The organism is Mojavia sp. (assembly GCF_059505145.1).
The window spans coordinates 1-57,671 of sequence record NZ_JCACKA010000018.1 but is presented as its reverse complement, the minus strand read 5'-3'; the positions used below and the strand labels follow the sequence as shown (position 1 = coordinate 57,671).

Sequence of the window (57,671 nt, the reverse complement as noted above, 5' to 3'; positions counted from 1 at the left end):
CATTTTAAATGCTTAGGGACTTCCAACTAAAAAATATCCCATCGCATTGAGGGCAGGGGAGCAGGGAGCAGGGAGCAGGGGGAAGGAACAATCGTGTTGAACCAGAAATTGGAATAATTTATTTTTTGGAGTTCCCTTAAAAAAACATCTTTTCAAGCTAATTTACACTTGGTATCAGACTTCTTTATCATTACCCCAATAAGTTCAGCAATAGCTATCACTAATTCTTCTGGGTTCAGGGGTTTAGCTAAATGCATTTGAAATCCTGCTTGCAGAGCTTGCTGCTGATCGTACTTTCTAGCAAAAGCAGTCAGAGCGATCGCGGGAATTGTTCCTCCTTCTTCTGGTGTCCAAGCTCTTACTTGACGCATTAGTGTATAGCCATCAATATCCGGCATACTAAGATCGCTAACTAACACATCTACTTTGACTTGTTCTAGGGCTTCTAATGCTTCTAATGCCGAAGATACCGCTATAACTTCAGCTCCATCTTGCTCTAATACAAAAGCAACAAAATCTCGTGAATCAGGATCATCATCAACTACTAAAACTTTTACGCCAGTAAGGAGTAAAGAGTTAGCAGCTAAAAATGATGGGTAAGTTCGTTCATTCTTAAAATGTTGGCTTTTGTTTTGGAGAAGCGGTAAAACAACGGTGAATTTTGTTCCTTTATCTTCACCAGGGCTTTCTGCTGTGACTGTACCCCCATGCATTTCGACTATATTACGAACAATTGCTAACCCCAAACCTAATCCACCAAATTTTCTGGTAGAACTGCTATCTGCTTGCCGGAAGTAATCAAATGCATAGGGCAAAAACTCAGGATTAATTCCCTTACCTGTATCGCTAACTATAATTTGAGCATAGCCATTAGCTTGTCCTAATCGCACTTCAATTTTTCCCCCTTGGGGTGTAAATTTGACAGCATTAGAAAGCAGATTCCAGACAACTTGTTGCAAGCGAGTAGAATCACCCAAAACTTGCCCTACATTCGATTCAAATATTGTATTAATATCAATTGACTTGGTTTGTGCTGCCAACTGCATACTTTCTAGTGCAGCCAAGACTGTAGCTCCTAAATCAACATTCGTAATATTCAGGGTTAGTTTGCCTTGTAAAATTCTCGATATGTCCAGCAAGTCTTCAATGAGTTGAACCTGTAACTTGGCATTGCGTTCGATTGTTGCAAGTGCTTGAGATGTCTTTGCTGGCTCAAGGCTGTTGCTTTGCAAAAACTTAGACCAGCCAAGAATCGCATTTAGTGGGGTGCGTAACTCATGAGAAAGTATAGCCAGAAATTCATCTTTAATTCGATTGGCTGTTTCTGCTTTCGCTCGTGCTGCTTGTTCTAACTCCAGCAAGTGAGCGCGTTCTTGCTGTAATTGTTTTTGTTCTTGAATATCTGTACAACTTCCAAACCACTTTACTACACGACCTTGTTGATCTTTAAGCGGTAAACCTCTCGCTAGTTGCCAGCGATAAGAACCATCAAAAGCCCGTTTAAAGCGGTATTCATTTTCATATATAGTGCCACTTTTAACAGCACTCAACCACGCTTGTTCAGCTCTTGCTACATCATCTGGATGTAATGCTGCTAACCAACCATTACCTAAAGATTGCTCAAATGTCAGTCCAGTGTACTCACACCAGTTTTGATTCAAATAATCACATTCACCGTTAGCATTAGTTGTCCATACGAGATGAGGAATTGCTTCAGCCAAATAACGATAGCGTTCTTCGCTTTGTCGCAAAACTTCTAGAATGCGTTGGCGCTCAATTATTTCTAATTGTAATTGCTCATTAGTCTTGGTAATCTCATCAGTACGAAGAGCCACCAACTCTTCCAGGTGATTTTGGTATTTTCTTAATTCCTTCTCTACCCGTAACCGTTCAGCTACTTGTGTTTGCAGTTCTTGGTTTGCTTGTTCTAGTTGAGCAGGGCTGGGAAGTGCTAGCGCTTGTGGCACTAAGGGTACTAGTTCTACGGCTGTAAACACAGATATTATTGCAGTTACGGCTTTGATTAATCCCGACAGCCAATAAGTTGGATACCAAAGTGTCCAAATCTCCATAATGTGAGTAGTGCCGCAAGCGACGATAAATGCACTAAACAACAGAAAAATCCAATAAAAAGGTAAATCCGGTCGCTTGCGGACAAAGTAGAAGAGTGTAGCTGGGATGGAGTAATAAGCTAGTGCGATAAACGCGTCAGATAGGATGTGTAACCAAACTAAATCAGTTTTCCATAGATAGCAGTGCCCATGTGGGATAAACGGCCCTGAGCTAAAAAAAGTAGTCCATAATTCCGACATATGCGTATTGACCCCCTACCCCTAAAAGCTTTGAAGACCATGAAGATTAATAGATGGCGCTTATCTTAGTGCTATTCATTGCTGTGACAACGATAAAAATTATGTCGAGTTTGAGTGATTTCATTGCCGTGTTCAAGCTTTTTATTAAAAATCGAATATGAAAAATCAACCCTAACAGATATTAGGAAGGCAGGGTTATAAATTTGAAGAATTTTGTTGATTTTATGTTGGCACATATCCAGCTAGCGATGACTTCCACAGGGAGCATATCTGACTTCGCCAGAACAGTTAACTTCTTTATGTTTTGTAATAAATACAGTAGTAAGCACACCGAATAATGAAAATAATATTAACAATTTTACTATGGTGGTTTGGAGATTCAAAAAATTAACAGGCTCAAAAAATGGAAAAATACAAAAAATTACTGTACAAAAATCAGCTATTAATTTAATAAATAACTAGATGTCTCCTGAGAATTTTATAAATAAACTCTCTGCTCCTCTGAGTAATTACAGGCATTGTCAAAATTGTGATAACCTTAATTGCGATCGCCAGCCACATTTATACTAATCTCAAAATATATATTACCCCGCAAACAGGGGATTTCAAGCAAAGATTAAGTTTTTCCCTTCCCAGCAGTTATTACTATAAGTATTATTTTCTCCCAAGCCCGCAGATGCAGATTTTATTTGTCTAGTAGCAATTTATCTTCGCTAGGTCAACCTTTGATCCACCTAAAGGCAGTAGATGAAGTAATAAAAAAATGATTATAAGGAATTAAATAGCTCTGCTTGCCAAACAGTTAAAAAGGAACGGATTTTTATGGCATTTGATTATGACCTGTTTGTCATTGGTGCTGGCCCTGCGGGTTTGGCAGCAGCTAAACAAGCAGCTAGCTACGGTGTTCGTGTCGCTGTCGCTGAACAAGAAGCCATAGGTGGTACATGTGTAAATCGTGGTTGCGTTCCCAAAAAACTGATTGTCTACGCTGCTGACTTTGCCCAGTCTAATCAAATGGCTCATCATTACGGGTGGAGTGAGTGTCAACAGCACTTTGACTGGACAATATTTATTAAGTCAGTACACCAGCATCTCGATCGCATTCACCTCTGTTATTACGAGCAGTTGCAACAAGCAGGTATTGAACTAATTCGCAAGCATGCCACTTTTGTTGATGCCCATACTTTAGAACTGGATGGACGCAAGGTGACAGCAGACAAAATTTTAATTGCTGTGGGAGGGCGTCCCAATAAGCCTGATATCCCTGGTATAGAATACGCAATTACATCCCGCGAGATGTTTCACTTACCTTATCTGCCGGAACGATTGGCAATTATTGGTGGTGGCTATATCGGCACAGAATTTTCTAGCATGATGCACGCTTTCGGTTGCGAGGTTTCGGTCATAGAATCAGAGGCAATGATTTTATCAGGGTTTGATGACGATATCTGCTCTAGTGTGCAACAGGGTTTGAGCCAACGGGGAATTCGGTTTTTCACCAACAGCACTGCTCAAAAAATCACACTCTCAGAAGATGGTTTGCTATTAACAATTACTGGTGAGGGCCAGGAAACTATCATTGCAGATACAATTTTGGTTGCTACAGGTTACATCCCAAATACCAAGAATCTTAATTTGGAAAAAGCTCAAGTTGAACTTGGCGAACATGGTGCAATCAAAGTAGATGAATTTAATCGCACCACCCAAGAAAACATCTTTGCTGTGGGTGATTGCATCAGCCGCGTGCAATTAACTCCAGTTGCTAAGGCAGAAGGTAAAGCTGTTGCTAATACAATTTTCGGCAACAAGCCGCAAAAACTGAATTATGATTTTGTGCCCTCTGCTGTTTTTTGTCGTCCAGAAGTGGCAAGTGTGGGGATGACAGAGGCAAAGGCACGGCAAAAGTTTGGTCAAGCTGTAAAATGTTACTGCACTCACTTCCAGCCACTGTTATATCAGTTGAGCGAACCGAATGAGCAAATTACGATTAAGCTTGTGGTAGATGAAGACTCCCAACGAGTTTTGGGCGCTCACATGGTGGGTGAACATGCGGCTGATATCATTCAAAGTCTTGGGGTTGCAATTCGCAAGGGTATCACTAAGCAAGACCTGGATGAAACAATAGGCATTCATCCTACTACCGCAGAAGAGTTCCTATCGTTAAGTTAAATTTAGGTGTAAAACTGACACCAAGGTTTGTTAGGATGCTCCTGTCCAAGCTTTGGTAGGAGCGTCTGTATCATCTAAAGATACAGCATTTATTGATGAGCTGTTTTCGGTTACAGAGTTTTCCTCTTGAGAAGTTATCAACTCATCAAGTGCCTTCAGGGCCTCTAATGCAGACTGATAACGCTGCTTGTAGTCATCCAACACCATTTTACTGAGAATTTCAGCCAAAGAGTTGCTCACCAGTGCTTTATCTTTCCATTTCAATTCTCCATCAGCATCTCTATCGAAATCGTGGGGTGCAATACCTGTCAAAGCCTTAATTCCAATCATCCCGACTGCATAGATATCACTACTGTATTGGGGACGTCCAAAACATTGCTCGTTCGGCGCATAACCCTTAGTGCCAATACCAATAGTGAAGGGAGTATGTTCTTGATTTTCTATGTACGCTGTAGAGACGTCTTTGACAGCACCAAAGTCAATCAGTACGAGTTTCCAGTCTGAGTGTCGCCGGATGATGTTGCTGGGTTTAATATCCCGGTGAATTACATTGTTTTTATGGACAAATGCTAATGTTTGCAATAAGTCTCGTAAAATCACGATCGCTGAGGTTTCAAGAAGCGGTTTGCTTGATGGCAGTTCCTGAGTCAGAGGATGACCAACTATATATTCTTGAACTAGATAAAATTCTTCATCTTGTTCAAAATAAGCTAAAAGCTGAGGTATTTGGTTGTGTGTTCCCAATCTTTCTAAAGTTTGCGCCTCTGAGTTAAATAAACGTCTGGCAAGTTCCAATCCTGTCGATTTAGTGTTGGCTGGTTTGAGTTGTTTGACTACACATTGTGGGTTCCCAGGACGTTGAATATCTTCAGCAATGTAGGTTTCGCTAAATCCACCGGAACCAAGAACTTTGAGAATTTTATAGCGTCCACCAAGTATCTTCCCTGCTACTGCTAAATCTCGCAGCTGGAGTAGGTTTTGCAGGTCATCTTGTTGGCTAATAATTTCTTGGACAACTGGGGAAGATTTATATTTCTGAAAAATAACTAATAATTGGCGTTTTTTAATGCTTGCCCTTGCCATTTCGATTATCAGGTAACCCAATCCGCACAGGGCGATCGCTACTATTGGTATAGCTGTGGGGAAAATTAACTGAGCATATATAAATAATACATAGCTAATCCCTCCCCAAATCGTAGCAAGACTGATGCTAAATATAAATCTAGTTATGCCTCGCTTGCTTCTAGTACAGATGACTGCTGTACCCCCAACTAGGAAAAGTACAAATAAACCTCGCAGAGGTGGACTTGTAATGCCTTGGGCGATCGCTTTATCTGTCATCAAGGTTGCGATCGCATTTGCATGAATTTCTACTCCTGACATCCGCTCTGGATACAGCCAGTTGTTGTCAACAGCTACTGAATAATCATCATTCCCTAACTGGGCTGTGGCTCCAATCACCACGATTTTATCTTGGAGAACTTTTCCTTGCTGCAAATAGGTGTTCCAGTTTTCTGGATCTAGTACGTACCAAAAGGGAATTTGCTCAAATGTACCCGCAGACCCCCAAAAATGAATGCGATCGCCTTTTGGTCGAGGATAATTCCTTTGGGCTGCCCGCAACACTGCTTCATCAAAGGAGGGCATTTTATCTATCAAAGCATCATCTTGAGCTAATAGCTTGGGAAACTCACTAGCCAATCGGTGAATCTTGCCATCGACCTCTATGGGAAAATTCACCGTACCCATCGATACTGACCCTGTATGAAACATTTGCTGAGGTTGCGTCAGTTGCACAAATGTCCCTTGGTGAGTCTCAAAGTTTTCGTAGAGTGCAGCTAAGGTAACTTTATTGCCATATTTTTGCAATACTTTTTGCAATTGGCGATCGTCAGCAACGCCATAACTACTTGGCGTGTCAAAAACTACATCAACTGCCACAGAACGTACACCAGCCTTAATCAGCTTTTCTATAGCTTGGGCATATGCGGCACGTTTGTATGGAAAAGATTTCAGTGGTTCCAGGTAAGCATACTGGTGTGGATCTGTTTTATAGTACTGTTCAGGGACTGATATGGACTGATTGTCAATTGCCAAAATCACGATGTCTTCTGGAGGCACGACTGGCCCACGCAGTTGAAAAAACGTGGAAAGCGCATGACTTTCCATCAATTGAACTATGCCCACACCAGAAGCACTCAGCAGTGCAGCCCCTATTGCTGAAGTCCCAATCAGCAGATAACCTAACCAAGTTATCAGCTTGGAATGGTGTGTTAATGCCGTCGAAGTTGCTTTTGTGGGTTTATTTGACCGTACATTAGCAGCAGAGACATCGTTTTTAGTTAAGGTAGATGTAGGTTCTTCTCCCATATCGTCGATTAATTTAGGTACAACACTTTTATTTATTCAAACCCTGTTTTAGTGCCATCACATTGAAATAATATTTAAATGAAAAACTTATACATTTGTAAATTATCCTTTATTCCTCAGCACATTTGCGTTGACAAAGCTTGTTGGCAGGAGCCGCTTCATTCCAACACTGTCGAACTTAGCCTCTAAGTAAAATGCAAGATGTGTTTTTTCCCCTGTTCTGAGCCAAAGATGCTCTGCTTTTGCACTTGATTGCAGTGATAGTCTACCCAACTCAACAGGTATGTCCCAGTAGACATCTACCAGAAGTTTCCTTTGAACAACTTCTGCCGTTGCTACAACGCTGTTACCCCGTAAAAAGCGTGTCATTTTGTTGATGGCAAAACTTAGAGATGGGTATCACCCTACATCGTACTCTAGAACCTATGTCATACCTCTTTAGGAGTAAAATTGACTGTTATACAGTTAAGAATGCTGTTCCTTAGTCAATTTTATTGGTAGATTTTGATCACGGGGTAATTGTTAGAGCGTCTGGGATGAAAAAGGTTCAGCACTCAGCATCTGCTCTAATGTTTCAACCATTTTTCTAATTTAAAAGAGGTTAGGATAAAAGCTATACATGAAGATATACTTTATAGATATTAGCAAAATTATCATTTGAGAATTGCTATAATCTATTGTTCAATCTAAAATTCTTTTCTATTATTAGGTGTAATTTTGTATGGGTTCTACAATGAATCGTCTGTCTATTTTTGTAGACGGAAATAATATGTTCTATGCTCAACAGAAAAATGGCTGGTTTTTTGACCCGCGACGAGTATTAGAGTATTTTAAAAATGAGCAATCAGAAACAACATTAATCAATGCATTCTGGTACACTGGCTTAAAAGATCCACAAGATCAACGAGGTTTTAGAGATGCTTTAATTAGTTTAGGATATACAGTCAGAACTAAAATACTTAAAGAATATTATGATGATAACTCTGGTCGTTATTCACAAAAAGCTAATTTAGATATTGAAATTGTTGTCGATATGTTTAATACAGTAGATCAGTATGATCGGGTAGTTTTATTTAGTGGTGATGGAGATTTTGAAAGAGCAATTGAACTTTTACGCTCAAAAAATACACATATTACAGTAGTGTCAACAGAGGGAATGATAGCTAGAGAATTACGTAATGCTACCGATAGATATATAGATTTAAATGATATCAGAGATCGAATAGAAAAAACAGAAGGTTAATATTTTTAACATTTATTTACAATTGATATAGGCGTAAAATTCTAATAGCCAAGGTATTTATAGGCAAAGTCAACACTAAACAACGAACTGAAAATGACAACCAAACCAGAGCGAATTATCATTTTTGATACGACATTGCGAGATGGAGAACAATGTCCAGGAGCGACTCTAAATATAGATGAAAAGCTAGTTATAGCCAAGCAGTTGGCGCGCCTGGGTGTAGATGTAATTGAGGCAGGTTTTGCCTTTGCCAGTCCTGGAGATTTTGAAGCAGTCAGCAAAATTGCACAAATTGTGGGAACAGAAGATGGGCCTGTGATTTGTAGTTTGGCTAGAGCGCGGCATGATGATATTAAAGCGGCAGCAGAAGCGATAAAACCAGCTGTTCGTGGCAGAATTCATACTTTTATTGCCACTTCGGATATTCACTTGCAATACAAGTTGAAAAAAACCAAATCAGAAGTACTGGCGATCGCCGAAGAAATGGTCGCTTATGCTAAAACTTTCACTGATGATGTCGAATTTTCTCCTGAAGATGCAGGACGCTCCGATCCGGAATTTCTCTACCAAGTATTAGAGCGAGCGATCGCAGCTGGAGCAACAACAGTTAATATTCCTGACACTGTAGGATATACAACTCCTAGCGAATTTGGGGCAATAATTAAGGGAATTAAAGAAAATGTCCCCAACATTGATCAAGCAATTATTTCGGTTCACGGACATAATGATTTAGGTTTAGCTGTTGCCAACTTCTTAGAAGCAGTAAAAAATGGTGCAAGGCAATTAGAATGCACTATTAACGGTATTGGTGAACGAGCAGGAAATGCAGCCTTAGAAGAGTTAGTAATGGCTTTGCATGTCCGCCGACAATATTTCAATCCCTTCTTAGGACGTCCAGTAGATTCTGAACAACCCCTCACGAATATTGATACTCGTCAGATTTATAAATCTTCGCGTCTAGTTTCTAATTTGACGGGAATGTTAGTGCAACCAAATAAAGCCATAGTGGGGGCAAATGCCTTTGCTCATGAGTCTGGTATTCATCAAGATGGTGTGTTGAAAAACAAGCTCACCTATGAAATTATGGATGCCCAATTGATTGGCTTGACAGACAATCAAATAGTTTTAGGTAAACATTCTGGGAGAAATGCTTTCCGTACCCGCTTGAAAGAATTAGGTTTTGAACTGTCAGAAACCGAATTAAATAAAGCATTCGTCAGATTCAAAGAAGTCGCTGATAAAAAGAAAGAAATTTCTGATTGGGATTTAGAAGCGATTGTGAATGATGAAATTCAACAAGCACCTGATTTGTTTAGGGTAGAGTTGGTGCAAGTTTCCTGCGGTAGCAACGCCAAACCCACCGCTACAGTCACCCTCCGCACCCCAGACGGTGAAGAACTAACCGATGCAGCTATTGGTACTGGCCCTGTAGACGCGGTTTATAAAGCAATTAACCGTGTGGTAAACGTACCCAATCAGTTGATTGAGTTCTCTGTGCAGTCAGTAACCGCTGGTATCGATGCGATTGGGGAAGTTACCATCCGGTTACGCTATGAATCTAGAGTGTTTTCTGGTCATGCGGCGAACACAGATATCATCGTTGCGTCTGCTCAAGCCTATGTTAATGCCCTGAATAGGCTTTATGCATCTTTGCAAACTCAAGAAAAACAAGAGAAAGTAACTACTGCATAGAACCTCACTCTAACCCCTCTCGCAAGCGAGCAGGGGTTATTTATTTTTCGTTCCCATGCTCCTGTGTGGGAATGGTATTTAGGATATCTACTGCCTCAGTTTACAAGAGTTATACCAATTCTCCAAAATCAGGCGACAGATGCAAAACTAGAAACCAAGATGAAATGTAACGCCTGTTTATTAAGAATTACGAATTGGTATTAAAGCCTCTATAAACCTTGACTTATGAAGTTTTACAAATATCATGCTCTTGGCAACGATTATCTAGTTATCAATCCCCAAGATTTATCATTTGCGCTAACCCCTGAAAAAATCAAAACCATTTGCCATCGGAATTTTGGAATTGGATCAGATGGTATCTTGTTGGGACCGCTAGCATCTCAAACAGCAGAATTTGCATTACGCATCTTCAATCCAGACGGGAGTGAGGCAGAAAAAAGTGGTAATGGATTGCGAATTTTTTCTCGCTACCTATGGGATAAAGGACTTGTTAGCGAAGAACCATTCTTAATTGAAACCGTGGGTGGATTGGTTCAATCGATTATACAAGATGCCGGGAAAACAGTTCAGGTAGAGATGGGAAAGGTTAGCTTTTGGAGTAATGATATTCCAGTAGTTGGCTATCGCAGAGAAGTAATCGAAGAAATAATCAATGTTGACAATGAAACTTTTACCTTCTGTGCAGCGACTATTGGCAATCCCCACTGTGTGATTCCTCTAGATAATGTCAATCCCGCGATTGCAAAACAGTATGGGCCAATATTAGAGGTTCATTCCCTTTTCCCAAATCGTACCAATGTTCAATTCATGACAGTCATAAATCGAAATACTATCCAAATTGAAATTTGGGAGAGGGGTGCTGGCTACACTTTAGCTTCAGGTAGTAGCAGCAGTGCAGCGGCGGCTGTTGCACATAAACTTGGTTTATGCGATTCTTCTATTACCGTGCAAATGCCTGGTGGAGAAATTTTGATACAAGTCAACGATGACTTTAATATATCTATGACAGGTTCTGTGACAAAAGTTGCTGAAGGTGAATTATCAGCAGAATTGTTTGCAGACTAAAAAACTTCTCAATCCGATTTGTTAGTATTACTTCCTTGTGAAACCCAACAAAAGCTTTAATTTGTATTGGGTTATGTTTAACCTAACCTATTTGCGATCGCTTACACTTAATAAGCATTGGGATTTAAACGTATCATGATTTTTTCCGGCTCTGTCAAATTTTTAAAACCATAACGGCGATAAAGTCCATGAGCATCTTTTGTGCCTAACAACCACCTTTGAACGTCTTGTAAATCTGGATATTCTAAAATATATTCTACAAACCATTTTCCTAAACCCTGTCCTCGATAAGACTCCAGAATAAAAACATCTTTTAACAACGCAGAAGTTGCATAATCAGTAATAACTCTAGCAAAACCAACTTGTTGTTCACCTTCATAAAGTCCAAAACATAAAGAATTTTTTATTGCCTTTTCCACTGTGGCTAATGGTATGTTCTCAGCCCAATAGGAAGCCTGTAAAAAATCATGAATCATTTGAATATTTAATTTAGATTTATCGCTACTAATATAAAATTTATGTTTTAATTTTTCGTTCATTTGATTGCATCTTTGATTTAATATGTTGAGACGTAATAATTAATTTTAATTCATTTTATGGTCAGTGGATTGCAACATAAGATGATGAAATTACTGAACCATTAGCTGGAAAGCAGAGGCTATATTCAGTGTTTAAAGTTATGGGTGCATCTACTATTGATTATGAATCAGCCGACAACAAAATCTTGGCAAGAAGTCCGCACAGCTTTTCAAAAAATTTGGGGTTACGAAGATTTTCGTTCGCCACAAGGAGAAATTGTCAGCAGTTTATTAGCCCAAAAAGATGCGCTGATTATCATGCCGACAGGTGGAGGAAAATCGATTTGTTTCCAACTACCCGCACTGCTACAAACAGGATTAACTTTAGTAGTTTCGCCCTTGGTGGCATTAATGGAAAATCAAGTACAGGAACTACGTCAGCGCCACCTGAGTGCTGCACTACTACATAGTGAATTATCATCATCCCAACGCCGGGCAACGCTACAAGCTTTAGAAAGACAACAATTAAGATTACTATACCTATCGCCAGAAACTTTACTGAGTAACCCAGTTTGGGAAAGATTGTGTCACCCGCAATTGCAGATTAACGGCTTTATTTTGGATGAAGCCCATTGTTTAGTGCAGTGGGGTGAAACATTTCGACCAGCTTATCGCAGATTAGGGGCGGTAAGACCTGCATTGCTGCAATCAAAACCACCAGAAACAAAAATCAGTGTTGCTGCTTTTACTGCTACCGCTGACCCCGTAGCTCAAAAAATCATTTCCACAGTTTTGCAATTACAACAACCAGATATTTACCGCCTAAATCCCTATCGTCCTAATCTGCATCTCAACGTCTGCATAGCTTGGACACCAAGGGGTAGAAAACAAAAATTAGTAAAATTTATTCAAAATAGACCGCAACAAGCTGGGTTAGTTTATGTTCGCACTAGGCGAGATAGTGAGAATTTAGCAGCATGGTTAGCAGAGATGGGTTATGCCACAGCTAGTTATCATGCTGGACTAGGTGCAGAAGAACGCCGTGCTGTAGAAGCTAGCTGGTTAAGTGGCAAGATGCCGTTTGTGGTTTGTACCTGTGCTTTTGGCATGGGTATAAATAAACCTGATGTGCGCTGGGTAGTTCATTTTCATTCGCCGCTGCTAATTTCTGAATATGTGCAAGAAATTGGACGTGCTGGACGGGATGGAAAACCAGCAGAGGCGTTAACGTTGGTGAGTGAACCGACGGGGTGGTTAGATGCTGAAGATAAGCAAAGACAGCAGTTTTTTGAACAACAAATGCGATCGCAACAACAAACAGCGCAGCAACTAGTAAAAAAACTGCCAAAACAAGGGGAAGTAAATGCTGTGACGCGACAATTTCCTGATAGTGCTACGGCACTCGCTTTACTCCACAGCAGTGGTCAACTAAACTGGCTTGACCCTTTCCATTACATCATTGATACAGGGGTGATAAAGCAGCCTCCAACGCAATTAAATGCTGTCAAGCAAATGAATCAATATTTGATTACTAAACAGTGCCGTTGGCAGTTTTTGTTAAATGCTTTTGGTTTTGACAAAGACGCTGCTAACTGGCGTTGCGGACATTGCGATAATTGCAAAAATTAACTTTTTTCATCACCGTCAGCAGTAAATATAGCTCTGTTACTTCGGTTAAAACACAAAAAATTTCAAAAGCCTGCATTCGCAGGCTTTGTCTGTATAAACTTAAGTTTATAGTCTGAGGAAAATTAGTGACTTATGATCATAAGCCTAATTTACCTTTGAAACCAAACACCTAAAATTGCTGCAAAAACCGCAAATCGCTAGCGTACAAGCGGCGAATATCATCAATTTGGTGTAATACCATCGCAAAGCGTTCTACACCGAAACCGGCAGCAAACCCAGTATAAACTTCTGGATCGTAACCCACGGCTTTCAGCACATTTGGATCTACCATACCACAGCCCATAACCTCCAGCCAGCGACCATTCCACTGTAAATCAACTTCGGCTGAGGGTTCTGTAAAGGGAAAATAGCTAGCACGAAAGCGAATTGGGAGGTCGCCAAACATTGCTTGCAAAAATACCTTAATCGCACCCTTGAGGTCTGTAAATGTCAGCCCCTCATCAATTGCTAACAGTTCTATTTGGTGGAACACTGCTGAATGGGTGGCATCTACGTTATCACGGCGATAGACTCGCCCAGGGGCAACAACCCGGATGGGCGGTTCCTCAGCTTCCATATAACGAATTTGTACTGAAGAGGTATGAGTACGTAGGAGATTGCCATCTGGCAGGTAAAAAGTATCCTGCATATCACGGGCAGGGTGGTCAGGCGGGGTATTAAGAGCCTCGAAATTGTAGTAATCTGATTCCATCTCTGGCCCTTGAGCCACGGTGTAACCCATACCGACAAAGATATCCAGCGCTTGGTCGATAATGCCATTGAGAGGATGGATGCGACCTTGGGGACGGTAAATGCCCGGCATTGTCACATCCAGAGTTTCCGCCTCAAGCTGGGAGCGAATTTGAGCAGCTTCTAGGGCTGCGCGCTGCTTATCTAAACTATCTTGCAGGGATTCTTTGACTGTATTGGCGATCGCCCCAATTTTCGGTCGTTCCTCTGCACTCATCTGCCCCATACTTCGTAACAACGCCCCAAGTTGCCCTTTTTTACCCAAATAGCTAACTCTGAGTTCTTCTAGGCGTTCTAAGGTATCGGCGGACGCGATCGCTTTTTCTCCTTCCTGCCGCAGTGCTAAAAGTTGAGCCTCTAAATTGTTAGGCTGATTCGTCATGCTAAACGCTTGTTAGATATTAGTCAGTAGTCATGGGTCATTAGTCATTAGTCCAAATCTTTGGAGTGCTAGACAAATAACCTTAGTGATATGCCATTAATAGGCCAAAGGCAAGGGTTAAAACCAAACCTCTGTTTACCAGTTTAGAGGCGATTAGGTGTGTGAGGATGTTTTTTTTGCCTGATGCTGGTGACGCCTGACATTGACAAATGGCTAATAACAAATCACTAATGACTAATAACAAATTATTAATGACTAATGACGATGAAATTACTCATTAGCAATGATGATGGCATTTCTGCCTTGGGTATTCGTACCCTAGCTAACTGCTTGGCAGAGGTAGGACATGATGTGACTGTAGTTTGTCCAGATAGGGAGCGATCGGCAACTGGACATGGACTAACCCTGCATCAACCAATTCGCGCCGAAATTGTGGAGTCAATTTTTCATCCTGCCGTCAAAGCCTGGGCTTGTGATGGCACTCCTTCGGACTGTGTGAAACTGGCACTGTGGGCTTTGTTAAAGTCACCTCCCGACTTGGTTCTTTCAGGGATTAATCAAGGAGCTAATTTGGGGACTGAAATCCTCTACTCTGGTACCGTTTCTGCTGCAATGGAGGGTATGATTGAAGGTATTCCCAGCGTTGCGTTCAGCCTTGCCAGTCACACATCCAAAGACTTTCAAGCTGCGGCTAACTTTGCCAAAATTTTAGTAGCACAAATAGCCGCAAAACCCCTACCAGGGTTGATGTTACTCAACGTCAATATTCCCCCAGTCAAATGGGAAGAAATTGCAGGAGTCACCATCACTCGTCAAGGAGTACGGCGCTACGTTGATGTTTTTGATAAGCGTATCGATCCGCGTGGTAAAACATACTACTGGTTAACTGGTGAAGTCCTGGAGGAAGTTGAACCTCCAGAAGGCTTAAATTTGCCTCAAAACATCCCCATAGACGTGCATGTTATCCGTGAAAATTTTATTAGCATAACGCCTTTACAATACAACCTCACCTACGCAACTGGACTACAACAATTGTCTGAGTGGAAAATGCAGTTTCCGTAAGACCTTTGTTAATACTGATAAAACTCTGAGGATAGTTAAATAGATCATGGGAAAATTTAAGTTATAAAGTAGTAACGTTCTTGATATACCCGATACACGTACACTCAAACAACTTAAGGCTTGTACCTTGCATAATCTCACCCAGGTTTACACAACCAGCTTTAAAAAGTGTATGCTGTTTTACCAAGAAATTCTCGTGATACCAAAATTGGTGAGATTCCATTGACCGAACAAAAATAAGTAACAATTTTTTATTGATCGCCCGCTAAGTCCAGCAAGCAACACCCATGTCTAGGTTAGAGAACCAATTTACTGTGCAATTTTGGGGCGTTCGCGGCAGCATCCCCAGTCCAGGCCCACACACTGTGCGTTATGGCGGTAATACCCCTTGCATTGAAATGCAAGTGGGTGGTAAACGCTTAATTTTCGATGGCGGTACAGGGCTACATGTTTTGGGGCAATCTTTGTTGCGCCAAATGCCGATAGAAGCTCATTTGTTTTTCACCCACTCCCACTGGGATCACATGCAAGGGTTTCCCTTCTTTACCCCAGGGTTTGTCAAGGGAAATAATTTTAAGATTTACGGCGCAATTGCTCCCGATGGTTCCACAATTGAACAGCGCCTGAATGACCAGATGCTCCACCCAAATTTTCCCGTACCCTTGCAAATCATGCAGGCAAATTTGAATTTCTGCGACATTACACCGGGGCAAGCAATACACATTAGTGATATTACTATAGAAACCGCACCACTAAACCATCCAGGCGAAGCTATTGGATATCGAATTAACTGGCATAATGGCGCTGCTGCTTACATTACCGATACTGAACATTTTCCCGACAGGCTGGATGAAAATGTTTTGTGGCTAGCTCGTAATGCTGACATCCTGATCTACGATTCTACTTATACAGATGAGGAATATCATTCCCGATCATCACCAAGAATTGGCTGGGGACATTCTACTTGGCAAGAAGCTGTTAAGGTGGCCAAAGCCGCTAACGTTAAAACTCTGGTGATTTTTCACCATGACCCTGCTCACAACGATGATTTTTTAGATAGTGTAGGGGAACAAGTGGTTGAGCAATTTCCTGGTGCAATCATGGCACGGGAAGGAATGGTACTCCAGGTTCCTGTTTCAGTTTCCTTATCAGAATCTTTTCCTGTCAGCAAATTTTCTGCTTAAAAGTTGTAGTCGAAGCAATTGTAGATTTTAGATTAGATTGGTGATCAGAAGCTTTCAGCAGGAGAGCGTACTCTTGGGTAAACTGCAAAAACTGGAGAACACGGTTTGCGAGTTCACCAAGTAAGCGTAGTCGCCCGTAAACTACCTCTGTTGGGACTAAGCAAGACAAAACTCGCCATCACCCAAGTTTAAAGCTAGAGTCGATTTAGCTTTGGTCTGTGGGGTTCTCTGGACTCAGCAATGAGCGGTCAAGCTGATGACTTCCCGTAGGGTGGGCTTTGGCTAAGAACCAAAAGGGGTGGCGTAAACACCCCAACTGGTAACACAAGATGTCAGGGTCGGACTTAGGCGTTTATCCATCGGGTAGCTTGTGGCTGAGAGCTAAATAAACCTAAAATCCCAGAATCTACGTGCTAAATTTGTCTCAAAATGGGTGTTCTGTGTGGGTTGCTTCTTCGAGCAAGTTGGCTCTAACGCCAACGGCTGTTGCTCTTGGCAAATTTGATGGCGTGCATCTTGGTCATCAAAGAGTAATCCAACCAGTTTTGCAGCAAGCATGGAGAGAAGTCCAAGGACAAGCTTCCTGCGTTAGCGTTAGCTCCTCGCAGAGCGAGGCTCAAAACTTCAGGGAAGATGAGGAGAATTTGCAAGAACTCTCACCCCTTAACCCCACTACCCCAGCACCCCAACAAGAAAACTCTCTAGCATCAACACACGAGCATACATACTCAACGGTTGTCACCTTTCATCCCCATCCACAGGAGTTTTTTTCGGGACAACCTCGTACTTTGCTAACTCCATTGGATGAAAAAGTTGAACAATTGCGATCGCTAGGGATAGAACAGCTGGTACTACTACCCTTCGATAAAGAATTATCAGCTTTGTCTCCCGAAGATTTCGTAGAAAAGATTCTCGTGCAACAACTGCGATGCCAGCGACTTAGCGTTGGGCAAGATTTTTGTTTTGGTAAACAGCGTACTGGCACCGCTAGGGATTTACAATTGCTCGCCGCCAAGTACGATATCCCCGTGACAATCGTTCCTTTACAAACCTACACAGGTAGCGACAACCCCCCAGCAGACAGCAGTTGTGTCAATATTGCTCTTACCCAAGAGCCTCCCATTAGCACTTCACGGATTCGCCAAACTCTAGAAAATGGTGATATCACCAGTGCAAATCTCCTACTTGGACGTCCCTACACTCTTTTTGGTGTTGTGATTCAAGGTCAACAACTTGGCAGAACTATTGGCTTTCCCACCGCTAACCTCCAATTGCCAAAAGACAAGTTTTTACCTCGTCAAGGTGTTTATGCTGTCCGTGGTTCTATTCTCAATGCCACGCCAAATGCTACTGCTCCTATTCCCTATTTAGGAGTAATGAATATAGGTAACCGCCCAACAGTAAATGGTACTGAACCATCTGTAGAAGTACATCTTTTTGATTGGTCTGGCGATTTATATGGCAAAAAGCTGGCTGTGCAGTTAGTAAAATTTTTGCGCCCGGAACAAAAATTTTCTTCTCTAGAAGCTTTGAAAACACAAATTCAACTTGACTGTGCGATCGCTAGAGAAGTTTTGAGTTCTCAATGATGAATTCTCAATGCTAATTGGGAATACTCTCAATAAAGGAATAGAGACTAGGGACTAGGAGCTAGGACATCCTCCCAATCCCTAATCCCCAATCCCTAATCCCTAATCCCTAATCCTGTAGTGCATGAGAGAAAGAATTGACGCTTTAACACAAAATTTGGCTCGCACCATCGTGGGTAAAAATGAAGCAATACGTTTGGTGCTAGTTGCCCTGCTAGGCGATGGTCATGCTTTATTAGAAGATGTACCTGGTGTTGGTAAAACCCTGCTTGCCAAATCGCTAGCTCGTTCAATAGATGGCAAATTTCAAAGGCTACAATGTACCCCTGATTTATTGCCTACTGACATCACTGGCACTAACATCTGGAACCCAAAAAGCGGTGAATTTAGCTTTCTTCCTGGGCCGATATTTGCCAATGTGCTGCTAGCTGACGAAATCAACCGCGCCACACCCCGCACGCAGTCAGCTTTGCTAGAAGTCATGGAAGAGCATCAGGTAACAGTCGATGGTGTCTCTCGTGCCGTTCCCACCCCCTTCTTTGTGATTGCTACTCAGAATCCTATTGAGTATCAAGGCACTTTTCCTCTACCAGAAGCACAGATGGATCGGTTTATGCTGTCTTTAAGCTTGGGCTATCCTTCTGAAGCAGATGAACTCCAGATGCTCCAAAGCCAAGCAAATGGTGTTAAGGTTTCTGATTTGCAGCCTTGTATTACCTTGGCAGAAATTGTGCAATTACGCCAACTCTGCTCTCAAGTCAGATTGGAAACTTCCTTGCAACAGTACATCTTGGAATTAGTACGAGCAACACGACAAGATGAAGAAATCACTCTTGGTGTTAGCCCTCGCGGTACGGTGTCTTTACAACGAGCTACCCAAGCCCTAGCTTTTCTTTTAGGGCGTGATTATGCCATTCCTGATGATATAAAATTTCTTGTTCCTCACGTTCTTTCGCATCGCATCATCCCCAGAGCAGGACGCAGCACAAGAACTGTTGTAGAAAGATTGTTGCGATCGGTTCCGATTCCCTAAATTGGCTGAAATTTCATACTTCAGCTTTTAGTCGATAGCCAAGAAAAGTTAATGTAATGTTTGACAGCAAACTATTATACGTGTGAATGTAGCGATCGCCGCTTTGGTTCATTTCGACTCTGAAAGTAGTTACGCCAAAACTGCAACATCGCCATAGTTACGTAAGTCTTATTATGAGGTACAAGCGCCACATCAAAGTATCTGGGAATGTGAGGAATGTCAAATTTTGTTAAGTGGAAATTCCGCCCTAAAAGCGATAGCGAAGCGCTACGGCGAAGCGCCAAACGCAATTTCAAACGTCAACCCTTTGGTTTACTTTTGGTAATTTTGGCGTGGAGTCTCGCTATGGGTTGGCTGCTATCCTTAGCTAATAATGTCCAAGGTGCTATTCCCATCTCGCAAGTTGGCACAGTTGATGTAGTACCTGCACAATACAAACTGGGGCAAGAATTATATTTAGAAAACTGTTCTACTTGCCACATTGCTTTACCACCAGCAGTTTTACCTACCCAAACCTGGAAAAATCTTTTGCAAGACTCGCAGCACTACGGCACACAGCTACAGCCTTTAGTTGATCCGCCGCGTATCTTGGTTTGGAGGTATCTAGAAACTTTCTCTCGTTCCCAACGAAAAGACGAAGAAACACCTTACCGCGTCAACAACTCACGTTATTTCAAAGCTTTGCATCCAAAAGTTAAGCTACCACGTCCTGTCCAGATTGGCAGTTGTGTTAGCTGTCATCCCAGCGCAAGTGACTACAATTTCCGCCGCTTGACTCCAGAATCGGAAAACTCGCCGTAAGAGTAGGGGATTGGGCATCGGGCATTGGGCATTGGGTATTAAGTAAATTCCCCTTGTCCCTATTACCCAGTCCCCAATTCCCAATCCCTATAGGGGGGGAATCGCTACTTCAGCATGGTTGGCGTTCTCTGCCTCAGTTGGGGGTGAAATGATACTATGAAGAAAGTCCAAAGATAAGATATGAAATAAAACCAATCATTTAGTAAACTGATTGGCTAGCCTTTTTAATGTTTTTGAGTTAATTCTCATTTCAGACCCATCCAAAACGAAAACGGCTGGGTTGGGTTAAATTTTTATAATCTATGCCGAAACTTTAATTGCCATCCTCTTTGATTTAGTGCCATAACCTGCCATGCTAAAAACCTTGTTGGGCGATCCCAACGCTCGTAAACTTAAGAAATACCAACCCTACATTACTGAAATTAACCTTTTAGAGGAAGAAATTAAAGCCCTTTCCGATGAAGAGTTAAAAGGTAAAACAGCAGAGTTTAGACAGCGAATCTCTAAAGGCGAAACCTTAGATGAGATTCTGCCAGAAGCTTTTGCTGTAGTCCGGGAAGCAGGACGACGAGTCTTAGGCTTACGGCACTTTGATGTTCAGATGTTGGGCGGTATAATTCTGCACAAAGGGCAAATTGCAGAAATGAAAACTGGGGAGGGCAAAACCCTAGTTGCTACATTACCAAGTTATTTGAATGCCCTCTCTGGTAAAGGCGTACACGTTGTTACAGTGAACGATTACCTGGCTCGTCGGGACGCGGAATGGATGGGACAGGTGCATCGCTTCTTGGGATTGAGCGTGGGGCTAATTCAGGCGAGCATGATTCCCAGCGAACGTCAGAAAAATTACGAGTGCGACATTACCTATGTTACCAACAGTGAGGTAGGTTTTGATTACTTGCGGGACAACATGGCTACATCCATGGCAGATGTGGTACAACGCCCATTCAATTACTGCGTAATTGACGAGGTAGACTCAATCTTAATTGATGAGGCGCGGACACCACTAATTATTTCTGGACAGGTAGAAAGACCGACAGAAAAATATCTCCAAGCAGCCGAAATCGCCTTTACGCTGAAAAAAGATGAGCATTACGAGGTAGATGAAAAAGCTCGTAACGTGCTGTTGACAGATGAAGGTTTTGCAGAAGCGGAAAATCTTTTAGGTGTCACCGATTTATTTGACCCAGAAGATCCGTGGGCACACTTTGTTTTCAATGCGATTAAAGCCAAAGAACTGTTCCTGAAGGACGTCAACTATATCGTCCGCAACGGGGAAGTGGTGATCGTAGATGAATTTACTGGTCGTGTGCTACCTGGACGGCGGTGGAGTGATGGATTACACCAAGCAATTGAAGCGAAAGAACACGTAGAGATTCAGCCAGAAACTCAAACTCTGGCGACAATTACTTATCAAAACCTGTTCTTGCTTTATCCCAAACTGGGTGGGATGACGGGAACTGCCAAAACAGAAGAACCTGAGTTTGAAAAAATTTACAAACTTGAAGTTACGGTAATTCCTACTAATCGTACCAGAAGACGCCAAGATATGTCTGACATGGTGTTTAAGACAGAACCTGGCAAATGGCGAGCGATCGCCAGAGAATGTGCAGAAATGCACGAAGCTGGTAGACCCGTACTCGTGGGTACTACAAGTGTGGAAAAATCTGAGTATCTCAGTCAACTGCTCAAGGAGATGGAGATTCCCCACGAGTTGCTCAACGCGCGACCAGAGAACGTAGAACGCGAGGCGGAAATTGTCGCCCAAGCTGGACGTAAAGGAGCTGTAACTATTGCCACCAACATGGCTGGTAGAGGTACAGATATCATCCTGGGTGGTAACTCTGAATACATGGCGCGTCTGAAGCTGCGGGAATACTTTATGCCGCGGATTGTCCAGCCAGAAGATGAAGATGTGTTTGGCGTCCAAAAAGCAGCTGGTCTGCCATCTGCGACTGGTAGTGGCCATGGCTTTGTTCCTGGGAAAAAGGTGAAAACTTGGCGGGCTTCGCCAGAAATTTTCCCTACTCAGTTAACAAAAGAGACAGAACAGCAACTCAAAGAAGCTGTAGAATTGGCGGTACGTGAATATGGCGAACGCAGCTTACCGGAACTGGAAGCAGAAGATAAAGTAGCCGTAGCAGCCGAAAAAGCTCCGATTGATGACCCAGTAATTCAAAAATTGCGGGCAGCTTATAACCGGGTAAAGCACGAGTACGAACAATTCACCGTCCGCGAACACGAAGAAGTAGTGGAATTAGGCGGTTTGCACGTCATTGGTACAGAACGCCATGAATCGCGCCGGATTGACAACCAATTGCGAGGACGGGCAGGACGACAAGGTGACCCTGGTTCAACAAGATTCTTCTTGAGTTTAGAGGATAACTTACTGCGGATTTTTGGTGGCGATCGCGTTGCTGGATTAATGAGTGCCTTCAACGTTGAAGAAGATATGCCCATAGAATCGGGGATGCTTACCCGTAGTTTGGAAGGCGCACAGAAAAAAGTTGAAACCTACTACTACGATATCCGTAAGCAGGTGTTTGAGTACGACGAGGTGATGAACAATCAACGTCGCGCCATCTACGCCGAACGCCGCCGGGTACTAGAAGGTCAAGACTTGAAAGAACAGGTAATCAAATACGCTGAAAAAACGATGGATGACATCGTTGACTATTACATCAACCCAGACTTGCCCTCGGAAGAGTGGGAGTTAGACAAGTTGGCTGATAAGGTTAAGGAATTTGTTTATCTGTTGGCAGACTTGCAGGCAAATCAGTTAGAAGATATGTCTGTAAGCGAGATAAAAGCTTTCCTCCATGAACAAGTGCGGATAGCCTACGACATGAAGGAAGCCCAGATTGACCAAATTCAGCCAGGACTAATGCGCCAAGCTGAACGGTTCTTTATTTTGCAACGCATTGATACCCTGTGGCGTGAACACCTGCAACAAATGGATGCTTTGCGCGAATCGGTGGGATTGCGTGGTTACGGTCAAAAAGACCCGCTGATTGAGTACAAGAGCGAGGGTTATGAACTCTTCTTGGATATGATGGTCAACATCCGCCGAGATGTGGTTTACTCGTTGTTCATGTTCCAACCGCAGCCGCAGCCAGTAGTGCAAACATCATCAGAGATGGTTTGACACTTCAGCAGCCTGTAAAATAGCAGATACAAACGAAATAGCAGTCAAGAGGTGAGAAAAAGTCAGACCTCTTGACTGATTTTTGCTTTTAAAGGATACACCCCCTCAGTTGACAAGTAAAAAGTGAGAAATTGTTGAGAGTGTTGCTTGAAAGCCATGAAACAAGAGCATTTTAGAAGCCATTAGCGCGCAACACTTTAGCAGGGTCGGGGCTACTCTACTTATATACAAACTGTATATAATCTTGATTGAGGGTCAGCAGAGCGCTTATCCAACCCAAGTAAGAAAACTCTGTAAGAAACAGCGACTTTATAAAGGTTGACAATGACTTGTAGTAAAGGTTTAGGGCTGCCAATGCTTCTCAACTTCCTTACTCGGTTGTGCTTTGATTGCCATAAATGACCTTTTGTATGGATACTACTTTAACGCCATCTCACTGCTCTCTTTAGAAAGGAAAACGGAATAGGCACGGTACTTAAGGTATTTACAAAAATTTATTAACAATTACATATCATAGCCACATTACATGAAAAAGTTAATACTGAAAAGAATGTATGAAGTAAATCTTTTATTTTATGAAATCTTTAACTTTGGTAGCCAGCATAGTTAGCCTAATCAGTATGTCGAGTTTTTGTAGTGCTGCTAAAGCTGCTTCTATAAATAACGGAGGGTTTGAGTCAGGTTTTTTAGGATGGACAATCTTTAATGAAAATTTGTCACCTATTCAATCTCCACCTTCTGGCTCACCTTCTAATTCATCTGTAAGATGGTTTGAAACGTCAGGCGGCTTTTCCCCACTATCAAATACTGAAATTATTAACCAGTTTGAAGGACAAAGCTATGCAGTGACAGATCATGCAGAGTCTGGTTCAACAGTACTATATCAAGATATTACCTTGGAGCCAGAGCTTCAGCATATACTTTCATTTGCTTGGTTTGCTCAGAGTAAACCACCTTTTCAAGATTCTGGAAGTATGTCACTGACAGTTAGTGATGACCCCCTTACTAATAACTATCAAGGGCCTGTCCAGCTATTCAGAATTGATCTTGTTCCTGCTGAATTTACCAACTTCTTTGGTGTTTCTTCGGATGCTGGCATATTAGCAAATATCGTGGCCCCGGTAGCTGAACCTTTTCCGGTAACAGAATGGAATAATGTTGTATTCGACTTAACTCCGTGGGCAGGTTCTACTGTGCGATTGGCTTTCCGTGAAGCTGCTATTGGAGGCGATTTCCAAGCTGGTATCGATGCTGTAAAGGTTACGTCTGCCTTGAGAAGCGTTCCAGAATCCAACACTATCTTTGCTTCAACAATAGCAATAGGGCTAGGAGTTTTGTCAAAAAGGCAGCTTTCAAAAAGACAAAAAGTCTAAAAAATTGAATACTCAAAGGCTAGCCTTTAATTGTGCAGTCACCCTAATTCACATACTACTTATTTATCAATTTATAGTTGTGATTGGCAAGGCCCAACCGCGCAAGAACAGTGAACAGCACTGGCTCATCAAAACATTGATATACCTTGATTGTTGCAACTCAAGTAAGAAATTCTCGTCTTGAATTTCTTACTTTGAGATTTTTGAGACCATTGTTACACCTGCTACAAGGCGGCGATCGCCTACGGTGGTGTGTAGCTCATCGCCTAGATAAATTAGGTGATATTGAGGCAAGTTTATTTTAAATAGCAACAAGCTTCTCTCTTTTTCTCGTAACCGGGAAATAAATTTGACTTTGCTTTTGAGCTCGTAACCAAGCATCTCGATAAATTTGCTCAAACAAAACTCTTTGAGCATGGCTACCGCCTATCTGAGACAATCGCGGTAATACAGGTTTTAGTTGAGTAACCGCCTCTGACCAATCATCTTGAGCGTGGGCAACCATACCTCTAGCACAGGGAATGGCAACTTCAGACCAGTTTCGACGCAGGAAAGGGTTCACGCTTAAACTATGTTGCTGCATACTCAGCCACATTTGGTTTAACCAGTCACTACGTCCGCCTCTGGCTAATGCATAGATGTAATGCAAGTCTTGGAAGGGTAGAGCGTGTTCATGAAGACGAGGCAGAAGATACGCACTCAAATTTTGCCAGCGATCGCCTACATCAAAACCTTGCAACTCCAGCCTTAACAATAAAGCGATCGCCCCTACTTGATCTTTGGGAGAATATTTCTGAGCACGTCCCCAAACGTGGGTATCATACAGCACCAAAACCTTCTCTTGATTACCTTGCTTTAAGTAATAGAGCGCTATATGCCACCAATTATGTGTGTAAAGCATGGAGTTGCAGTTTTCCCAAGTATCAGCTAGGCTTTCCATCCAAGTAATGCCCTCATCGACTCGTCCCTGAGTTTCCATTACATGAGCAACAGCATGATGTGCCCATGGATCATAACGATTTATGGAAGTTGCTATTCGACCCATTGCTTCTGCTTCATCCAAGCGATGGCACTGTTCTAAACCAAATGCCACCATGCCGTATAGGTAATGATTTTCCTCGTTCACAGGTAAAACTTTTTGCGCTATGTTGAGTAATCTTTCCTGATCGCCCAAATAGAAGTAGTGATACTGTCCCTGCTGGACTGAAATCAAGTCGCGGGGAAAGTTTTGGGTAATTGCTTCGTGTATAGCGATCGCCCGATCAATTGCTCCCTCTGCCCAAGCCGCGATCGCCTGCACATATAACTGCTCTCGTGTGGTTATCTTGACTAATTGCTGTTGAGCCGCTTGGAGATGCGGTTTAGCTTGCTGCCAAGCTTGAGTATTTTCTTGAGACAGGAAATAAGCTGCTGCGTAGGCATGAATCATGGCGCAGTTTGGATCAGCCGCAATTCCTTCAAGAATTACAGCTTCCGCATCTTTACCATAGCTGAGGGCTTGATCGATAAAGCTATTGATTGCTGCGATCGCTGCTGATGATTCTGTTGTAACTTCAAGCCCTTGAGCGTCTTTTAGCATAGTTCTTTCCTGGATCAGAATTGACAGTTGAGGTTAAACGCTTGTAACCCGATAAATCTGGGATTTTAAAACTACACTAAGTCACTCGGAATAGTGTAGTTTATGCTCCTGAGTATGTCATAGCTAATGTGGAAATGGCAAGAAAAATTTCCAGACTGAATTATCTAACTGTTAAGAGGCATTTTTCAAAAATCAGTCTCTAGGTAGAGCAATAAAGTAACCCTCATGCACAATTAGCCAGATGGAAGAGGAGTTAGAGATTTTTAAGCTGAGTTTAGTCAGTTAGAAGCCTATGGAGTAGGGACAAGGGGACTGGGGACTAAGTATCTTTACTCAGCACTGATAACTCAACACAGCAGCTAGAACTATGCCAGAAGCAACTATAAATAAACTAGTTGATGTAGTACGTAAATCTGCATCCCGATTGACGGGTACAACCGCAGACTACGATCCATTGATGAACTTAATTGGCAATGCCCGCTTCGTTCTGATTGGCGAAGCCTCTCATGGCACTCATGAATTTTACGAGCAACGGGCTGAGATTACCAAACGGTTGATTCAAGAGAAAGGCTTTACAGCGGTAGCGGTTGAGGCAGACTGGCCTGATGCTTACCGCGTTAATCGCTACGTGCGCGGTGTTAGCGACGATCCAACTCTTGCGGAAGCACTCTCTGATTTCCGACGCTTTCCTGCCTGGATGTGGCGTAATACCGACGTATTAAAATTTATCAATTGGTTACGCGAATATAATGCTGCTCTACCCGAAAATGCCATCAAAGTTGGCTTTTATGGATTAGACCTCTACAGTATGCACGCCTCAATAACAGAAGTGCTTAACTATCTTGAGCGAGTTGACCCCGAAGCTGCCCAGCGTGCCCGTTATCGCTACTCATGCTTTGAGCATTTTAGCGAAGATAGCCAGCACTATGGCTATGCTGCCAGTTTTGGGCTGACTGAATCTTGTGAGCAAGAAGTAGTCAATCAGCTGCGGGAACTGCAACACCGTGCTATTGAATACACGCTTAATCATAATCCTGTAGCGGCAGATGAATTGTTTTATGCCGAGCAGAATGCTCGATTAGTGAAGAATGCTGAGGTGTACTATCGCTCAATGTTTCAAGAACGGGTGTCATCATGGAACATTCGCGATCGCCACATGGCAGAAACTCTAAATCAGCTGACTGCCCATCTAGATCAGCAAGGACAACCGACCAAAGTTGTTGTTTGGGAACACAATTCCCATTTAGGAGATGCACGAGCAACGGATATGGGCAGAGAAGGCGAAATAAATGTTGGTCAATTAGTGCGTGAACAGTATGGTAGTGAAGCAATCTTAATAGGCTTTAGCACCTATACAGGTACAGTTACGGCGGCTTCTAATTGGGGTGATACTGCCGAACTAAAGCTAGTTCGCCCCGCCTTGCCAAATAGTTACGAAGCTCTATTTCATGAAACGGGAATACCGCAGTTTTTGCTACAGCTACGAGATAATCCAGCAATTGCGGGATTGGAAAAACGACGATTAGAAAGAGCGATCGGCGTAATTTATCGACCAGACACTGAACGTAGCAGTCACTACTTTTATGCCTGTCTTCCTGAACAATTTGATGCGGTCATCCATATAGATGATACAAGAGGAGTACAACCTTTAGACCGCACTCCCGAATCGGAGATCAGTGACCCACCAGAGACATTTCCCTTTGCTGTTTGAATCCATCACCAGAAGCATCACTGATGATAGGTAAATTGCAATATGCCAACGCCAACAGACTTCAAAGACTATTACACGATTCTGGGAGTTGATAAAAAGGCCACGCCAGAAGAAATCAAACGGGCATACCGCAAACTTGCCCGTAAGTATCATCCTGATTTAAATCCTGGAGATCAACAGGCAGAAGCACGTTTTAAAGAAATTAATGAAGCCAACGAGGTACTGTCTGACCCAGAAAAGCGGCAGAAGTATGATCAGTTTGGACAATATTGGAATCAGGTAAATCAGGGTGGCGCACCTCCACCTAGAGGCGCAGGTGTTGGAGTTGGAGGAGTTGATTTTGACCAATACACTGACTTTGACTCATTCATCAATGACTTGCTTGGTCGCTTTGGTGGCGCAGATGGAAGTGGGCGCAGAACTTACACCTATCGCACGTCTACAGGACAACCGAGTGGATTTACCAGTCCGCCTCCTGCTGATACAGAAGCTGCGATCGCCCTGACATTTCCAGAAGCGTTTCATGGTACACAAAAACGGCTGCAACTGGATGATGAAACAATTAATGTTCGGATTCCACCAGGTGCTAGACCAGGAAGCCGAGTTCGGATTAAAGGAAAAGGTCGTCCTAGCCCATTTTCCCAACAACGCGGAGACTTGTACTTAACAATTGAAGTTCTACCGCATCCATTCTTTCAGTTTGAAGGCGATAACATTACTTGTGAAGTGCCAATTCGCCCAGATGAAGCCGTATTGGGCGCTCAAATCGACGTACCTACTCCTGATGGCAACATTACCATGAAAGTGCCGCCAGGAGTGCGTTCTGGGCAATCCCTCAGATTACGCGGCAAAGGCTGGAAACTGCCCCAGGATAAACGAACTGACCTGATAGTGAAACTCCAGATTGTGCCCCCCAAGGATCTCAGCCCCATTGAACGCGAAGCTTACGAAACCATCCAGGCACACAGCAACTTTAACCCGCGCACTCAATTGCAGGAGGTAAAATTATGACTCAGTTTAGCCTCTCCCAGACAGTTGTTTCTCAAGAGGGAGAACCACTTTATTCCTATGAATATGCAGCAATGGTGACAGAAACATCCACAGTAGTGGTGGAACGCTTTGCCCAGTTGGGATTAATTGAACCCATTGGAGAAATGCTGCACCAGCGCGACATTACACGTATTGCTCAAATTTTACGTTTGCGTCACGATCTAGGATTAAATTTAGTAGGAGCCGCAATGGTTTTAGATATGGCTCAGGAGATCGCGCAGTTACGTGCCCAAATTAAGGCATATCAGTCAATGAAAGATGAGAACACTTAGCTACCAGGATAATTGCCCATTTTCACCAAAATGAGATGGTGAGATGTCACTTTTTCACTAAAATATATGCTTTAGCATAATCAGGCATTTTGCTGACCTGCTGCCCAAAAGCTTTTTGATTTTGAAAAATTCCTGCCAAAAAATCAAGTTGATAAAGGTTAGGTAGAAATGCTCCGCCTGTATCAGCAATAATGCCCATTTGCAGCCGTTTACGTCCACCTTGATTATGCTCAAGGACAATCACTTTACCTAAGCCAATATTTAAAACATCTCCAGCAAAAGTTACTCCTGGTTTGATAGAAATTTTTGCATCTATCTTGTATCCATAACCTTTGATGGCATCAACTTTTCTAAAATACCAGTAACGCTTTTGGGCTGTTGCTTTTAATCCCCGAACATAGGGTATTCCATTATTTCTGTCTACATTAAAAACTCCTTGGGAACCATCTGTAAAATTAACTATTATTGTTCCCTGCATGAGTGCTTCTTCTAACCCATTTCGGGTTAAATATGCAAGAGGTTCAACTTTACCAAATTCTTTACCGCCTGGCTCATAAATCCCTGATAAAACATCCTGCTTTGTATACTTAGTGTAAAATTTATTCTCTAAATTATCTTTTAAGCTATAAATTGGCGTGTTAAAAGTAGAGGTTTTTTTCCGTGAACCTGGATGAATGAAAACAGCGTATTTTGTTATTCTTAACTGTTCTTGCTTGGTGTTTGTTGGGTTATATGCAGACCATTTAATTACTCTAAAATTAGCATTAATAAAATTAGGATCTTGTAAACGAGTAGTTCGATTATTGGCAATATCCTCCTTTAAAACAGCAATCATGAAATCTAAAGTTTTGGTAACATCGTCTACGGTAACTCCTTGAGTACCAAGTATCCCTGTACGTAAAATATCGGGGTCTTGGGAAGCGTAGTCTTGAAAATATTTTCTAGTATTGATAAAAACAGTAAGTAAATCTGCTTGATTGAAATTAACTTTTGTAGTTGGCAGTTTAACTGGAGTAAAAACATTATTACTATTAACGCTAAACTTATAGGTTTTTAGTTCATCAATAACTTTATAACTCGTAGAGGCTAATGTTAGATTATGCCCAGGTGGATGAAAATTTTGCCTGTCAAATCTTTGTTTAACATCAAAAAGATTTTGCAAACTTGTGGAAACTATATGAGCAGACTTAATTAATGTCAGGGGTGATGGTGACTGGGGTAGGTTTTGTTCCTGTTGATTAAAAGATATATTTTGCGTAGTTTGATGCGTAGTTTGGGATTGTTGATGTAGCTGTTTATTCTTTGAAACATTATCTAAACGGATATAAGCGAAACCGCTCATTAATAAAGTAGCAAATCCTACTGCGAATCGAAATTTTTGGTTAAATATTATACTCATAAATTAAAAAAGAATTTTTAATACTTAGTATTTAAAAATCAACAATAGAATTGATGGTACTCAGTGCTGGTGAAATAAAACTAAAGAAAGTACTTAAATATAATATAATTATAGGTTCCAAAAGTTACTATATTTTTGCAAAAATCAGGTACGTGCTAATGAGTTTGTGTTCTGTGGATAATTAAGACACAAAAAAGTTAATAAGGATATTTTACCAAGCGATATCCAAAAGTTTACTACAAGGCTAATTTATAAAAAAGCCAGAAAATCAGGTCTCTGGCTTAATAGCTAGAGACAAAAGAGTAATTACACAGGTAAAAACCTAAATTCTTCCTACTAACGAGTTTGCACTCCCAGCCTGGATTTCATAATAAAGCAGCGGGCGTTCGCTGACGATTGCCCTCCGACATCGAGACATATTTAAAGCTTCAAGTACTCGAATCGAAGCTTTGTTAGGCTCGTTAACATCTGCGACCACTCTTGCCAATCCAAGCACATCAAATACATAACGAAGTACAGACAATGCAGCTTCCGTAGCATAGCCGCGTCCCCAAAGTTGAGGTCGTGTGCCAAAAATAAGACTTGGTGATTCCTGTGAGGAATGAAGCAGACCTGCAAACCCCGCTATCTGATCAGTATGATGTTCAAAAAAGAGCCAAAGCCCATAGCCATAATTTGTGAAACTCTCCAGGCTGGCTTCGATAAATGATTGCGCCTCCTCTAGGGAGATTTGACGATCATCAAAGAGAAATCGTCGTATGTCAGCCTCAGTCCATAGCTGGTGTAAGGAGTCGAGATCGTCAATCTGGCATGGACGCAGGCTCAAACGTTGGGTATGTAACAAATGCGTCATTGTGAGATGCCTTATCTTACGATGTCTAAACACAGAACTAATTTAGCACTGAGTACAGCCCACTAGAAATTAGGTGCAGAATTCGCTTTTTGGATGAATTGTGTCCAGGGTTATCACTATTGCTGTTCTCCCTTTGACTACCTCAACAGTAGAGTCTAGCCATCAGCCAAAATCAATCCATGCGATCGCTCTCACACCAAACTCGCACAAATAGCCTCCGGGTTGCGTTCCAGGGAATCAGCATGATGGCTGCTACGCCAGACAAGTATAAAATTTGCTTTTACGCTGCGCCACGTTCATCAGCATCAGGTGTAGCGAATGCTTCGACGCGGGACACGATAATAAGTGATAGAGGATGCTGCGTTATTGGATCAAGTGGTTCGATGCATTGGCATACCTGAAGCCTTGCTTGGTTACAGACCGTCAGCCATGAATTCAGTGTCCGAAAATACCAGGGCATCGGCTCCCACGTATCATTGCCAAAATTCATGAAGCTTTCGGTTCGCCATCCATCTGTGTACGCTTGATCGCCACACGCACTCCATGGGTGAACTGTCTGCACAACCAGGTGTCCATTAGAGGATAAGACTGTACCGAGGACAGCCAACAGTGGCACAATGGTTTCGCCCAACAGTGAGAAATTACACACAACAAGATCATACGGCCCATCTAACTGGCTTGGCTCCTTAATAATCGCCTCATACGTAAGGGTGCAAAACCTGCCACTTCCTGCCGCTTGAGCGTGTTGAACTAAGGCAGGGCTTCCATCCACCCCGAAGGTTTCGATGCCTTGTGCAACTAATGCGCGTGTCAGCCAACCTTCGCCACAGCCAACATCTAACACACGGCGAGGTCGCAGTGCCATCAAAACTTCCAAGATGGCAGCATCAGTTGCAACACGACGGCTGGGTATGAGTCCATCACGGACTGCCTTCGTCCATGCGTTGGCGTTCTTATTCCAACTTGAATGCAAGCGGTGTTCCAAATCTGCTTGGGGCATGAAAGCTTCCTCCGAGTTGTATAAATTATATCTGCGGGATGATTTATCTCACGCAGAGGAGCCACTGCGTCGGGCGGCTTTGCCGACTCCCTCATTGGCGTCGCGCAGAGAGTATAAAGAGTTTTAGATTTCAATACATAAAATTTCATCCCTTGATTGAGCAACACCAAGAAAACTTATTCCCTTCGCGCACTTTGCGACAGCAGTGGCTCATGGGGGAAACCCCCAAGACCGCGCTGTCTCGTCTTTGCGGTTCGTTAATTCATCCCTATTTTATGCAACCCCGTTGGATGGCTTCACAATAGCGATCATTATATGGGAACAAATCATCATGAGGTTTATCGACTGTAATAAAACACCGATGCTTGACTAACTCAATTCGCTCTTGAAATTCTAGATCATCACTTTCAGCCTTCTCACACTGTCCTAGACTTAAATCATTTTTGCCGTCAACGTTGTAGTAAATAACGTCATCAATTTTATGATCTCGTCGAAAACTCGTTCGCCACTGAGAATTGCTTCCCCAACCATATGAGAGGTCTTGGCATCGTCGGTTTTTTCTACTGTAAGTCCAGTACAATGTTGATTCCTCTGCAATTAATTTTTTGATGTTCGCTATACCTCCAGTTACACAAGTACCAGCGCGAGAGAACATCATATTTCCAATCATGAGACAATCCCACAACGTACTGGCAACAGTAATCTCTGTGTGTTGCTGCTCATCTTGAATAACCTTAACTATTTCGTGATAAAACGGCGAAAACTCTGTAGGTGTCACTACCTTAAAACCAAGCGATCGCATAAAGTTAAGGTAATTTCTGCTTGTGATTTCTGCTCCTGAAGTATCAATTTCAGTATCCCCACAACGAAGGCGTAAAAGTAACAAATCGTTTACACGGGACAGCGCGTATAACTGCCACAAATCTTCAATTGATGCCTCTGGTATCGGAGAACCGCGTCTTATAGAAAAATTGCTCAACCAAGCTTTGATTGACATTGCATTCGCAGACCACGGATGCAATATATCTGAATAAAGATTAGTTCCTTGATAGCTAAGAATCGAATCAAATAGTTCACGATACGGTACTTGACAGATGTGCATTGCTTATAGAAACAGCCTGCAATGGCCAAAATCAATTCATGCGATCGCATGATCGCACTATGGAAGATAATTTGTAATAAGTTTTACTTATTTTTTTGAGCAGCTAGTTTCTGCTCTTGCTCATCACACCAAGCTGCAATTAACTCTTTAGCAATGCTGCTCATATCCGTTTCTGATTGGACGCACAAGGACTTGAAACGGATCTTTAATTCTTTGCCAATTATTAGTTTGACTGTATCTTCGGGTTTTGCCATCCCATAATTCTGGCATGGCGTAGGAGGAACATTATCACTATTCCCCTACTTGGTTTTGTTAAGTATAATAACAGACGGAGTGGATACTTTTTGCTAGCAGTGTATTACCCTCACCAGAACTCAGAAGCTACTTTCGTAGAGTATCAGCTTAGATGACATCCTTCACTTTCCCCATTAAAGAATCTGTGAATTTACCCCAATCGCTTCGCAGTTCTGAAAAATGCTCACGGGGATTTTCATCCATTGACTCAGCCTTGCCATAAGCAATGATGAGTAGTGTTAGGGCTTCTATTGATCGTCTAGCCGCCTTTGCAGCTTCATCGCTAGATATGCTTTCAGGAGGTGCAGTCGCAATACTCCGAAGTGGTTCCCACATCTCCCGATAGAATCGATGTCGTGTATTAATACGAATAATCACTTGACCATCAATATGCTGAGTATCAATTAATAAATTTCCTGGAAAGTCAACAGACTCCACGATAAATGGCAAATCCTTGATAGACTCGCAATATAGCTGCCGTTCTTTTTGCTTCTCTTCATCTTTACCTGGCAAAGCATCTCTAGCCAAATCTTCAATAATTCTTTCCTTTTGTTTTGGGTCGATTAAAACCTTTACCCGGCTTTTAGGCATTGTCCTATTTGCTTCTTTAGCAGCCTCAAGTAGGGGATAATGTTCACCCTGATGATCATTCGATTTTCGTGAAACTTCACCCCACACTTCATTAATACAGTTGAGTGCTTCTGGAATATATCTAGAGAAGAGGTCACGAAGCTGTCCTTTTAAGTCATCGTATGGCTCTACACCCCTCTTGACATTTCTGACTCCAAAGTAAGCATCAAGCTCCGGCTGAAATGAAACTTCAATACCAATAAATCGGTGAGGGGAAGCAACTCTTTCACCGAAGATTCTAGGTAATGTAGTATAGTTAATTTCGCGGTTCAACCGAACAAAACTAATTGCCCCTTGATTTTCTTCAAGACGTAAATTCCTAGTAAGCTCATCTTTCTTATTTGTTGCGTATTTTTTGCGAATTACTTCGCTGGGGTAAACTGTAATTGTGACCTTGTAAGAAGACTGTCCAATCTCAATGACTTCTCTTGCAATTCTCTTGGCAGGAAAATGTGTTTTAGTTGCTTCAGGTAGTGGAAACTCCGGCTTTTTACGAGTTTTTTCAAAAGATTCTCTTAGAGGAGAATAGTATTCGTAAAGAACTTTATCACCCCATGTCCCCTCCATACGCATCAGAGGATCGTGTGGCAACAAATTTGTACCATCAACACAAATTTTAATACCATCATCTAAAAAGTAGCGAAACATGCGGGATAACTCATACTTGATTTCGGCTTTTAGTGCCCTTGCATCAGGAGCTTTTTTTCCTTCTTCTAAGCGATCTACTTTAGACCAAAGTACAATTGTTCCGCTATCTTGGGGAATAAATGACAGAATATTCTTTGGTAATGGTTCAACATTGGGGGGAGCAATGCCAACAGTTTCACCTTTCTGTTCTTCTTCTAATGCTTCTTCCAAGTCAAAATAGGCATGAGACCAAGGTTCATCCTTATTTGTGCGGCTCCAAACATCAATGCGCTGACCGTAGTTAAGTGCTGCAAGTTTTGCTCCTACGCCATACTTACCAATTGTGTCAGTTTGCATGTATCGAGTGGAAAAACCTACTTGAAGATAGCGTTGTAAGATGTCCAGTTCCATCCCATCACCATCATCAATCATAGTAATGCAGTGAATATGTCTCTTCCCAGACCTAGCCTGAGACTCTTCAAAATGCAGAGTAATATTATTTGCATTAGCTTCTAAGCTATTGTCGATGACTTCACCAAGAGCAGCAGGTAAACTATAACCAGAGTCGCGTAGAGACTGTAAAGCGTGTCCTGTTAGGACAATGGGGAGTTTTTCAGTCGATACTAATTTTGTAGAAGTTGCTTGGCGTACCATAGGTTTGTTGTAATTTACTCAAAGTAATTAAGCAGCGCGTTTTCGTAACAACGGTTTGAAGGTAAATGTCCTTATGAGATATCAAGCAGGCTCCTGAGAGTCTAAGTATATCTGCACAATTTGGCGTACTTTTTGACGTAACCTATTGGCAGTGCGTTGCGAGACACCACAGGCTAATGCTGTAGCAGCAACACTCTTGCCGTTAATCATGTCCTCGAAGCATTTGCTCATATTCTTGCCAGATGCAGCAATCACCATGCTTAGTTGTGCCTCTAGATCGGAAGAAGCATAGAGTTTTACTTCTTCGTTCCAAGTGGGTGTAAGTAAAGCTACTTTCCGGCATAGCCGACGCTGCCGAATCTTTGTCCTTTGAATGCTGAACTTTGCATTCCTTATGATGTCGTAGCGAAAAAACTTTAAGTTTTCTTCCTGGCTTTTAGAATTAATGGCGAGTGAAACTGCGTGTTCAAGAATCTCCGCTTCAGGTGAACCAGGGTTTAGCGTCTTAAGACGCTGCTGCATTTCAAGCACAGCACGCCAGCGAGTGTTGAGCGCTCTTGTCATAATATTTGTATGCTTTCCGTACTCAGCCGCCTCTATACCGAGTGCAGCTTTGTGTGTTCATCTTATACGGCACCATAATGTAGCGCAATATGCCAAAATTCCTGCATTCCTGACTAAAAGCCCTTTTAAATGCCAACAATGTGCCGTGGCTAATGGCTAAGGACGTTAAAGCAATAATTTATACTCATATTTTTAACCATAGTCGTCGTGGTGTTTGCAGTAATCAGAATCAACAAACTAATCAACTAAAAATTAGCTATCTTGCCATCAGCCTGTTCATCAAGGCTGTTATTGCTAGCTCATAGACCTAATCATGGCAGGCGCGATCGCACTCTAAAGTATTTCTGTAATATTGTTGTTTGTATCACAACCCTAACCAACTTCGTAGGGATTGCTCTAACTGCTCGGCATCAATATCAGCCAATTTACCAATCGTCACTACGACCAAACTCTCATGCACAGTATACAGTCCTCGCTTGACTGCTGTAGCCACATTTAGTCCTGCTACTTTCCATTCAGATAAAACAAACTCACCATTAAGTAACGATGTGGTTTTGCTTGTTAACGGCGTGATCATGATGTCTTGCGATGGGTGTGACGCACTTACGACAACTGCGGGTCTTACTTTTGAACGGGACAAGTCTGAAAAGGGGTATTGAACTAAGATAATGTCATTTTTGGAGTAGCTGGGCATAGACATCATCCTCAGTGTTGTCCCAAACCGCATCAAGAGATGATTGACTTGCTTGCAGCCAAAACTCGGCTTCATCATCAGGAAGCAGTGTTACTAATACTCTTGTGCCTTCAGGTAGCTCTACTGACTCCAGCAGTTCTATTTTTCCTTGTCGAACAGTAGCCCAAAGTGTTTTTAGCATATTTCTTGTTGACGATCTTGTTATAGCTAGTTCATAAATCCAATTACGACAGGCGCGATCGCTGCAATTTCATCGCTTTGCTAGATGTTGCTCACCCACTCTAACGACGGCTTGCGCTGCGATTTTACACAATCCTGTAAGTAAAGATTGATCAGGCTCTGATAGGAAATGCCGGTTTCTTCAGCTAGGGCTTTGAAATAATCAACGACATCCTCCTCAAGCCGAATTGTCACCTGCTTCTTCAGCTTCTTAATGTATGGATTTTTAACAGACTGGGAGAAATCGTACTCTTCTTTCATAAGGAAAAACTTTGATATTGCTGACGCTCTTTTTTAGTAGCTTTTCGAGCCGAGATGATGCGGATAGCTTCCTCACTTTCCTGATACAGATGGCACACCAATAGTAAACGCAGTGAATCACTCATACCCAAAAGTATGTAGCGATCCTCTTCCATAGAATGCTCAGGGTCATAGAGCAAGCGGGCATTTTCATCATAAAAGGCACTTTCTGCCTCCTCGAACGATACACCATGCTTTTGCTCATTAGATCTAGCCTTGCGTTCATCTCACTCGAATATCAATTGACTCATAATTACACTGTATTTACAATGTATATGATCAGCAAGTTAAGTGGGCTAGGAAATAGAAGTTTCTCAATACCCACTCCAAGCTCAACTTTAATCTGTGAGTAAGCAAGTCTCTGGAGATGCTTATGGTAGACGCGATCGCTCTCTAGATAATTTAAACTCAAGGTGAGACCGATCATTTGCAGCTTGTGTTATGTCATCAACTTTAGATTCTTTACCACCTGCTCTTGCTAAAATTGTCCAGCGCTTCCAAAGGGCTTCTGAGCCTAAGCGACGCTACGAACAACTCATCTGGTACGCTCAGAAGCTGAAAGAATTTCCAGAAGCTAACAAGATACCAGAAAATAAAGTTCCGGGTTGCGTTTCTCAGGTTTATGTGACAGCAACGCTCGATGATGATCATGTTGTGTATCAAGGCGATTCTGATTCCCAATTAACCAAGGGTTTATTAGCACTGTTGGTTGAAGGGTTAAATGGGTTAACTCCCACAGAAATTGTCCAACTGACACCAGATTTTATTCAGGAAACTGGTTTAAACGTCAGCCTGACTCCTTCCCGCGCCAATGGCTTTTATAACATTTTTAAAACCATGCAAAAAAAGGCGTTGGAATGTAAGTTAGAACAATAGTAATGAGTATTGAGTAAAAACTCATGTCTACCAATTTGTTATCAACTAATGATGCTGTTGGATTTGGTGGAGTAGTTCAAGAATTTCTCTGGAATTGGGAAAATCAATCATTGCGAGTGGTTTACGAAACCCTTGGCCAAGGTTCACCACTATTGCTACTACCATCTTTCAGCAGCGTTTCTACACGCGAAGAAATGGGTGAACTTGCTAGATTACTAGCCCCGCATTTTCAAGTTGTAGCTGTAGATTGGCCGGGTTTTGGTGAATCTTCTCGACTCAGTTTAGATTACCGTCCAGAGTTATATCAGCAATTCCTAGAAGATTTCGTCAAATCTGTCTTTAATACAGCAATTACTGTCTTAGCCGCTGGTCATGCTGCTAGTTATGTGTTGAAGTTAGCTGTAAAACAGCCTGCTGCTTTTGCAAAAATTGTCTTAGTGGCTCCCACTTGGCGCGGCCCTTTGCCCACAATGGGGGCAAATCCCCAAGTAGCGGGTATGGTCAGAGGATTGGTGCGATCGCCTATTGTTGGTCAAATTCTCTACAAGCTCAACACTCTGCCATCTTTCTTAACTTTTATGTACCGCCGCCACGTTTTTGTAGACGCGGCTAGATTGACACCCAGTTTCATCGAGAAGAAGTGGCAAACAACTCAAAAACCAGGAGCGCGATATGCTTCGGCTGCCTTTGTGACTGGTAATATCGATGCTGTACACGAGCAATCTGACTTTCTAGCATTAGTGCAATCGCTTTCTGTGCCATTGATGATAGTAATTGCAGAATCTTGTCCGCCCAAATCAAAAGCAGAAATGCAGGCTATGGCGGCCTTACCAGGAGTAAGCAGCGTTGTGCTTCCTGGTTCTTTGGGACTGCATGAGGAATATCCAGCCGCCGTTTTAGAAGCCGTGCTGCCTTTTTTAAAGGCGCTATCATAGGCAGATAATGATTATCACTACAGTTGCTTTGAGATTATGATCTCTGCGGAAACCTCGAATTCTGTACCTGTAACCGTTCTGACTGGCTATCTCGGTGCAGGTAAGACGACCTTATTAAATCACATCCTCACCTACGAACACGGCAAAAAAGTTGCTGTCATCGTTAATGAATTTGGGGAAGTGGGCATTGATAATCAACTGGTTATTGATGCAGATGAAGAAATTTTTGAGATGAATAATGGCTGTATCTGTTGTACAGTACGCGGTGACTTGATTCGCATCATCGGCAACTTGATGAAGCGCCGCGATAAGTTTGATCATCTAGTGATTGAAACTACTGGTTTAGCTGACCCTGCGCCAGTGATTCAAACATTCTTTGTCGATGAAGATATGCAAAACCAACTGTCGTTAGATGCAGTGGTAACAGTTGTAGATGCCAAGCATATCTGGCAGCATTGGGAGGCGGATGAAGCCCAAGAACAGATTGCTTTTGCCGATGTAATTTTATTAAATAAAACTGATTTAGTAGCACCAGATGTATTAGAAGAATTAGAAAAGCGGATTCGGGGGATGAATGCTTTAGCGAAAATCTACCGTACCCGCAACTCAGAATTATCAATGGATGCGCTGTTGGGTGTGCAAGCCTTTGACCTAAATCGCGCTTTGGAAATTGACCCAAATTTCTTAGGTGAAGATGCCCACGTACATGATGAAACTGTCTATTCTGTAGCTTTGGTAGAAAAAGGTGCAATTGATGGACAAAAATTAAACAATTGGATGACTGAGTTACTACGTACCCAAGGGCCAGATATTTTCCGAATGAAAGGCATTTTGAATATTGCTGGGGAAGATAATCGTTTTGTATTCCAAGGTGTGCATATGATATTTGATGGCAGACCCGATCGCCCCTGGAAACCCAACGAAACCCGTAAAAACGAACTAGTCTTCATCGGTCGCAATCTGAATGAAGCCAAACTTAAACAAGATTTTCTCGCCTGTCTAGTTTAAATGTGATTGGGCATTGGATAAAGAAGACAAGGAGCATGGGGGATGGGGGGACAAGAAGCAAGAGTTAATCATGGTTCTTTCCCCTTGTCACCTTGTCTCCTTGTCACCTTGTCTCCCCTGCTAATATCTCCCTGCACAAGCTGCTTTTTCCTAGTCCCCAGCCCCTCTTCACCCATATAACTATGAGTTCTATAACCAGCCAATCCAAGATATTTGAAGAACACTTTTCAGTGTTGCTTGCAGATTATGTAACTGCGATCGCTTGGTCGCCTGATGGTACAACCCTAGCAGCAACTTCCGCCGCCGGGGAAGTAGTGCTGTGGAATAATGACGACTTAGCAATTTTGCAGACTGGTAATGGTAAATCAGTTGATTGCATCGCTTATTCCCCGGATGGGAAATTTTTAGCGATTGGGGGACAGGATGGACAGGTAAAAATTTGGCGCGAAACTGAATTAATTGCCACTTTGGAAAATGCCCCTGCATGGGTTGACAAGCTAGCTTGGAGTCACACCAGTAACCAACTGGCTTTTAGCTTGGGGCGTTATGTCCAAGTTTGGGATGCTGATACTAACGAGATTGCCATCACGTTGAATTTTGACAACTCATCTGTATTAGGTATTGATTGGCGCAGGGATGGACAGTACTTAGCTATAAGCGGTTATCAAGGAGTCAAGATTTGGCACACTCAAGACTGGGATGATGAACCATACATCCTATCTATGCCTAGTGTTAGTGTCGCTATGGCTTGGTCGCCTGATGGTAAATTCCTGGCTTCTGGCAACATGGATCGCAGCGTTACCGTTTTGGAGTGGGAAAACCCCGACCCTTGGGTAATGCGTGGCTTTCCTGGTAAGATTCGTCACTTAGCATGGTCAGAAGCTACTACCCAATTGGGTGCGCCGCTTTTGGCATCCTCTAGCGTTGAAGGCATTGTAGTTTGGCAAAAGTTGGAGGATGATTCTTTGGGTTGGGAAGCGCGAGTATTAACTAATCATGTTGGTGTGATATCTGCGATCGCCTTTGCACCCCAAAGTTTTCTACTCGCTTCTGCTGCTGCTGATGGCTGGCTATGCTTATGGGACGAGGCACAGGAAGTTAGTCAAATTCTCACAGGTGTATCAGCAGGAGTTTCGTGTTTAGCTTGGCATCCCCAAAGTCAACTACTTGCCGCAGGTGGCGAACAAGGAGAATTGCTCGTTTGGTCAAAGGTTTCTTGAGATCAATGATTGAAACATCAGGTTATATGTGAATATACTTTTTTAATTGAAGTAATTACATATAAGCCTTTCCATAAATAGCCACTACTTTCGTTTTAAAGTTGCTTTTTATGCAATATCTACTTACGTAGCTAGATTCAAATCTGTAACCCAATCTGGGCACTAATTAAAAATTTAACAGTCTTTAGCCTCAGTAATCGCTGTTGAACGTAGCCAATTTATTGGCTATGCTGTATCAGCAGCAGTCTGTATGTATGAATTATGAACATAGCCAAACTGATTTTGCTTGCTTGTCCTCTACTTCTGACATCTGTGTTGCTGATAGCTAATCCAGCACAGGCATCTGGGATGAAATCTGCATCGGCTACACAATTTATGAATGTAGCATCTGTATTACCAATTCCCGATTTAGTAACCCCCCAGGTGGCTCCACAATCCAATCCGATTATTGATCAAGTTGGTTGCAATTGCGCTAACTGTGTTCAGTCTAAATTTCAGATGTTGCAAGGTAAGCTACCATCTGTCGGTTTTTAATAAAGTTGAAATTATTAGTTATCAGGGCACAGCAATGAATGTTGTGCTTTTATTATTTCAAAGTGTTACGAACGCTTCAAATATTAAATATTTTAGATTCCGCAAAATATTGTTGTTAATGATATGCCATTTCTAGCCTAGTTAATATATCTTGGGTAAGACGAAACAGCAGCGCCTATAGAAAAATCCGCAAACAACTCACCAGAAGCTAATCTCCGGGCATCCACACGTCATTTAGCTGCCGCTACAATTTTTTAAGATTTATGACTAGCTCCGCGCCACCACCCCGTATTAGTAATCAGCGCTATCATCACCATATTCCACACCTTAAGTTAATTATCTTTATCAATTTGCGGCTTGATGCAGACACATAAGGAAAGTGGGGTAATTAACGCTTTAGCAACTTAGTAAAACAAGCGTACTAAATACAGCTTACTGGCTACGAACCCTTGCATTGCTTTCTAGATCGTACTCTTGCCAGTAATCCTAGGATTAGTTACTCTAACATCTGCCAGCTTATAAGGCGTTAACAGATCAGTTTTGAACTTCTAAGATTTCACTGATTAACTAAATGATAATGATTATCTTTATTATAAAATCAGTCGGAGTGAATGATGCTAAAAAAATTATCAACAATTAATTCTTTACGTGCTGCTTTTGTTGCCCTGGCTATTGGATTGGTTGGCTGTGGAAACCAAGCTACAAGCACCTCATTAACTCAAACTGCTAGAGTTAACGAGAATTTGCCTCAAGTTGTAGCAACGACAAGTGTGTTGTGTGACTTAACTCAACAGGTTGCTAAAAATACTATTAACCTTACCTGCTTGATTCCCCCTGGTACAGACCCTCACATTTACCAGCCAAAGCCTGAAGATCGCCAAGCTCTTGAACAAGCTAATCTCATTCTCTACAATGGCTATAACTTAGAGCCTAGGTTAATTCAAATCATTAAAGCAATTAAAAGTCCTGCGCCTAAAATTGCTGTTGGGCAACTTGCGGTTCCAAAACCACAGAAGTTTCGGGAAGACGGCAACATAGTAACTGACCCTCATATTTGGCATGATGCGAAGAATGCTATCAGAATGGTGGAGGTAATTAATAGCAACCTGGGAAAATTAGAACCTAACAATGTAAAAACTTATAGCAGCAACACGAAAAAAATCACTAACGAACTCACTCAAATAGATCGCTGGATAAAATTAAGAATTGCTAGTATTCCTACCAATCACCGCAGATTAGTTACAAACCACAATGCACTCGGTTATTATGCTAAAGCTTACGGTCTTTCTTTAGCTGGTGCTTTAGAAGGACTAAGCACTAAGGCGAATCCGACAACCGCACAAGTGAAGAATTTGGCTAAAAATGTTCAACGGGCTAAGGTAACGAAAATTTTTTCCGAGACGTCAATGAACTCTAAGTTGATTAAGTCTGTAGGCGCAGAGGCGAAAGTGAGAGTTTCAGCAAGAAAACTTTATACCGATGGGATAGGAGAAGTAGGAAGTGAAGGGGAAAACTATCAAAGAATGATGGTTGCCAATACGCGCACAATTGTAGAAGGGTTAGGAGGGACGTACCTAATATTTGAACCGAAAGCTTCCCAATAGTCTCAGCAGGAAAATAGAGGCGATCGCCTACAATCAAAAGATAATTCAACAGCGATCGCTTTGTTACATTATTGAACCTGGCTTCACCATCCCCAAGTACCGGGAGAACCTTTGAATGGCCCAACTATATCACTGGTGATCCAGCCACCGTAAAAGTTACCTGGTTGCGGTTGCACTTTTTCGCCATCGACATAGCAAGCATCCATAATATGGGCGTAAAAAGCTATATGGTCTTTTAAAGATGCAAAGTTAGAGGTGGGATTAGGGTAAAACCAACCAGCATTTTCTACTTCTTTATCGCCGACACGAAGAGTATAATAACCTGCACGTCCTTTCCACTCGCAAAAGCTAGATTGTGGTGTCAAAAACAAGTATTCCATTTTGATATCAGCGGGTGGAATATAGTAAACAGGTGGGTGGCTAGTTTCTAAAACACGCTTGGCATTGTGAGTATCTACAATTTTTACCTCATTGAATATTATCTCAATATGTTTATTTGTTTCCTCAAGGCGCGGAGGGCGTGGATAATCCCAAACTGATTCCTGTCCAGGAGAGGGTTCGATGCGTTGAGGGTAAACCATAGTTACAATTCAAAATTCAAACTTCAAAAATTTCTTGAGACGGATATAATATTAAGTCTTAAATAAAAAGTTCTTTTAAGCTAATTTATCAGAAATAATATTGTTTGTTATTTACAACATTATCATAGATAAGCTGTTGTACACTTTTGATGCACAACAGCGCCAGAGCAATAAAAAGAAAGGAGAATTGAGGATGAATTTAACAAGTTATCTTGTTTGTTCATAAACTCATTAATTCAAACCCATCTACAGATATATTGCTTAACGGACTTGTTTAAGGCTTTCAACTTGCTTGGTAAATAACTCGGTGAACAGACTTATCACTGACCTTTCTTCACGAACTTTAATATTGGCGCTGATCGACATCCCCGACTGCAACGAGATTTTTTTATCTTTTATCGGTAGGTACTGTTGATTCAATTTAACTTGCGCTGGAAAGCGATAAAACTGATGTGTTTGATCAGGGGGTAAAGCATCAGAACCGATTTCGGTAAGTTCTCCTTTGATATCACCAAACTCGCTGAAAGGAAAAGAATCAATCCTGACATCAACCTTCATACCTTTGCGGACGAAACCGATATCTTTGTTAGTAATAAAAACCTCAGCGATGAATTTATCATTAGGAACAATTTGTAGAAGTTTTTGGGTGGGATTAGCCACATAACCGGGATTTTTCGCTTGTAAATCAAAAACGGTTCCTGCAACTGGAGCGCGAAGTTCTTGATATTTAACATTCATCTGAGTTTGCGAAATTTTGCTATTGACATCTGCCAAACGCTGTTCGTTCTCTAGTAAAATTTTCGTGAATTGACTATCAATGTCAGCAATTCGTTGTTTTGTTTCAGATATTTTTTCTAAAATGCCTTTATCTGAAACAGCTACAGTATTGGTTAATTGCTGTCGTCCTCTTTCAATATCGAACTGGAGACGTTTTTCTTCTTCAGATAATTGGGCTACTTCTGCGCTGAGGTTTTGTACTTGTTGTTGCTGGTTGAGATACTGAAGCTGAGAAATGCCCCCTTCTTCTGCTAATATCTTGATTTTATCTAAAATTTTCTGCTGGATAGCTAAACTTGCTTGAGTATCCTGCCTTTTGACTTGAGTTTGAACAAGTTGTTTTTTAATTTTTTCTACTTCTAACTGCGCCGCAGCAGAGCGGGAATCTAATTCTCTTTTAGCAACTGCTATACGTTGGCGCTCATCACTTCCCAGTCCCGTTTCTGTGCCAAAATTTTTTAATTGAGTCCGCAACAATTCATTTTCTGCAACTAACGCCGCCCGACTTTTTAATAGAAAAGCAGCTTCTTGTGGTAAGTTACCGCGCAAAAACTCAAGCTCAGATGCTGTTGCGGAACTTGCACCCATCAATCGGCGATAAAGTTGATTCTCTTGAATGATTGCAGCACGAATCTTGTTTAAAGAATTTAATTCTGCACGGGTGGCGACGGAATCAAAAGTCAGTAGTAAATCTCCAGGTTTTACCGCTTGCCCATCTTTAACATACACTGCTTTTACCACCCCAGTCACAGGAGCTTGAACTTCTTTAACTGTTCCTTCCGGCTTTAATTGTCCTGCTGCTGGGACTACTTGCTCGATTTTGGCAAAATAAGCCCAAGCAATGCCAAAACAGGCTAATCCCATTAGGGATAGCATGATTGTGCGTGACCAAACTGGAGATTGGCGGAGTACAACAGATTGCTCGAAGTTAACCTCTTTGTAGTTTCTTAAAGGCTCTTTAGGAGTTTTTGCTGGAGTTGTCAGTACCCGTGAATCTGATTCTCCTGCATGATTATGCTTACCGTTAGTATTACTTCCGTTGAGGTTATTTCCATTTAGTTGAGTCATAAGAATTTTAGTTTTTAGATTGGTAATTGTTATTGAGTTATCAGTTATTAACTTGTGTGTTGATAACTGATAACTGATTAATTACAAGTTTACTTCTTGCTGCTGATAAAGGTAGTAATAATGACCTTTAGCCGCCATTAACTCTTGATGGGTTCCTTGTTCTGTAATTCTGCCGTTATCCATAACGACAATTGTGTCTGCATGACTAACTGTACTGAGGCGGTGGGTAATAAAAAATACTGTGCTACCTTGGAATCCGCGAGCCAAATTGAGACAAACTTGCCGCTCTGTAGGATAATCGAGAGCGCTAGTTGCTTCGTCTAAAACTAATAATTTTGGTCGTTGTAAAACAGAACGGGCGATCGCAATTCTTTGTCTTTGTCCACCAGAAAGTGCTGCACCCCGTTCGCCGACGCGCGTATTGTAACCGTTAGGCAGGCTCATGATAAATTCGTGGGCGACTGCAATGCGAGCTGCTTCGATAATTTCTTCGGTTGAGGCTTCAGGATTAGTCAGAGCAATATTTTCCTGAACCGAGCCATCAAATAACAACGGATCTTGTGGAACTACACCCATCTGTCGCCGTAGTGAATAAAGTTCCACTTTGGAAATATCGTAACCATCAACTAAAATTCTGCCGGACTCTGTTTCGTAAAGCCTGAGCAGTAATTTCATCATCGTACTTTTGCCAGACCCGCTTTGTCCGACAATACCAATAAATTTACCAGCAGCCACCTCAAGATTGACATTAGAAAGTTGCAGGGGGCCACTTGCTGCAAATCGGAAGGAAACATTTTCATATTTCACTGCACCGACAATTGCAGGTAAAGGAATGTTTTGACGGTTGCTTTCTGCTTCTTCTGGTGTATCGACAATATCGCTTAAACGCTCTAGAGATAAGGCTGTTTCTTGGAAGCTCTGCCAGAGTTGAGCTAAACGTAATATGGGGCTGGTAACGTAACCTGAGATAATTCTAAAAGCGATTAATTCACCTAAGGTTAATTCATTTTGGAGTACTAAATAAGCTCCTACCCACAACACTAGTAAGCTACTGAGCTTGTTAAGAAAGTTGCTAGTAGAATTGGCTAGGGTGGAAGTCACAACTGTTTTAAAACCAGCTGCTACATAACGCGCATAACGCTCTTGCCAGGAAAAGCGCGATCGCAATTCGATATTTTGCGCTTTCACCGTTTGAATCCCGGACATCACCTCAACTAAATAAGATTGAGTTTCGGCGTTACGTTCGGCTTTGCTGCGTAACTGTCTACTAACAGTCGGAGAGGCAATTAAAGTAATGAGGATAAAGACTGGAATCGTTCCTAAGCCAACCAGGGTGAGTTGCCAACTGTAAAACAGCATGACAATGATATAAACCACCGAAAATACTGCATCTAATCCCACTGTTAAAGCAGTACCAGTGAGAAACTGACGGATATTTTCTAATTCGTTGATGCGAGTTGACAATTCGCCTACCGGTCGGCGTTCAAAATAGCGTAGTGGTAGACGTAGTAAGTGGTCGATAATTTCCGACCCCAAACTCATATCAATCCGGTTGGTAGTATCGACAAATAAGTAAGTTCGTAATGTGGTAAGTATTGCTTCAAATATGCCAACCACTAATAGCAATACTCCTAAAACATTTAGGGTGCTAATACTATTTTGAACGATCACTTTGTCGATAATTAGCTGAATCACCAGTGGATTAGCTAACGCTGCCAATTGCACAAAAAAGGAAGCGATAAAGACTTCGATCAATACCCGACGGTGACGTGACAAATAAGGAACAAACCATCGCAACCCAAAGCGCTCTTGGGGTGTTTCTTTGGTGGGAGCGAGCATTAGCACTCTCACCTGAGGTGGCATATTGGTTTCATCAACGTCTAATCGAGCCACCAATTCAGCAGGTTTGCAGCGTACAATTCCTTGAGCAGGTACACCAACAACTACAGCATTTGCATCTGCTTGATATAAAACAGCAAAATTCTCGCCATAACGAATCAATGCTGGTGTAGGAATCCGTGTTATCGAGGTGGCGGGTATATCTACCAGATGAGCCTTGAGTCCGATTAACTCTGATAGGTAGGCACAAAGTTGAAATGATAGAGTACCTTGGCGTTTCATTTGCTCTGTTAAGATGCGGCGCACCACTTCCCGGCGAAACGGGATTTGCAAGTGCTTCGAGAGCATTTGAAAACAGGCAAAGGTTGAATTTAATTCCCCAGTACCGCGAAAGAACGGGTATTTTATGTGTTTTGGTTGACCTTTTTGTGCGCCTGCTGCTGATTGTGGAACTTCTTCTTCAGGTGCATAGGGAATATCGAGCTCGTCTGTGGTGTTGGACTGGCTGTCGGTTGTTACCTGAAGCTGTACCTGATGAGTGTCGAGGAATAACAAGTCTGAGGGGGATAAGCCAATTAGACGTGCAGAATTTGGCCCTTGAACTTCAATTGTTTCGCCATCACTCACTTCTAAGCGCGAACCAGGAGAGAAACTCCTGACTGTACCGCCACTGACAAACCAGATGCGATCGCTATCTAATTGATGAGCCGGGAATCTTCCTGGTAAAAGGTAATTTATCTTCGCCTGTGGTAAAGCTTTTTCTGCCAGTTCTTTGAGATTAGCGCTAGCTAAAGCGTGCTGCTCTAGTTGTAAACCTAAGACATCAAATACTTCGATCACATGAGCGCGGTTCTTGCGGATATTGGCAAAAGCTGGAAATGAAGAAAGCAGACGTAAATATTCAACCGCACTTAAGGTTAAACATACCAGTTCGGTGGAAGCGATCGCTGTCTCACAAGCAACCTGGCGTAAAAAACCAATTTCGCCAAGGATTTCTCCAGGTTGCAACAACTTTAGAGTTATTGGCATTTGCGTCTGGGGGTCATATCCCAACAGGCGCGCTTGTCCCTCATAAATTATTGTTATTCGTTCGGGAATGAGTTCTTTACCGACGATTTTTTGACCTATGCGGTAGCGCCATGCTTGCAGTTGTTGTGAGATCTGAGCATTCTCTTCTGTAGGTAATAGGTCAAACCCTTCCAGGGTGCTAAGAAATTCTTGAAAGGCGTTCTTAATATAAGTCATGCCTAGTTCATGTAATTAGTTTAAATATTATGTCTGGGTAGTTGGTAATTACCAAGTAGTAATTGGCTACTGTGCCATGAGAGGCTTTTCCATGACCTATTACCCATTATCAGGCTTAAAAGTTACTTTGATTGCGAAGTTTTACTTAAAAAAAGTTATCTTTTAATTGACTAATTTGCCAACTCTGCTCAACTATTTGTGCTGTAGCCAACTATTAAAATGTTCATTAAGGAGTGGCAAAACCTCTGCGGCGGCAAGTTTGCGTTCGCCTAATTGTACAAATGCAGTCATATAATGTGTGATCTAAGTTACCGCTGTAATCAGTTGTGTTAAAAAACGAGAATAGCGGTAAAAGGTTTAGAAAAAGTTTTGAGTCGGTTAAAATTGCACTCATTACATCCTCATAAGTAATATGGGATACCAAATATACTTTCAATATGAGTACCCATATACCCATATCACTTATGATAAGCGCTCGCCTATTGCTAACTTTCAATAACACACTTTTCTTACCTAACAGGGAAGACACTATCTCCCTGTTGCCAAAACCGCTTTTTCACAATTTCTCGAAATTCTTCTATATCTGTTAAACAATTTGCGAGCAACTTTTTCAATTGCTGCACTCGCTCGCTAACTCCATAACTAGAGACTTCATAATTAAAGCTGCCGGAGAATAATAAAGCTGGCAGTGGTACTTTATCAGCTTGTTGAAATTCAACTGAACTTAAATTTAGAACTAATGGACAGCGTTCTAATTGATACAAAAAGTTAACAGCTGCCTGTACGGGAGCTAAACCCAAGCTAGACCAAGGCCCAGGCGATAATAATCTACCGACAATAAACTCTTGCCCTATATCTCGCCCATTGGGAAAAACCATAATAATTTTAGGATTCATACTAAATCCTTGGTAGTCAGCATAGGGTAACTTATCAATAAAATTATTTGCTAAATTTAGTATCTGTGGTTGATTTGCATTTTCAGGAGAAACTGTTTCTCTGAAAGATACGCTACGACCTTGAGCAATCAGACTGACTCCATTTTTAAAGACTATTTGAGCCATATTAGAATTGACAATTGGCTGTTGCTGTAATTCCCAATCTAATGGAAATATCCCGCTCATTTTGAGAAAATCTGGTTGGATAATTGTGGGATTAATTTGGTTGCCAACCAGCACTATAGACAATTCTTCAAAACTTCTAGTTTCTGTTACAGGCTCAGAATTTAATTTGGGGTCGAAATTTATCTGCATATTTCTTATTGCTAAATCCAGTAAGTAATTTTAGTAGGTAACTTAATCAAAAACTAGGCAAGTAGACGTAATTAAACGTAAAATCCTAACCTTTGAAAAGCGCTCTGAATGGGTGTTCCCCGGTCTGCAACGGCATTTGCTCTACTTAGTGAGCCACTTCGACGAGCGGGTTTCCACGCCAGTCCACACAACGAGAAAAGCACCGTAAGCGGCTGGCTAAACTTGTGCAAAGTGACGTAAAATTCCAAGGCTGTAATGTATATTCTGGCATCTGCTATCTGTGTCTTACTTATCATCAATCATTCTACCCAAATAAAAAAATTATGTTGAAGATTTGTATTAGTACATCCACAACAATAAATAAGTATAGATTCATACAATTAAAATAGCTTCTACTGAATAAAAAACATAAGAGCTAGCATGAGTTTGCTAAGGAACTGTGGTTATAAAATTTTCGTAGAAGCTTAGATATTGATTTATACTTAAATACCACTTATTACGTATAACAAGCTTGGAAGAGTAAGATACCAGATAATTGCTAAAGTTTATATATTTTAATGTTAAATATACGGAATCCAGAATTACCTTTATCTCTACTTTAAAATACATCCTCACAGTAAATATACTTTTTGATTCAACGGGTAGAATATATTAGTATCATTATTTACCACTAACAAGTATTGTTCACTAATCCATAGCCGTTATATGCCAAAGATGAAAAGTTGCAAACCTCAGTCGCTATAAAAGTTATCAATACCGAATATCCGTAATTTCGCGATCTAATTTTATTTTTTATTAAAAAATCATTAATTCCATGAAGGTGGAAGCTAACCGAATACGGTAAATTGTTCTTGGCTTACGGAACTTCTCCCGCCTTGATGAAGCTGATATGAAGCCAGTAGATATCCATGAAGGTATTGAAAGTACTTTAATGCTGTTGCAGCAACGTTTTATAGCAAATTCAGCGTATCCAGAAATTACCATTAATAAAGAGTATGCTCAACTGCCTTTAGTTACCTGCTATGCTTCGCAATTGAATCAGGTATTTATGAATATTCTCAATAATGCTATTGATGCAGTACACAAGCATAATCAGAAGCGATCGCTCGCAGAAATTGAAAAAAATCCCAGTAAAATTACAATTTGTACCCAACTTCTGAAAAATAATTGGGTAAGAATTTCTATTCAAGACAATGGTACTGGGATACCCCATGAAATTAAGGAACGCATCTTTGATCGATTTTTCACTACTAAACCTGTCGGTGAAGGTACTGTTTTAGGATTATCGATTAGCTATCAAATTTTTGTAGATAAGCACAGAGGCATACTCAAGTATATTTCTGAAGTGGGGAAAGGTACACAATTCTGGATAGATATTCCCATGAGCTAAGAGCTTACAATTCCTACCAAGTTGATGTGGCAGCTGTAGGATAGAGATCCAGTATCAACTTATGATTTTCTATGTCTGCTACACCTATTTTGTCTTCGGTTGACTCTCCTATCTCAGGAAAATTACAATTAGCAATTCCTCCCCTATTAGGTGCTTCGGTTGCCGAGTTAACAGCTTGGGTGCAGCAACATGGGCAGCCTGCTTACAGAGGAAAGCAACTGCATGATTGGATATATCACAAAGGAGTGCGATCGCTAGCTGATATCTCTGTATTTTCAAAACAATGGCGTGCTGAAGTCGCAAACATTCCCATCGGACGCTCAACTATACACCATCGTTCTGTTGCACCGGATGGTACGGTAAAGTATCTGTTACAACTTGCAGATAGGCAAATTATTGAAGCTGTTGGTATCCCCAGCGACAAGCGTTTAACAGTATGCGTCTCAACTCAGGTGGGTTGTCCAATGGCGTGTGATTTCTGCGCCACTGGTAAAGGTGGCTACAAGCGCAACCTGGGAAGGCATGAAATTGTTGATCAGGTGCTGACTGTGCAAGAAGATTTTCAGCAACGAGTTAGCCATGTGGTTTTCATGGGCATGGGCGAGCCATTATTAAATACTGAGAATGTATTAGCAGCACTGAGATCCCTCAATCAAGATGTCGGTATTGGACAGCGATCGCTTACTGTTTCAACTGTTGGGATTCGCGATCGCATCCGTCAGCTAGCACAACACCATTTACAAATCACTCTCGCAGTTAGTCTTCATGCGCCTAACCAAGCACTAAGAGAACAACTCATCCCTAGCGCTCGCCCTTATCCCTTAGAAGAATTGCTGGCTGAATGCCGAGAATATGTGGAAATAACTGGCCGCCGCGTCACTTTTGAATATGTACTTCTGGCTGGTGTCAACGATTTGCCACAACACGCACTCGAATTGGCAAAATGCCTGCGCGGTTTCCAAAGTCATGTCAACTTAATTCCCTACAATCCCATCCAAGAAGTGGACTATAAACGCCCCAATAGCGATCGCATTCAAGCTTTTGTTAAAGTGCTGAAGCAACAACAAATTGCTGTTAGCGTCCGCTATTCTCGTGGTTTAGAAGCTGATGCTGCTTGTGGGCAACTCAGAGCAAATAAAAAATCCTGAGTACTGAGTAACGAGTGCTGAGTGAATAATTCATTACTATATTTACTCACAACTGCGAAGTTAATACTCACAAATCAACATTCCCAACTCAGCACTCAGCACTCACTTATTGGTTTACATAAATACCTGGGGCATAAGCTTCAATTACTCTACCAGTGCGAGTACAAGTGATCATTAAATAGTCACAACTTGGGCATTGTGTCCGAGTTAATTGGCTATCAGAAATATAGTGACGTTCAGCCTTACTACCACAATTAGGGCAGCAAATTTTTTGTACTATCTGCATTTTAAAATCCCTGGTTTTAATAACTTCTGGTAAAAAAGAGCATCAATTAAACCAATAAATTTCTGGTTTAATTTTACTTAATGAAGATTTGTATCACTTAGCTGCTCGTTTGAAATAAAATTTCAGCCTGAAAAAAATTTGGTATTTGTATCTATTATTCTAATGTGTCTATGATTTGACCATCCCGCTTTAGATATATAAATTCATTTTTGAAATATTGCTGCTTAGATATTCACTGATCCCCAATGCTAATGCCTAGATATTAACTTGTTTATAGTGATCTCAAGTAATTAAGGCTATATTAATAGCAAAAAGTGAAAACCTGAAAAATACTGTATATTTAGTCACAATTCTTCCGTTTTAAGTTTTAATTAAGATTTTTCGAGTTGATATGGGGATGAAATTTTGGTAAAAAAATTAATTAAAATTTCCAATGAACGAGACTAGCTGCACAAGCTATGTCTGCTAATCTATCTGGTGGAACAATTTAACTAAATTTTCCTATGCTAGGGAATAGCTGTATTGGCTATGTCTGCTAATCCAGTTGTTGGTAATGGGTCATATAGCAATCCGATTTGATTCCTGAATCGCTTGTAGAGATACGGAACAGGGAATAGGGAATAGGGAAGAAGGAATAAAGGTGTACCTAGCTTCGCAAAAATCAAATAGGAGTCCTGTATCATGTCCCGTGAAAGACTTATCATTGGGATTAACGCAAAGACACGGAAACGCGGGGACTCAGAGAGCTTTTATCACAAGCAATTAGACAGACTTGATATCATGGGTAATCAATAATTAATTTTCACAATTATTAATTGCCCATAAATTATTTTCTCGCTTATGTTGTGGTTCCCTTAGCATCAGGCTTATTTACATCTGTTAGCTTTAAGAAGGATGAAAATAATCGTAAATTTCTTGAGCTAAACGTGGCCCAATGCCGGGAACCTCAGCAAGCTGTGTGGGTGTCGCTTGCCGAATATAATCAACAGAACGGAAATGCCCTAAAAGCACCTTTTGCCGATGGTGTCCCAAACCAGGAATTTCATCTAAGCGCGATCGCTTTAACTTGTCACTGCGCTGCTGACGATGGAAACTCACAGCAAATCGGTGCGCTTCATCTCGTAATCGTCGTAATAACTGCACTCCTGGTTGTTCTGCATCGGTTTCTAAAGGTTGGGATTCTCCTGGCAGAAAAATCTCCTCTTGTCGCTTGGCAAGACTAATAACTCGCAAGTCTTCTAATAAATTCATCTCTTGCAAGACAGCCACAACCGATGATAACTGACCTTTACCACCATCGATCATAATTAAATCAGGCCAGTCAGGATTGCCAACCCGTGACAAATTTGGATCTTCAGCATACTTACGGAAGCGACGCTGAATTACTTCAGCAAGACTGGCAAAATCATCTGAATGTCCTGTTGTGACTGTAGGATTTTTAATTTTGTAGTGGCGATAGTGTTGCTTGGCAGGTAACCCGTCGATAAATACTACTTGAGAAGCGACTGCGTTTGACCCCTGAATGTGAGAAATGTCATAACCTTCAATGCGGTGGGGTAAGTCAACTAAATCCAGAATAGTTGCTAAATCTTGCGTTGCTTGGTGGTTGCGATCGCCCAATTTCTGCATTCTTTGCAATTCATACAGGGCATTGCGCTCTACCATCTCAATTAATTCTGCCTTAGTTTGCCGCTGGGGAGCCAAAATAGTGACTTTTCTACCTTTGCGTTGAGTTAAGATATCTGCCAATATCTCTCCATCTGGCAGTTCATGCTGCACCAAAATTTCTGCGGGAATTTCTACCGAATCAGCAGTTTGGTAATGTTCTTCTAAAACCCGTTGTAAGATAGCACCCGATTCGGCGTGTGCATCTGCTACAAATGCCAAGCGTCCTACCAATTGACCAGCCCGGATTTGGAATAACTGAATGCAGGCGTGTTGTTCATCAGTTGCGAGTGCGATCGCATCCCGTGAAACTGTATCATCCGGTAGGGAAACTTTTTGATCCGCAGTCAGCGACTTTAAACCACTAATTTGATCGCGAATCCGCGCTGCTGATTCAAAGTTCAGCCCCTCAGCGGCTTTTTGCATCTGTTGAGTCAATATATCAATCAGTTCCTGAGTCCGACCTTGGAATACCATCGCCACCTTTTGCACAGTTTTGCGATATTCTTCTGGTGGAACCATCTGTTGACATACGCCTGGGCAGCGTCCTAAATCATAGTTCAAGCAAGGGCGGTCTTTAAAAAGTGGTTGCGGTCTTTGTCGCAGTGGAAAGATGCGCTTACACAGGTGTAATATCCCTCTTAATAAACCCGCATCTGTATAAGGCCCGTAGAATTTATCTTTTTCTTTACCTAATTGACGTTTACGGGTAATAAAAATTCGAGGATAGTCTTCTGACCAAGTGATGCAGACATAAGGATATTTTTTATCGTCTTTGAGCAGCACATTAAAATATGGCTGGTGCTGCTTAATCAAGTTGGCTTCTAAAGCCAAAGCTTCAGCTTCAGTATCGGTGACAATGAATTCAATTTCTGCCACCTGCTTAACCATTGTGGCAATGCGTTCACTTTTGTTGTAGGCATCACGGAAATAAGAACGGACACGCGATCGCAACTTCCGTGATTTCCCTATATAGATGATATGGTCGCCCCCGTCCCGCATGAAATAAACACCTGGTTCTGGTGGAATTTCGGCTAGACGGCTTTCTAGGCGTTCTGGATCTTTAACCAGTGTTTGAGCAGTTTTTGTCACTACCAAAATCAGATAATTTATTACTCCACCTATCTCTATTGTAAAGAAAATAAATTCTTTGTGTTAATTTCAAAAGCTTTGTATCAAGTCAATATTAAGTACAGACTGAGGGCTATTGCATCGTTACATTAATCCATAGCTAACCTTAATAAGATGATGTTTAGTTCGCATTACCAATAATTCATATAATTTTTATAAAGCTAATAGCGCATTTTACGTAAATTTCCAAGTTGTGATGCAATAAATTGTTCTTTAACGCTGGAATACAACGTTTCTACTTATTTATTCACTGTGAAATCAAATTATAAATAAGCCAAATAAATAAAATATAAAATCTATAGCAATCCGGTTTAATTTTTGAAAAAATCGCCTACTTTTGAAGCTTAAGTGTAGGGTGGGTAATTCCCAGCGCTAGACGCTACAAGCTGGGTGTTTATGATTAATATTTATAAATTATGAAATATTAATTGAGACAAGCTTAGGAATATAGATGACTTTGAAACCAATTACCGTGAGGTAATGGTTGAAACATTGAACGAACTACAAATTACAACTTTACTGGTAGCAGAAACTCAACTTCAAGTTTATCAACTTAGTCGTTATGTAGCAATTTTTTGTAAGGCTGTTGAAAAATTAATCATCAAGCAGAAAATTGAGTAGCGAATAAAGAAAAAAGTACGAAGCTTATATGTGTTCAACAGCTAACTTCTCTTCGATTGCAAGCATCAAATCTTTGAGATTGATAGGTTTAACAAAGTAGCGACAAGCTCCTAATTTCATAGCTCGTTCTTGATCTACTTTAAAAGCAAATGCGGAAACTACAATGATGGGTATCTTTGATAAGTCTGGTTTTTGCTGGATTTGTTCTAGCAGTGAATAACCATCAATGTCTGGTAATTTTAAATCAAGTAATATTAACTCCGGATGAAATTTTTCTACAGTCGAGAACAAAGCAGAACCTACTGACAAGCTGTAAACATCGTAGCCACAGTAACTTAGATAGTCACTCAGCAGCATTCTATTAACATCATTGTCTTCAATTAGCAAAATGCGTCTAATTGGGCGCGAATATAATCGCTGTTTTATAGAAAGTAATTGTGCCGTCATTGTTAGCTATGCTCTCAGTTCAAAATTCATAAATTATTGTCAAAAACTTAAACAAAAATCCATAGAAAGCGTTTGAAATAATAGCAAATTCGCTCATCCAATGCAGCTACAAGTCTAATTAATTGAGTCTGCCTGCTTTTCCATGCTTCATCATAGTATGATCCTAAAGGCTATATCTAAAAAAAGTTAATATTTTCTTTAGCTCAATTTTGATGAAGTTGTGGTACTAAATAATTGGCTTATTTTAGAAGTTGCTGGTTACTGCGATCAGCAATGTGGGAACTTCTTTGCTTAATAGTTGTGCCGAGAACACAATTAATATCTGGTATTGGGCAGAAAGTATCCATATAAAAAGCATATAACTGCTCTTTTGCTTGATTATGACATTTAAAGTACAAATTAAAATCAAGTTTAAGAAACTGAGATATCAATTAGGTAAGCCGCCTGTAGATTTTTAATAAAAAAATGACAAATACTGAAATATTTTTAAATAAATTTACTTAAGTATATTACAGTAGCATAAAAAACTATGTATAAGTTGAAGATTATTGGTTCTGGAACGCTACTGTTATCCGTTGAGGTCGTTAATAGGTAATAAGTGATGGGTAATTAGCTCTTTTGCAAATTACCCATCACTACTTAAAAAAGTGATTACCCGTAATTAATATAATTAGGACTTACGCACTTAAGTCTGAAACCCTGATCCCCCCTAACCCCCCTTAAAAAAGGGGGAACGTCTAAA

The 57,671-nt window shown here is 41.5% G+C and carries 50 protein-coding genes and 1 pseudogene; 26 read left to right on the top strand and 25 right to left on the bottom strand.

Annotated features, from left to right (window positions below; translation table 11 throughout):
- Nucleotides 1–152: 152 nt before the first annotated feature.
- The gene (locus tag AC5JL8_RS01890) at nucleotides 153–2,312 is read right to left on the bottom strand and encodes a hybrid sensor histidine kinase/response regulator (RefSeq protein WP_495878083.1); all 2,160 of its coding nucleotides are present in this window, start codon (nucleotides 2,310–2,312) and stop codon (nucleotides 153–155) included.
- 822 nt (nucleotides 2,313–3,134) lie between these two features.
- Here AC5JL8_RS01890 and gorA point away from each other — a divergent pair.
- Entirely contained in the window at nucleotides 3,135–4,481 is a 1,347-nt protein-coding gene (gene gorA, locus AC5JL8_RS01885) for a glutathione-disulfide reductase (protein WP_495878082.1), read from the top strand.
- A 30-nt stretch (nucleotides 4,482–4,511) separates the two neighbouring features.
- Here gorA and AC5JL8_RS01880 read toward each other — a convergent pair whose 3' ends face one another.
- Both AC5JL8_RS01880 and AC5JL8_RS01875 read right to left on the bottom strand, forming a co-directional pair.
- Entirely contained in the window at nucleotides 4,512–6,851 is a 2,340-nt protein-coding gene (locus tag AC5JL8_RS01880; RefSeq protein WP_495878081.1) for a CHASE2 domain-containing protein, read from the bottom strand.
- Nucleotides 6,852–6,953: 102 nt separating this feature from the next.
- On the bottom strand, nucleotides 6,954–7,220 hold the full coding sequence (locus AC5JL8_RS01875) for a hypothetical protein (RefSeq protein WP_495878080.1): 267 nt from the start codon (nucleotides 7,218–7,220) through the stop codon (nucleotides 6,954–6,956).
- A gap of 352 nt (nucleotides 7,221–7,572) precedes the next feature.
- Between AC5JL8_RS01875 and AC5JL8_RS01870 the strand changes: the two genes are divergently transcribed.
- The 3 genes from AC5JL8_RS01870 (at nucleotide 7,573) to dapF (ending at nucleotide 10,851) form a co-directional block, all read left to right on the top strand.
- Nucleotides 7,573–8,094 (top strand): LabA-like NYN domain-containing protein, encoded by a 522-nt coding sequence (locus tag AC5JL8_RS01870; RefSeq protein ID WP_495878079.1) that lies wholly within the window; start codon nucleotides 7,573–7,575, stop codon nucleotides 8,092–8,094.
- Between the two features lie 93 nt (nucleotides 8,095–8,187).
- Entirely contained in the window at nucleotides 8,188–9,786 is a 1,599-nt protein-coding gene (locus AC5JL8_RS01865; protein WP_495878078.1) for a 2-isopropylmalate synthase, read from the top strand.
- 225 nt (nucleotides 9,787–10,011) lie between these two features.
- On the top strand, nucleotides 10,012–10,851 hold the full coding sequence (dapF, locus tag AC5JL8_RS01860; protein ID WP_495878077.1) for a diaminopimelate epimerase: 840 nt from the start codon (nucleotides 10,012–10,014) through the stop codon (nucleotides 10,849–10,851).
- Between the two features lie 107 nt (nucleotides 10,852–10,958).
- Here the strand turns inward: dapF and AC5JL8_RS01855 are convergent, their stop codons facing one another.
- On the bottom strand, nucleotides 10,959–11,390 hold the full coding sequence (locus tag AC5JL8_RS01855; RefSeq protein WP_495878076.1) for a GNAT family N-acetyltransferase: 432 nt from the start codon (nucleotides 11,388–11,390) through the stop codon (nucleotides 10,959–10,961).
- A gap of 162 nt (nucleotides 11,391–11,552) precedes the next feature.
- Here AC5JL8_RS01855 and AC5JL8_RS01850 point away from each other — a divergent pair, with 162 nt between their 5' ends.
- Nucleotides 11,553–12,998, top strand: a complete 1,446-nt coding sequence (locus AC5JL8_RS01850; protein WP_495878075.1) for a RecQ family ATP-dependent DNA helicase — start codon at nucleotides 11,553–11,555, stop codon at nucleotides 12,996–12,998.
- Between the two features lie 169 nt (nucleotides 12,999–13,167).
- On the opposite strand, the gene pheS is transcribed toward AC5JL8_RS01850, so the two are convergent.
- Nucleotides 13,168–14,169 (bottom strand): phenylalanine--tRNA ligase subunit alpha, encoded by a 1,002-nt coding sequence (gene pheS / locus AC5JL8_RS01845; RefSeq protein ID WP_495878074.1) that lies wholly within the window; start codon nucleotides 14,167–14,169, stop codon nucleotides 13,168–13,170.
- Nucleotides 14,170–14,433: 264 nt separating this feature from the next.
- Between pheS and surE the strand changes: the two genes are divergently transcribed.
- The 8 genes from surE (at nucleotide 14,434) to AC5JL8_RS01805 (ending at nucleotide 24,661) form a co-directional block, all read left to right on the top strand.
- Nucleotides 14,434–15,231 carry a 5'/3'-nucleotidase SurE gene (surE, locus tag AC5JL8_RS01840; protein WP_495878218.1) on the top strand — a complete coding sequence of 266 codons (798 nt, stop codon included), beginning with the start codon at nucleotides 14,434–14,436 and terminating at the stop codon, nucleotides 15,229–15,231.
- A gap of 287 nt (nucleotides 15,232–15,518) precedes the next feature.
- Nucleotides 15,519–16,415: an MBL fold metallo-hydrolase gene (locus AC5JL8_RS01835; RefSeq protein ID WP_495878073.1), complete on the top strand. Its 897-nt coding sequence runs from the start codon at nucleotides 15,519–15,521 to the stop codon at nucleotides 16,413–16,415.
- 410 nt (nucleotides 16,416–16,825) lie between these two features.
- The gene (locus AC5JL8_RS01830; RefSeq protein ID WP_495878072.1) at nucleotides 16,826–18,004 is read left to right on the top strand and encodes a bifunctional riboflavin kinase/FAD synthetase; all 1,179 of its coding nucleotides are present in this window, start codon (nucleotides 16,826–16,828) and stop codon (nucleotides 18,002–18,004) included.
- Nucleotides 18,005–18,128: 124 nt separating this feature from the next.
- Nucleotides 18,129–19,037: an AAA family ATPase gene (locus AC5JL8_RS01825; protein WP_495878071.1), complete on the top strand. Its 909-nt coding sequence runs from the start codon at nucleotides 18,129–18,131 to the stop codon at nucleotides 19,035–19,037.
- Nucleotides 19,038–19,253: 216 nt separating this feature from the next.
- Nucleotides 19,254–19,838, top strand: a complete 585-nt coding sequence (locus AC5JL8_RS01820) for a diheme cytochrome c (RefSeq protein ID WP_495878070.1) — start codon at nucleotides 19,254–19,256, stop codon at nucleotides 19,836–19,838.
- 352 nt (nucleotides 19,839–20,190) lie between these two features.
- A complete protein-coding gene (gene secA, locus AC5JL8_RS01815) occupies nucleotides 20,191–22,983 on the top strand; it encodes a preprotein translocase subunit SecA (protein ID WP_495878069.1) in 2,793 nt (930 codons plus the stop codon).
- Nucleotides 22,984–23,558: 575 nt separating this feature from the next.
- The gene (locus AC5JL8_RS01810; RefSeq protein ID WP_495878068.1) at nucleotides 23,559–24,356 is read left to right on the top strand and encodes a hypothetical protein; all 798 of its coding nucleotides are present in this window, start codon (nucleotides 23,559–23,561) and stop codon (nucleotides 24,354–24,356) included.
- A 146-nt stretch (nucleotides 24,357–24,502) separates the two neighbouring features.
- Entirely contained in the window at nucleotides 24,503–24,661 is a 159-nt protein-coding gene (locus AC5JL8_RS01805; RefSeq protein WP_495878067.1) for a hypothetical protein, read from the top strand.
- Here AC5JL8_RS01805 and AC5JL8_RS01800 read toward each other — a convergent pair.
- Nucleotides 24,658–25,935 carry a tetratricopeptide repeat protein gene (locus tag AC5JL8_RS01800; protein WP_495878066.1) on the bottom strand — a complete coding sequence of 426 codons (1,278 nt, stop codon included), beginning with the start codon at nucleotides 25,933–25,935 and terminating at the stop codon, nucleotides 24,658–24,660. The two genes, AC5JL8_RS01805 and AC5JL8_RS01800, sit on opposite strands and share 4 nt — an antisense overlap.
- A gap of 367 nt (nucleotides 25,936–26,302) precedes the next feature.
- Here AC5JL8_RS01800 and AC5JL8_RS01795 point away from each other — a divergent pair, with 367 nt between their 5' ends.
- From AC5JL8_RS01795 to AC5JL8_RS01785, 3 genes are read left to right on the top strand one after another with little or no spacing between them, the layout of a single operon-like run.
- Nucleotides 26,303–27,646 carry an erythromycin esterase family protein gene (locus AC5JL8_RS01795; RefSeq protein ID WP_495878065.1) on the top strand — a complete coding sequence of 448 codons (1,344 nt, stop codon included), beginning with the start codon at nucleotides 26,303–26,305 and terminating at the stop codon, nucleotides 27,644–27,646.
- A gap of 42 nt (nucleotides 27,647–27,688) precedes the next feature.
- Nucleotides 27,689–28,657 carry a DnaJ C-terminal domain-containing protein gene (locus AC5JL8_RS01790; RefSeq protein ID WP_495878064.1) on the top strand — a complete coding sequence of 323 codons (969 nt, stop codon included), beginning with the start codon at nucleotides 27,689–27,691 and terminating at the stop codon, nucleotides 28,655–28,657.
- Nucleotides 28,654–28,968, top strand: coding sequence for a chaperone modulator CbpM (locus AC5JL8_RS01785; RefSeq protein ID WP_495878063.1), 315 nt, complete (start codon nucleotides 28,654–28,656; stop codon nucleotides 28,966–28,968). Before AC5JL8_RS01790 ends, AC5JL8_RS01785 begins: the two co-directional genes overlap by 4 nt.
- Before the next feature lie 46 nt (nucleotides 28,969–29,014).
- Here AC5JL8_RS01785 and AC5JL8_RS01780 read toward each other — a convergent pair whose 3' ends face one another.
- From AC5JL8_RS01780 to AC5JL8_RS01750, 7 genes are all read right to left on the bottom strand, one after another.
- Nucleotides 29,015–30,367, bottom strand: a complete 1,353-nt coding sequence (locus tag AC5JL8_RS01780; protein WP_495878062.1) for a hypothetical protein — start codon at nucleotides 30,365–30,367, stop codon at nucleotides 29,015–29,017.
- A gap of 322 nt (nucleotides 30,368–30,689) precedes the next feature.
- On the bottom strand, nucleotides 30,690–31,220 hold the full coding sequence (locus AC5JL8_RS01775; RefSeq protein WP_495878061.1) for a GNAT family N-acetyltransferase: 531 nt from the start codon (nucleotides 31,218–31,220) through the stop codon (nucleotides 30,690–30,692).
- A gap of 280 nt (nucleotides 31,221–31,500) precedes the next feature.
- Nucleotides 31,501–32,220 (bottom strand): class I SAM-dependent methyltransferase, encoded by a 720-nt coding sequence (locus AC5JL8_RS01770; protein ID WP_495878060.1) that lies wholly within the window; start codon nucleotides 32,218–32,220, stop codon nucleotides 31,501–31,503.
- 268 nt (nucleotides 32,221–32,488) lie between these two features.
- Nucleotides 32,489–33,322: a hypothetical protein gene (locus tag AC5JL8_RS01765; protein WP_495878059.1), complete on the bottom strand. Its 834-nt coding sequence runs from the start codon at nucleotides 33,320–33,322 to the stop codon at nucleotides 32,489–32,491.
- 83 nt (nucleotides 33,323–33,405) lie between these two features.
- Nucleotides 33,406–33,576 carry a hypothetical protein gene (locus AC5JL8_RS01760; protein ID WP_166507572.1) on the bottom strand — a complete coding sequence of 57 codons (171 nt, stop codon included), beginning with the start codon at nucleotides 33,574–33,576 and terminating at the stop codon, nucleotides 33,406–33,408.
- A gap of 148 nt (nucleotides 33,577–33,724) precedes the next feature.
- Nucleotides 33,725–35,527: an ATP-binding protein gene (locus tag AC5JL8_RS01755; protein ID WP_495878058.1), complete on the bottom strand. Its 1,803-nt coding sequence runs from the start codon at nucleotides 35,525–35,527 to the stop codon at nucleotides 33,725–33,727.
- An 81-nt stretch (nucleotides 35,528–35,608) separates the two neighbouring features.
- Complete coding sequence (locus tag AC5JL8_RS01750; RefSeq protein ID WP_495878057.1) at nucleotides 35,609–36,091, bottom strand: hypothetical protein; 483 nt, start codon at nucleotides 36,089–36,091, stop codon at nucleotides 35,609–35,611.
- 152 nt (nucleotides 36,092–36,243) lie between these two features.
- Between AC5JL8_RS01750 and AC5JL8_RS01745 the strand changes: the two genes are divergently transcribed.
- Nucleotides 36,244–36,396: a hypothetical protein gene (locus tag AC5JL8_RS01745; protein ID WP_495878056.1), complete on the top strand. Its 153-nt coding sequence runs from the start codon at nucleotides 36,244–36,246 to the stop codon at nucleotides 36,394–36,396.
- Nucleotides 36,397–36,455: 59 nt separating this feature from the next.
- On the opposite strand, the gene AC5JL8_RS01740 is transcribed toward AC5JL8_RS01745, so the two are convergent.
- The 4 genes and pseudogenes from AC5JL8_RS01740 to AC5JL8_RS01725 form a co-directional block, all read right to left on the bottom strand.
- Nucleotides 36,456–36,785: a type II toxin-antitoxin system PemK/MazF family toxin gene (locus AC5JL8_RS01740; protein ID WP_495878055.1), complete on the bottom strand. Its 330-nt coding sequence runs from the start codon at nucleotides 36,783–36,785 to the stop codon at nucleotides 36,456–36,458.
- A complete protein-coding gene (locus AC5JL8_RS01735) occupies nucleotides 36,763–36,966 on the bottom strand; it encodes a hypothetical protein (RefSeq protein WP_495878054.1) in 204 nt (67 codons plus the stop codon). Before AC5JL8_RS01735 ends, AC5JL8_RS01740 begins: the two co-directional genes overlap by 23 nt.
- A gap of 80 nt (nucleotides 36,967–37,046) precedes the next feature.
- A complete protein-coding gene (locus tag AC5JL8_RS01730) occupies nucleotides 37,047–37,265 on the bottom strand; it encodes a DUF6364 family protein (protein ID WP_495878053.1) in 219 nt (72 codons plus the stop codon).
- Nucleotides 37,262–37,519 (bottom strand): annotated as a pseudogene (locus AC5JL8_RS01725) (BrnT family toxin); the annotation flags it as partial. The pseudogene AC5JL8_RS01725 and the gene AC5JL8_RS01730, both read right to left, overlap by 4 nt.
- A gap of 226 nt (nucleotides 37,520–37,745) precedes the next feature.
- On the opposite strand from AC5JL8_RS01725, the gene AC5JL8_RS01720 reads away from it, so the two are divergent.
- The 6 genes from AC5JL8_RS01720 (at nucleotide 37,746) to AC5JL8_RS01695 (ending at nucleotide 43,481) form a co-directional block, all read left to right on the top strand.
- Nucleotides 37,746–38,180, top strand: coding sequence for a SufE family protein (locus AC5JL8_RS01720; protein ID WP_495878052.1), 435 nt, complete (start codon nucleotides 37,746–37,748; stop codon nucleotides 38,178–38,180).
- 23 nt (nucleotides 38,181–38,203) lie between these two features.
- The gene (locus AC5JL8_RS01715) at nucleotides 38,204–39,115 is read left to right on the top strand and encodes an alpha/beta fold hydrolase (protein WP_495878051.1); all 912 of its coding nucleotides are present in this window, start codon (nucleotides 38,204–38,206) and stop codon (nucleotides 39,113–39,115) included.
- A gap of 36 nt (nucleotides 39,116–39,151) precedes the next feature.
- Entirely contained in the window at nucleotides 39,152–40,123 is a 972-nt protein-coding gene (locus tag AC5JL8_RS01710) for a CobW family GTP-binding protein (RefSeq protein WP_495878050.1), read from the top strand.
- Between the two features lie 182 nt (nucleotides 40,124–40,305).
- Nucleotides 40,306–41,343, top strand: coding sequence for a WD40 repeat domain-containing protein (locus tag AC5JL8_RS01705; protein ID WP_495878049.1), 1,038 nt, complete (start codon nucleotides 40,306–40,308; stop codon nucleotides 41,341–41,343).
- Between the two features lie 261 nt (nucleotides 41,344–41,604).
- Nucleotides 41,605–41,877, top strand: coding sequence for a hypothetical protein (locus AC5JL8_RS01700; protein ID WP_495878048.1), 273 nt, complete (start codon nucleotides 41,605–41,607; stop codon nucleotides 41,875–41,877).
- A gap of 614 nt (nucleotides 41,878–42,491) precedes the next feature.
- Entirely contained in the window at nucleotides 42,492–43,481 is a 990-nt protein-coding gene (locus tag AC5JL8_RS01695) for a metal ABC transporter solute-binding protein, Zn/Mn family (RefSeq protein WP_495878217.1), read from the top strand.
- 83 nt (nucleotides 43,482–43,564) lie between these two features.
- Here the strand turns inward: AC5JL8_RS01695 and AC5JL8_RS01690 are convergent, their stop codons facing one another.
- The 5 genes from AC5JL8_RS01690 to AC5JL8_RS01670 form a co-directional block, all read right to left on the bottom strand.
- Nucleotides 43,565–44,062 carry a DUF427 domain-containing protein gene (locus AC5JL8_RS01690; RefSeq protein ID WP_495878047.1) on the bottom strand — a complete coding sequence of 166 codons (498 nt, stop codon included), beginning with the start codon at nucleotides 44,060–44,062 and terminating at the stop codon, nucleotides 43,565–43,567.
- A 261-nt stretch (nucleotides 44,063–44,323) separates the two neighbouring features.
- On the bottom strand, nucleotides 44,324–45,907 hold the full coding sequence (locus AC5JL8_RS01685; protein WP_495878046.1) for a beta-barrel domain-containing protein: 1,584 nt from the start codon (nucleotides 45,905–45,907) through the stop codon (nucleotides 44,324–44,326).
- Between the two features lie 81 nt (nucleotides 45,908–45,988).
- A complete protein-coding gene (locus tag AC5JL8_RS01680; RefSeq protein ID WP_495878045.1) occupies nucleotides 45,989–48,991 on the bottom strand; it encodes a peptidase domain-containing ABC transporter in 3,003 nt (1,000 codons plus the stop codon).
- 509 nt (nucleotides 48,992–49,500) lie between these two features.
- Nucleotides 49,501–50,241: a hypothetical protein gene (locus AC5JL8_RS01675; protein WP_495878044.1), complete on the bottom strand. Its 741-nt coding sequence runs from the start codon at nucleotides 50,239–50,241 to the stop codon at nucleotides 49,501–49,503.
- A gap of 71 nt (nucleotides 50,242–50,312) precedes the next feature.
- A complete protein-coding gene (locus AC5JL8_RS01670; protein WP_495878043.1) occupies nucleotides 50,313–50,537 on the bottom strand; it encodes a hypothetical protein in 225 nt (74 codons plus the stop codon).
- Between the two features lie 593 nt (nucleotides 50,538–51,130).
- Between AC5JL8_RS01670 and AC5JL8_RS01665 the strand changes: the two genes are divergently transcribed.
- Together AC5JL8_RS01665 and rlmN are read left to right on the top strand one after the other, a co-directional pair.
- On the top strand, nucleotides 51,131–51,631 hold the full coding sequence (locus AC5JL8_RS01665) for a sensor histidine kinase (protein ID WP_495878042.1): 501 nt from the start codon (nucleotides 51,131–51,133) through the stop codon (nucleotides 51,629–51,631).
- A gap of 71 nt (nucleotides 51,632–51,702) precedes the next feature.
- A complete protein-coding gene (gene rlmN / locus AC5JL8_RS01660; RefSeq protein WP_495878041.1) occupies nucleotides 51,703–52,779 on the top strand; it encodes a dual-specificity RNA methyltransferase RlmN in 1,077 nt (358 codons plus the stop codon).
- A 106-nt stretch (nucleotides 52,780–52,885) separates the two neighbouring features.
- Here rlmN and AC5JL8_RS01655 read toward each other — a convergent pair whose 3' ends face one another.
- Nucleotides 52,886–53,065: a replication restart DNA helicase PriA gene (locus AC5JL8_RS01655; RefSeq protein ID WP_495878040.1), complete on the bottom strand. Its 180-nt coding sequence runs from the start codon at nucleotides 53,063–53,065 to the stop codon at nucleotides 52,886–52,888.
- 885 nt (nucleotides 53,066–53,950) lie between these two features.
- A complete protein-coding gene (gene uvrC / locus AC5JL8_RS01650) occupies nucleotides 53,951–55,822 on the bottom strand; it encodes an excinuclease ABC subunit UvrC (protein ID WP_495878039.1) in 1,872 nt (623 codons plus the stop codon).
- A 519-nt stretch (nucleotides 55,823–56,341) separates the two neighbouring features.
- Here uvrC and AC5JL8_RS01645 point away from each other — a divergent pair.
- Nucleotides 56,342–56,482, top strand: coding sequence for a hypothetical protein (locus tag AC5JL8_RS01645; RefSeq protein ID WP_495878038.1), 141 nt, complete (start codon nucleotides 56,342–56,344; stop codon nucleotides 56,480–56,482).
- Nucleotides 56,483–56,506: 24 nt separating this feature from the next.
- Here the strand turns inward: AC5JL8_RS01645 and AC5JL8_RS01640 are convergent, their stop codons facing one another.
- Nucleotides 56,507–56,929: a response regulator gene (locus tag AC5JL8_RS01640; protein ID WP_495878037.1), complete on the bottom strand. Its 423-nt coding sequence runs from the start codon at nucleotides 56,927–56,929 to the stop codon at nucleotides 56,507–56,509.
- Nucleotides 56,930–57,671 lie beyond the last annotated feature (742 nt).

Bases quoted from the DNA above. Each gene is read 5' to 3' on its own strand.
- AC5JL8_RS01715 (WP_495878051.1), top strand. From the start codon at position 38,204: ATGTCTACCAATTTGTTATCAACTAATGATGCTGTTGGATTTGGTGGA.
- AC5JL8_RS01750 (WP_495878057.1), bottom strand. From the start codon at position 36,091: ATGACAAGAGCGCTCAACACTCGCTGGCGTGCTGTGCTTGAAATGCAG.
- AC5JL8_RS01740 (WP_495878055.1), bottom strand. From the start codon at position 36,785: ATGCCCAGCTACTCCAAAAATGACATTATCTTAGTTCAATACCCCTTT.
- gorA (WP_495878082.1), top strand. From the start codon at position 3,135: ATGGCATTTGATTATGACCTGTTTGTCATTGGTGCTGGCCCTGCGGGT.
- AC5JL8_RS01730 (WP_495878053.1), bottom strand. From the start codon at position 37,265: ATGAAAGAAGAGTACGATTTCTCCCAGTCTGTTAAAAATCCATACATT.
- pheS (WP_495878074.1), bottom strand. From the start codon at position 14,169: ATGACGAATCAGCCTAACAATTTAGAGGCTCAACTTTTAGCACTGCGG.
- AC5JL8_RS01645 (WP_495878038.1), top strand. From the start codon at position 56,342: ATGGTTGAAACATTGAACGAACTACAAATTACAACTTTACTGGTAGCA.
- surE (WP_495878218.1), top strand. From the start codon at position 14,434: ATGAAATTACTCATTAGCAATGATGATGGCATTTCTGCCTTGGGTATT.
- AC5JL8_RS01770 (WP_495878060.1), bottom strand. From the start codon at position 32,220: ATGCCCCAAGCAGATTTGGAACACCGCTTGCATTCAAGTTGGAATAAG.
- AC5JL8_RS01765 (WP_495878059.1), bottom strand. From the start codon at position 33,322: ATGCACATCTGTCAAGTACCGTATCGTGAACTATTTGATTCGATTCTT.
- AC5JL8_RS01835 (WP_495878073.1), top strand. From the start codon at position 15,519: ATGTCTAGGTTAGAGAACCAATTTACTGTGCAATTTTGGGGCGTTCGC.
- AC5JL8_RS01785 (WP_495878063.1), top strand. From the start codon at position 28,654: ATGACTCAGTTTAGCCTCTCCCAGACAGTTGTTTCTCAAGAGGGAGAA.
- AC5JL8_RS01675 (WP_495878044.1), bottom strand. From the start codon at position 50,241: ATGCAGATAAATTTCGACCCCAAATTAAATTCTGAGCCTGTAACAGAA.
- AC5JL8_RS01640 (WP_495878037.1), bottom strand. From the start codon at position 56,929: ATGACGGCACAATTACTTTCTATAAAACAGCGATTATATTCGCGCCCA.
- AC5JL8_RS01800 (WP_495878066.1), bottom strand. From the start codon at position 25,935: ATGCTAAAAGACGCTCAAGGGCTTGAAGTTACAACAGAATCATCAGCA.
- AC5JL8_RS01875 (WP_495878080.1), bottom strand. From the start codon at position 7,220: ATGACACGCTTTTTACGGGGTAACAGCGTTGTAGCAACGGCAGAAGTT.
- AC5JL8_RS01890 (WP_495878083.1), bottom strand. From the start codon at position 2,312: ATGTCGGAATTATGGACTACTTTTTTTAGCTCAGGGCCGTTTATCCCA.
- AC5JL8_RS01865 (WP_495878078.1), top strand. From the start codon at position 8,188: ATGACAACCAAACCAGAGCGAATTATCATTTTTGATACGACATTGCGA.
- AC5JL8_RS01705 (WP_495878049.1), top strand. From the start codon at position 40,306: ATGAGTTCTATAACCAGCCAATCCAAGATATTTGAAGAACACTTTTCA.
- secA (WP_495878069.1), top strand. From the start codon at position 20,191: ATGCTAAAAACCTTGTTGGGCGATCCCAACGCTCGTAAACTTAAGAAA.
- AC5JL8_RS01700 (WP_495878048.1), top strand. From the start codon at position 41,605: ATGAACATAGCCAAACTGATTTTGCTTGCTTGTCCTCTACTTCTGACA.
- AC5JL8_RS01825 (WP_495878071.1), top strand. From the start codon at position 18,129: ATGAGAGAAAGAATTGACGCTTTAACACAAAATTTGGCTCGCACCATC.
- AC5JL8_RS01710 (WP_495878050.1), top strand. From the start codon at position 39,152: ATGATCTCTGCGGAAACCTCGAATTCTGTACCTGTAACCGTTCTGACT.
- AC5JL8_RS01670 (WP_495878043.1), bottom strand. From the start codon at position 50,537: ATGATAAGTAAGACACAGATAGCAGATGCCAGAATATACATTACAGCC.
- rlmN (WP_495878041.1), top strand. From the start codon at position 51,703: ATGTCTGCTACACCTATTTTGTCTTCGGTTGACTCTCCTATCTCAGGA.
- AC5JL8_RS01870 (WP_495878079.1), top strand. From the start codon at position 7,573: ATGGGTTCTACAATGAATCGTCTGTCTATTTTTGTAGACGGAAATAAT.
- AC5JL8_RS01690 (WP_495878047.1), bottom strand. From the start codon at position 44,062: ATGGTTTACCCTCAACGCATCGAACCCTCTCCTGGACAGGAATCAGTT.
- AC5JL8_RS01655 (WP_495878040.1), bottom strand. From the start codon at position 53,065: ATGCAGATAGTACAAAAAATTTGCTGCCCTAATTGTGGTAGTAAGGCT.
- AC5JL8_RS01755 (WP_495878058.1), bottom strand. From the start codon at position 35,527: ATGGTACGCCAAGCAACTTCTACAAAATTAGTATCGACTGAAAAACTC.
- AC5JL8_RS01780 (WP_495878062.1), bottom strand. From the start codon at position 30,367: ATGAGTATAATATTTAACCAAAAATTTCGATTCGCAGTAGGATTTGCT.
- AC5JL8_RS01820 (WP_495878070.1), top strand. From the start codon at position 19,254: ATGTCAAATTTTGTTAAGTGGAAATTCCGCCCTAAAAGCGATAGCGAA.
- AC5JL8_RS01760 (WP_166507572.1), bottom strand. From the start codon at position 33,576: ATGGCAAAACCCGAAGATACAGTCAAACTAATAATTGGCAAAGAATTA.
- AC5JL8_RS01720 (WP_495878052.1), top strand. From the start codon at position 37,746: ATGTCATCAACTTTAGATTCTTTACCACCTGCTCTTGCTAAAATTGTC.
- AC5JL8_RS01775 (WP_495878061.1), bottom strand. From the start codon at position 31,220: ATGACGCATTTGTTACATACCCAACGTTTGAGCCTGCGTCCATGCCAG.
- dapF (WP_495878077.1), top strand. From the start codon at position 10,012: ATGAAGTTTTACAAATATCATGCTCTTGGCAACGATTATCTAGTTATC.
- AC5JL8_RS01680 (WP_495878045.1), bottom strand. From the start codon at position 48,991: ATGACTTATATTAAGAACGCCTTTCAAGAATTTCTTAGCACCCTGGAA.
- AC5JL8_RS01810 (WP_495878068.1), top strand. From the start codon at position 23,559: ATGAAATCTTTAACTTTGGTAGCCAGCATAGTTAGCCTAATCAGTATG.
- AC5JL8_RS01695 (WP_495878217.1), top strand. From the start codon at position 42,492: ATGCTAAAAAAATTATCAACAATTAATTCTTTACGTGCTGCTTTTGTT.
- AC5JL8_RS01795 (WP_495878065.1), top strand. From the start codon at position 26,303: ATGCCAGAAGCAACTATAAATAAACTAGTTGATGTAGTACGTAAATCT.
- AC5JL8_RS01745 (WP_495878056.1), top strand. From the start codon at position 36,244: ATGGCTAAGGACGTTAAAGCAATAATTTATACTCATATTTTTAACCAT.
- AC5JL8_RS01850 (WP_495878075.1), top strand. From the start codon at position 11,553: ATGAATCAGCCGACAACAAAATCTTGGCAAGAAGTCCGCACAGCTTTT.
- AC5JL8_RS01790 (WP_495878064.1), top strand. From the start codon at position 27,689: ATGCCAACGCCAACAGACTTCAAAGACTATTACACGATTCTGGGAGTT.
- AC5JL8_RS01665 (WP_495878042.1), top strand. From the start codon at position 51,131: ATGAAGCCAGTAGATATCCATGAAGGTATTGAAAGTACTTTAATGCTG.
- AC5JL8_RS01855 (WP_495878076.1), bottom strand. From the start codon at position 11,390: ATGAACGAAAAATTAAAACATAAATTTTATATTAGTAGCGATAAATCT.
- AC5JL8_RS01685 (WP_495878046.1), bottom strand. From the start codon at position 45,907: ATGACTCAACTAAATGGAAATAACCTCAACGGAAGTAATACTAACGGT.
- AC5JL8_RS01735 (WP_495878054.1), bottom strand. From the start codon at position 36,966: ATGCTAAAAACACTTTGGGCTACTGTTCGACAAGGAAAAATAGAACTG.
- AC5JL8_RS01880 (WP_495878081.1), bottom strand. From the start codon at position 6,851: ATGGGAGAAGAACCTACATCTACCTTAACTAAAAACGATGTCTCTGCT.